We start from the raw sequence: 56,377 nt of genomic DNA, 5'->3' as shown, positions 1-56,377 counted from the left end.
CGAGCTTCGATCTCTCGAAGCAGGATCAGCCGGATATCGGCATCGTTCCGATTGAAGCGACCGAAACGGGAGCCGCTCCCTCCAGCGAGGAGCCTGTCGCAGAAGAGGCTGCAGCCTCGACTGAAACGGCCGCTCCGTCGGCCGAAGTGGTCGAGCCTGTGGCTGAAGCGCCCGCCAAGAAGGCAAGACCGCGCCGCAGCCGCAAGAAGGTGGCAGAGCCCGAAGCCACGGCTACCGAGGACGCTGTCCCGACCGACATCGAAGCGCCTGCTGCCGACGACGAGGAAGGCTCGTCCGGCGAAATGGCCGCCATGGTCGATACCGATTCGATCTCGGAAGACGTGGACGTTTCGAAGCGTCGCGGCGGTGACGACGATGATGACGACGATCACGACCATGAAGAGGAAGTGATTGAATCCGTCGGCGCCGAAGACGCGATGGAAGAGGTTCCAGATCGCGTCCAGCGCAAGCCGCGCAAGCAGTATCGCATCCAGGAAGTCATCAAGCGCCGCCAAATCCTGCTCGTGCAGGTCGCCAAGGAAGAGCGTGGCAACAAGGGTGCAGCTCTCACCACCTATCTGTCGCTTGCAGGCCGCTATTCGGTTCTCATGCCGAACACTGCGCGCGGCGGCGGCATTTCCCGCAAGATCACCAATCCGCAGGACCGCAAGCGCCTGAAGGAAATCGCACGGATGCTCGAAGTGCCGCAGGGCATGGGCGTCATCCTGCGCACTGCCGGCGCCAACCGCACCAAGGTCGAGGTCAAGCGCGACTTCGAATATCTGATGCGTCTGTGGGAAAACGTTCGTACGCTGACGCTCGCTTCCACGGCCCCCTGCCTCGTCTATGAAGAAGGCTCGCTCATCAAGCGTTCGATCCGCGACCTCTACAATAAGGACATCGGCGAAATCATCGTTTCCGGCGAGGAAGGCTATCGTGAAGCCAAAGACTTCATGAAGATGCTGATGCCGAGCCACGCCAAGGTGGTTCAGCCTTATCGCGACATTCATCCGATCTTCTCGCGTTCCGGCATCGAGGCGCAGCTCGACCGCATGCTGCAGCCGCAGGTGACGCTGAAGTCCGGCGGCTACCTGATCATGAACCAGACCGAAGCGCTGGTTTCGATCGACGTCAACTCCGGCCGCTCGACCCGCGAACATTCGATCGAGGATACGGCGCTCCAGACGAACCTCGAGGCTGCCGACGAGGTCGCCCGCCAGCTTCGCCTTCGCGACCTTGCCGGCCTGATCGTCATCGACTTCATCGACATGGAAGAAAAGCGCAACAACCGCGCTGTCGAGAAGAAGCTGAAGGAATGCCTGAAGAACGACCGCGCCCGCATCCAGGTCGGCCGCATCTCGCATTTCGGCCTGCTGGAAATGTCGCGCCAGCGCATCCGTGCTTCCGTTCTTGAATCGACCACGCAGGTCTGCTCGCATTGCGGCGGCACCGGCCATGTCCGTTCGCAGTCCTCCGTTGCCCTGCATGTCCTGCGCGGCATCGAGGAATATCTGCTGAAGAACACCACGCACGACATCACCGTGCGCACGACGCCCGACATCGCGCTCTATCTGCTCAACCACAAGCGCCAGACGATTGTCGATTATGAAAGCCGCTTCGGCGTTGCGATCATCATCGATGCCGATGGCGCAGTCGGTACGCAGCATTTCGCGATCGATCGCGGCGAGCCCGTCGAGAACCCGGTCAAGATTGAAACCCTCTTCAACTTCGCAGCCATTCCCGAAGATGACGACGACGATATCGTCATCGAGGCGGACGAAGAAGAAGATGAGGAAATCGAGGAAAAGGCAGCCGCAGTCGAGCAGCCCGTCGCCCGCTCGGAAGGCGAAGCTGGCCGTAAGCGCAAGCGCCGCCGGCGTCGCCGCGGCCGCAATGGGGCCGAAGGTCAGTCGGAACAGACCGCTTCGGACACTGCGACCGACGAAGGCGATGAAAGCGATGCTGAAGGCGAAGGCGACGACGAGGATGCAGCCGACAGCGCCGCAGAAACCTTGGCAGCCTCCAGCGACGAACAGCAGCGCCGCAAGCGTCGCCGTCGTGGCAAGCGTGGCGGTCGCCGCAACCGCGGAGACGAAGGCGAGCTTTCCTCCGCTTCGGAAGGTGACGACAGTGAAGCTTCGGACGAGGACGCCGGCGAAAGCGACGGTGCCGAAGACGATAACGCTGTAACGGTCAGCGAAATCGCTGTTGTAGAAGGCGAAGCAGCCGTCGAAGCCCAGCCGGCAATGGCTGCAGTGGAAGCGGGCGCGAGCGTTACGGAAGACGTGAAGCCTGCCAAGGGCCGTCGCAGCCGCAAGCCGAAGGCCGAAGCATCGCCAGTTGAAGCCCCCGTTGCCGAACAGGCTCCTGCAATTGATGCGGAGACCGAGACGGTCGCTGAAATTGCAGCTGACCTTGGTGGCAGCACGGCAGCGGTGACCGAAGAAGCAAAGGCCGAGACAGAGGTAGAAGCCGAAAAGCCGGTCCGCGCCAACCGCGAGTCCAACGTCTCTTCCTCAGAACCGGTGGTCAAATCCAGCCGCGCGACGGAGCCGACCGATGGCGACGGCAAGCCGAAGAAGGCCGGCTGGTGGCAACGCCGCGGCTTCTTCTGAAAGCTCCTTTTCGGGGATAGGTAATTGAAATCCGGCCGCAGCGATGCGGCCGGATTTTTTGTGCTTAGGATGCGTTAAGAGCATGGCGTTTTCGCAATTGCCGTTGTCGCCATGCCTGCCTCAGGGCGGCCAATCGAACCCTAAGACGTCAATCAAGCTTGATGTATCGAATCCACAACCACCCATAAGTCACCGGAAAGAGACTCTATTTCAACCAGCCAGCGATGCGCTCCACAGCCTCTTCGATCTCCGCATTCGACCCGGCGTAGGAGAACCGCATGGCTCGGTGTCCTTCCAACGGATCGAAATCGAGACCAGGGGTGGCGGCAACGTTAATCTCGGCGAGCATCCTCTTTGCAAACACCATGCTGTCATTGGTGAAACGGCTGACATCGACATAGGCGTAGAAAGCGCCGTCCATCGGGGAAGCCAGCGGAAGGCCGATTTCGGGTAGGCGTCTTGCCAGGAAGTCACGGTTGCGCCGGTAGCTCTCCTTATAAACATCGAGTTCGACTTCGGCATCGAGCGCTGCCAGGGCAGCAATCTGCGACAACTCCGGCGGAGAGATATAGAGGCTCTGCGCCACCCGTTCGATCGGCCGCGCCAGTCGTTCAGGCAGCACCATCCAGCCGATCCGCCAGCCGGTCATGCAGTAATATTTGGAGAAGGAGTTGATGACGATCGCTTCGTCGGTCAGTTCCAGCGCGCTCGTCTCCTCCCCGACGAAGGTCAGTCCGTGGTAGATTTCATCGGAGATGAAGGCGATCGAATTTGCTGCGCAATAATCGGCCAGCGCTTTCAGTCCTTCCCTCCCCGTCACCGTGCCGGTCGGGTTGGCGGGGCTTGCGAGCAGGACGCCCTTCAGTCGCTTTCCGCTAGCGGCTTGCGCAGCTTCCAGGCTTTCCGGCGTCAGCGTGAAATGCGTCTCAGCCGTCACCGGTACTTCGACAACATCAAGGCCGAGCGCTGCAAGAATGTTGCGATATGCGGGATAGCCCGGCCGCGCGATCGCGACGCTGTCGCCGGCGTCGAACAGGGTGAGAAAGGCTAGGTTGAAGCCTGCGGACGATCCCGTAGTGATGGCAATCCGCACTGGGTCGATCTCGACACCGTGTCTTTTGCGATAATGACCGGCGAGCGTGTGGCGCAGCGCCGAGGTCCCGAGCGCATCGGTATAGCCGATACGACCGTGACCGAGCGCAGCGTTGGCGGCCTCCAGCGCCGCCTTGGGGGTCGGGTGAGAGGGTTGGCCGACAGCCATCGAGATGACGGCATGGCCGGCCTGCCGGCGTTTCGTCGCCTCTGCCAATACGTCCATGGCGTGGAATGGCTCGACTTCACTGCGCTTAGATAGGGAAAACAAGGTCAAATTCTCTCTTGGATGGATCGCCGCCAGACAATTGCCGCAATAATCGAGTGTTCACAATCCCGCGATTGCCACGCCACTTCGAATATTCCTGTTTCAGGAACGTCGGGGGCACCGTAAATTGCCGTCTCATGTCTATGGATTTTAACCCGGCGATGGTATCCGCTGACAAGAGCAAACTTCACCGATCGAACGACGAGGAATCCGATGTCCCTTTTTTCAAAGTCGCTGCTGACTGCATCAGCCGTCGCCATCGCAGCGTCGCTGGCCTTCGTCCAGCCTGCCGCAGCCCTCGATGATCAGCAGAAGAAGGAATTCGGTGACTTCATCAAGGAATACCTGATCGCCCATCCGGAGGTCATGCTCGACGTGCAGGCGGCACTCGACAAGAAGCAGGAAGAGGCCCGCCTCGAACAGTCGAACAAGGCCATTTCCAGCAACAAGGACCTGATCTTCAACGCCAAGTACGACATGACGATCGGCAATCCGAAGGGAGATGTCACCGTCGTCGAGTTCTTCGACTATAATTGCGGTTATTGCCGCCATGCGCTGAGCGACATGGATACGCTGCTCAAGAACGACAAGAACATCCGCTTCGTGCTGAAGGAATTCCCGATCCTCGGACCGGAATCGGTTGCGGCATCGAAGGTCTCGGATGCCTTCCGCAAACTTGCTCCTGAAAAATATGCCGAATTCCACCACACCCTGCTCGGCAGCGACGGACGCGCGACCGAAGACAGCGCCATGGAAGTCGCAACCAGCCTTGGGGTAAGCGAAAGCGCGATCCGCCAGGAGATGGCGAAGAGCCCCGATGATGCTTCGGTCAAGGAAACCTATCAGCTCGCAACCAATCTCGGCCTGACCGGCACCCCCTCCTACGTGATCGGCAACGAAGCCGTATCGGGCGCGATCGGACTCGATGCGCTGAAGGAAAAAGTCGACAATGTCCGCGCCTGCGGCAAGACTACCTGCTGAGGCTGCTCATTAAATCGCCAGAATCAGAGCGTTCTAACGCTGTGGACAAGCATGACCTATGTCCTGAGGGCTTTTCTCCGGGTCCTCGGGAGTCTATAGGTTGCGCTGCACTTTGATGGAACTTCTGATGACACAAACCATTTTCGTCTTGAACGGACCTAACCTCAATGCTCTAGGCAAGCGCGAGCCGGGTATCTACGGCGGCAAGACGCTGAAGGACATAGAGGCGGATTGCCGCTCTGCGGGCGAAACCCTCGGTTTTGAGATCGATTTTCGTCAGAGCAATCATGAGGGCATGCTGGTCGACTGGCTGCATGAAGCCGATGATCGCGCCGTCGGTGTGGCAATGAATGCCGGCGCCTACACGCATACCTCGGTTGCCCTACATGACGCCATCAGGGCTATTTCGATACCGGTCGTGGAGGTGCATATCTCCAATATCCATGCCCGGGAAGAATTCCGTCACAAGTCGATGATCGCGCCGGCAACCAAGGGCATGATCTGCGGCTTCGGGCCGTACAGTTATATTCTGGCGCTGCACGCGCTGAAGTCCATCACGCAATAACAAGAATTACATAGGGTTCCACTCCATGGCTGAAAAGAAGAACGGTATCGACCAGGCACTGATCCGCGATCTCGCAAATATTCTCAACGACACGGATCTAACCGAGATCGAAGTCGAGCAGGACGATCTGCGCATTCGCGTTTCGCGTGCCGGCACACCGCAGTATATCCAGGCGCCGATGGCGGCCCCGGCCTATGCGGCTGCGCCCGCACCGGCGGCAGTTGCAGCTCCGGCTGCGCCTGCGGCAGCGACACGCAACCCTGCGAACCTCGTGAACGCACCGATGGTTGGCACGGCCTATATGGCACCGGCTCCGGGCGCCAGCGCCTTCATCCAGGTCGGCGCCGCGGTCAAGGAAGGCCAGACGCTGCTGATCATCGAAGCCATGAAGACGATGAACCAGATTCCTTCGCCGAAATCAGGCACCGTCACGGAAATCCTTGTCGAGGACGGACATCCCGTCGAGTACGGCCAGCCCCTCGTCGTCATCGAATAAGGGATCGCCATGATTTCGAAGATCCTCATAGCAAACCGCGGCGAGATCGCGCTTCGCGTTCTGCGCGCCTGCAAGGAGCTCGGCATTCCGACCGTCGCGGTTCATTCGACCGCGGACGCCGATGCCATGCATGTGCGCCTTGCCGACGAAAGCGTCTGCATCGGCCCGCCGCCCTCGCGCGACAGCTATCTCAATATTCACCAGATCGTTGCAGCCTGCGAGATAACCGGCGCTGATGCCGTGCATCCCGGTTACGGCTTTCTGTCCGAAAACGCCAAGTTCGCCGATATCCTCGAGGCGCACGGCATCACCTTCATCGGGCCGACCGCCGACCATATCCGCATCATGGGCGACAAGATCACGGCGAAGGAAACGGCCAAGTCGCTTGGCATTCCTGTTGTTCCGGGCTCTGCCGGCGAAGTGAAGCCCGAGAATGCGCTGCAGATCGCTCGCGAGATCGGCTTCCCCGTCCTTATCAAGGCCACCGCCGGTGGTGGCGGCCGCGGCATGAAGGTCGCGAAGAGCGAGGAAGATCTTCTAGAAGCGGTTTCGACCGCACGTTCGGAAGCTCTGGCCGCCTTCGGCAACGACGCCGTCTACATGGAAAAGTACCTCGGCCAGCCGCGTCATATCGAAGTCCAGGTCTTCGGTGACGGTGAAGGCAACGCCATCCATCTCGGCGAACGCGACTGCTCGCTGCAGCGCCGTCATCAGAAGGTCTGGGAAGAGGCAAACTCCCCGGCGCTCAATGTCGAGCAGCGCATGAAGATCGGCCAGGTTTGCGCCGATGCCATGAAGAAGCTCAAGTATCGTGGGGCCGGCACGATCGAATTCCTCTACGAGAACGGCGAGTTCTATTTCATCGAAATGAACACCCGCCTGCAGGTGGAACATCCGGTCACCGAAGCCATCACCGGCATCGACCTCGTGCATGAGCAGATCCGCGTTGCTTCCGGCGGCGGTCTTTCGGTCACGCAGGATGAGGTGCATTTCCATGGCCACGCCATCGAATGCCGCATCAATGCCGAGGATGCCCGCACCTTCGTGCCCTCACCCGGCACGATCACGCATTTCCATGCACCGGGCGGCCTTGGCGTTCGCATCGATTCTGGCGCCTATCAGGGCTACAAGATCCCGCCTTATTACGACAGCCTCATCGGCAAGCTGATCGTGCATGGACGCACCCGTGTCGAATGCATGATGCGCCTGCGCCGTGCCCTCGACGAATTCGTCGTCGATGGCATCAAGACGACGCTGCCGCTGTTCCAGGATTTGGTTTCCAACCAGGATATCGCCAATGGCGATTACGATATCCACTGGCTGGAAAACTACCTGGCGAAAAGCCCCAATTGAGGGCGAACTGAATGGTCGGGCCGCGCACAAGGTCACCGGGGATCACGCCGGAAATCCTGTTGCGCGCCTATTCCATCGGGCTCTTCCCGATGGCTGAATCGGCGGACGATCCGGAAATATTCTGGGTCGAGCCGGAACTACGCGGTGTCCTGCCGCTCGACGCTTTCCATGTTTCCAAGAGTCTCGCCAAGACGGTCAGGCAAAGGCCCTTCGACATCCGTTTTGACTACGATTTCGACGCCACTATTGCGGCCTGCGCGGAGCATACGACAGGTCGTCCCAGCACCTGGATCAACAAGACCATCAGAACGCTCTATTCGGCGCTTCACCGCATGGGGCATGCCCATTCGGTCGAGGCGTGGGATGGAGATGAACTGGTGGGCGGTTTATATGGCGTGTCGCTCGGCTCCGCCTTCTTCGGCGAAAGCATGTTTTCGCGCAGGACCGATTCGTCGAAGATCTGCCTCCTGCATCTGGTGGAGCGGCTGCGAGAGAAAGGCTTCACCCTGCTCGATACCCAGTTCACCACCGAGCATCTGAAAACCTTCGGCGCAATCGACATCTCGAAGGATGACTACGCCAAGATGCTGGCGAAGGCGATGGAATCGCCGAATTTGGAGTTTTGAGTTCCGCCTAGCGGATCAGGCCTATCCAACCTCCTTTATATCCGATCTGGAGCATCGCCCGCTGGTTATGCAGGGGATTCACTCACCCCTGCGTTGATTTTCGAACTGATTTGTTTAGGCATCGAAAATGCAACGGGGGATAGAATCTTGAGACAATATCTTATAGCCGCGATCTTCTTCGCTCTTTTGGCGGGACAAGCCGCCGCGCGCCCCTATCAAGAAATATTCCCCGATAGAAAAGATTTCTCCGACAGCGAGAAAGCATTGCTGCAAAAGCTCGATTTTCAGCAGGGTGCCGTCAAGCTTTCCGAAGCAAGGGCGATGCTCAACGTGCCCTCCGATTTCTACTATCTGAGCCCCGCCGATACAAAGACCGTGCTCGTCGATATCTGGGGCAACCCTCCAGATTCGGCCGAAGGAACGATGGGAATGATCTTCCCGGCAAAATATGCGCCGACGGATGGCGAAGCCTGGGGCTCGATTGTGGAATATAACGCTGACGGTTATGTGTCTGATGCCGATGCCGCCAGCACGGATTACGACGAACTCCTTCAGAACATCAAGGATTCCATCAAGGAAAACAACGTCGAGCGCGAGAAGAACGGCTTCAAGAAGATCACCCTCGTCGGCTGGGCCTCGCCGCCCCATTACGACCAGTCGGCCCATGCCTTGCATTGGGCCCGGGATCTGATCTTCGGCGATGACTCGAAGGCGGAGCACACTCTCAACTATTCCGTTCGCGTGCTTGGACGCGAGGGCGTCATGCAATTCGACTTCGTTGCAGGGCTCGATCAGTTGAAGGAGATCGAAAGCGCGATCCCCACCGTCACGAAGCTCGTGCAGTTCGATCAAGGGATGACCTATGGCGATTATGCCAAAGGCGACAAGATTGCCGCCTATGGCATGGCGGGCATGATCGCTGCGGGCGCCGGTGCCAAGATTGCCGCCAAGATCGGGCTACTCGCGATTGCCGTGGCCTTCTTCAAGAAGGCGGCAATCCTGGTCCTGGTCGTGGCCGGCGGCGTGGCCCGCTTTGCAAAGGGTCTGTTCAGAAGGAACAAAACACCGGGCGCCTAGGCCAAGGTTCGACAATAGCGCCGACAAACAATCGGTGGGCTCGTCGATGAACGCCAAACCCTTCAGTTCGCCGCTCTTCAGTTCGTCTTGGGGTTCGGATTATCCGGCGGCGGAATGTCGGACTTCTGCTTGCACTCTTTCAGCCAGACGTCATAGATCGGATGCTCGACCGCATTGAGGCCCGGGCTGTCGGCAAACATCCAGCCGGTGAAGATGCGGCGGATACGGCGATCGAGCGTGATCTCATCGACCTCGACGAAACCGTCGATCTTTTGCTGCTCGGTATCGTCGCGGGAGTAACAAGCTTTCGGCGTCACCTGCAGTGCGCCGAACTGCACCGTCTCGTTCATATAGACATCGAAAGTGGTGATGCGACCAGTGATCTTGTCGAGACCGGAAAAGACGGCGACCGGATTGGAGATACGCGCAGCTTCCGCGGGCGATGTCACGATCGCGCCTACGCCAGCAACAAGCATCATCGCAGCCATTGCACGCAAAGAACTGCTCCGCGTGAAAAACGTCATATGCGCCAGTCTCCAGCGTGGTGTCGATCGCAGCCACGGACGCGGTGTCACGAAGCCTCTTGCGTGGCTAAATGCCAATTGTGGCCAAAGGACGGGCCGAAGCCCCTTAGTTGCCCGGCGTCCAGGCGTCGTAGTCGCCCGTTACCCGCGGACGCTCGCCGCCAGCGGAAATGGAGCCGGGCGGACGGTAGGCCTGCGGCGAACCCGTCGGGTTTGCGCGGTGCGGCTTCTGCCATTCCTTGGGCACGTAGTTTTCCTGCGTCGGCGGAACATTGGTGCGGTGATGCATCCAACCGTGCCAGCCCGGCGGAATGGCGGAAGCCTCAGCATAGCCCTTGTAGACGACCCAGCGCTTCGGCAGGCCATAGGAGGACATGCCTGCTTCGTAATAGACGTTCCCGAGCTCGTCTTCGCCGACGCGCTTGCCAAAGCGCCAGAGTGCGAAACTCGTGCCCATGGTTGAGTTGTTCCACCAGGTGAAGGTCTGAAGCAGAAGTTTCTTCATGTCTTTTCCTTGAGCTCGGCCAGGACGGCGAGCGGGACCAGAATTCGATCCCTCGCTTATGCCGCCTGCCGGATCGATTGTCCAGTGATTCCCAGCCACATGACCGTCATTTCAGAGCCATCTTGAACCCGAGATGAGAGGGCTTGAAACCTAGTCTTTCATAGAAGCGGTGGGCATCTTTCCGTGCGGCATTCGAGGTCAGTTGCACCAGCCGCATTCCGCGACGCCGCGCATCCTCGATGCAGAAGGTGATCATCCTCGCGCCGATCCCCTGTCCCCGTAAATCGGACCGCGTCTGCACGGCTTCGACGATCATCGACGATCCGCCCTGGCCGTTCAGCGATGTAGTGATCATGGTCTGAAAGGTGCCGACGGCCGTGCCATCAAGTTCTGCAACATAGAGCGTCTGATCGGACGAGGCCGCGATGATGTCGAATGCGCGCTTATAAGCGCCGAATGCAGCCGGGTCCGTCGTATCGCCATGTCCGCCGACCGTGTCGGCGGCAAAGAGTGCGATCAGGGCCGGCAGATCGGACTCGCGCGCTTCGCGAATAGTCAATTCAGTTCCGTTCATGCCCTGCCTGCCGGTCAATGTCCCAATGGCTTCTCAAACACCAGCGCGGGAATGCCGGACTGGTTCTGTCCCGCATTCTCGTTGCGGCCGACTTCCGTGAAGCCATGGGCCTTGTAGAAGGCGATGGCGTCGGCGTTTTCCGGCTCGACATCGAGGCGCATGATTTCGGCATCGGGAAAGCAGGTTTCGAGCTCCGCGAAGAGATCGCGTCCGATCCCCTGCCGCTGCAGCGACGGCTTCACGTAGAGCATGTGCAGCAGCACCGTCTTCGCCATGTCCTTGGACATGGTCGCATAGCCCATGCCGCCGATGTCCTTGCCGTTATCGGCGACGACGAATTCCGAATCCTTCTTTTCCAGGCGCGCCTTCAGCTTGTCCGGCGACAGAAGTAGGGCGATCAGCTCGTCGACCTTCGCAGAACCGTAGAAAGGGTCGTAGGTCGCATGCCAGCTCTCGACCAGCAGCACGCGGACCTTTGCAAGATCCTGCTCGCCGGCGGTACGGACGAAATACATCGTCGAAATCCTTTCGATTTATCCAAATCCGGGCGGAAAACGCCCGGACTCTTCCTGGACTTGCGTCAGTCCTCGATACCGAGCTTGGCCTTCACAAGCGCCTGTACGGCCTGCGGATTGGCCTTGCCGCCCGTCGCCTTCATCACCTGGCCGACGAACCAGCCGGCGAGCGTCGGCTTTGCCAGCACCTTTGCGACCTGATCCGGATTGGCGGCGATGATCTCGTCGACAGCCTTCTCGATGGCGCCGGTATCGGTCACCTGCTTCATGCCGCGCGTCTCGACGATTTCGGCGGGATCGCCGCCTTCGTCGAGCACGATTTCGAAGAGGTCCTTGGCGATCTTGCCCGAGATCGTCTCGGCCTTGATGAGGTCGATGATCGCGCCGAGCTGGGCAGGAGAAACCGGAGTCTCTTCAATGCTTTTGCCGGTTTTGTTCAAGGCGCCCAAGAGGTCGTTGATGACCCAGTTCGCAGCCATCTTGCCATCGCGGCCCTCGGCCACGGTCTCGAAATAGTCGGCAATCGCCTTTTCGGACACCAGCACCGACGCATCGTAGATCGACAGGCCAAGGTCGCGAACGAAGCGCTCCTTCTTGTCGTCGGGCAGCTCCGGCAGGTACTTGGCCAGTTCCTGGACGAAGGCGTCGTCGAATTCCAGCGGCAGCAGGTCCGGGTCCGGGAAGTAGCGGTAGTCATGCGCATCTTCCTTGGAGCGCATGGACCGCGTCTCACCCTTGTTCGGGTCAAAGAGGCGGGTTTCCTGGTCGATGGTGCCGCCATCCTCCAAAATACCGATCTGGCGGCGGGCTTCGTACTCGATCGCCTGGCCGATGAAACGGATGGAGTTGACGTTCTTGATTTCGCAGCGCGTGCCGAATTCGGCGCCCGGACGGCGAACGGACACGTTGACGTCGGCGCGCATGGAGCCTTCGTCCATGTTGCCGTCGCAGGTGCCGAGATAGCGCACGATCGAGCGCAGCTTGGTCATATAGGCCTTGGCTTCATCCGAGGAGCGCATGTCCGGCTTCGAGACGATTTCCATCAGCGCCACGCCAGAGCGGTTCAGGTCCACATAGGACATGGTCGCATGCTGGTCGTGCATCGACTTGCCGGCATCCTGCTCCAGATGCAGGCGCTCGATGCCGATCTCGATATCCTCGAACTGGCCCTGGCGGTCGGGACCGAGCGAAATGACGATCTTGCCCTCGCCGACGATCGGATCCTTGTATTGCGAGATCTGATAGCCCTGCGGCAGATCGGGATAGAAATAGTTCTTGCGATCGAAGACCGAGCGATGGTTGATCTGCGCCTTCAGGCCGAGGCCGGTGCGCACGGCCTGCTTGACGCATTCCTCGTTGATAACGGGCAGCATGCCGGGCATGGCGGCATCGACGAGCGACACGTTCGAATTGGCCGGCTTGCCAAATTCCGTCGAAGCGCCGGAGAACAGCTTCGAATTGGAGAGCACCTGGGCATGGACTTCCATGCCGACAATGACTTCCCAATCGCCGGTGGCGCCGGGAATGAAGCGTTTCGGATCGGGCGTGCGGACGTCGACAAGGGTCATGGGATGCTCGTGCAAGTGCTTTTCTGGAGGTTCCGAGGTAGAGCAAATGAAGGCCCTGCGCAAGGCTTTCGGCCTCTCCTTCGCGGCAAATGGGGCACAACCGGATCGCTGCGAGTGCCGGAAAATGACGGCGCGATCTTGCAGGGATCGCGGCGAGCGCAAGATCATTCTTCAGGAACATCAACGGAGGCGCAAAGCATGACGGGGCATTCCGATTCACATGATCTCGATCGTTTCGTGACGGCTCAGTCGGGCGTTTACGACCAGGCGCTGGCGGAACTGTCCGCCGGGCGGAAGCGAACACACTGGATGTGGTTTGTTTTCCCCCAATTTGCAGGTCTTGGACATTCGACCATGTCCCAACGATATGCGATCGAATCGATAGCCGAGGCGAAAGCCTATCTGGCGCACCCCGTTCTCGGCGCCCGCCTGCGCCAATGCGTAGAGGCGATGCTCAGCGTCAAGGCAAAGTCGGCGCACGACATTCTCGGCTATCCCGACGATTTGAAATTCCGATCCTCGATGACATTGTTTTCGTCCGTTGCCGGCCACGGCTCGCCCTTCGCACAGGCGATTGATCGCTTCTTCGAGGGGGAGCAGGACAGAAAAACGTTGGAACTCGTTGGAAACGCCAAAGGTTGAACGGTCAGCCTAGAAGCCGATACCGTAGGTTCCGTCGTCATCAGTGACCAATGTTTTGCTTAATCCGATTGTCGGTATGTCACGGTCGAGCCTTGGCGAATAGATGACGGAAAGCCAATGAACCTCATAGCCGTGCGCCTTGAAAAAGCTGACAGCTTCGGCGTTGCCCGCATGGCTCTGGAGCGCCGCTTTTTCCAGGCCCTGCCCAACGATATCCTTCTCAATCTGAGAGAGCAGCGCCGAGCCGAGGCCCTGGCGGGTATAGCTGGGATCGATCCAGAAGTCGGTGATGTTTTCGTCGAGTTCCTCGCGAGCTGCCCAGCCGGCGAGCGCCCCGTTCTGCTCGATAACCGTGATCGTCAGCCAGGAACGTTCGGCAAACTGGGTGAAGGCAGTCCTGGCGCTTTCCAGATGCGCATCCGTCCCCCCGATCGGCGCCATGGCCCTCTGCCAGGCGCGAAGGCCGATATTGGTCAGTATCCCCGCCTCACCCGCATGCGCATTCCGGATATGGATCATTAGGCCCCCTTGATATCAAGGGTAGTAAAACACTGAAATATCCACTTTTCCAGTATGATGCAGCAAATCACGGTTCGCCGCGCTGAGCACTCACGGGCCACAGCTGATTTTGCTATGCGGTGGTCAGCTCGGCTTTCATCACAGACCAGTCGTCGGCAATCGATCCGGATCGCTTTTTGCCGGCGCGGCGATACCAGTAATCGGCATTCCCATCGTCGCCTTCGATGCGATGACAAAGCGCGTGACCCCAATCGAACGGCCGTTCGCCCTCATGCGCCTGGCAGATGGTATGAACCGTTTCCCAGTCCGGCCCCATCGTGAAACCGCCGGCCTCGAGGCGATCGAATGCCTCGATCATCTGTGCAAGATCCGATTTCGACATGCGTCTTCCTCCTGACCGCTCCACGTCTCGCAAAATGTCTGCGTACTAAACAATTTCGCCGGCCTTTTTGGGGCCGGCGAGTTCTATTCCTACTGTCGCAACGCTGGTTACCACCACTTGGCAGGCGTAAACCTGCCGGCGGCCTGTTCGATGACATGCGCGGTCTTAAACAGCGTTTCCTCGTCAAACGGCTTGCCGATCAGCTGCAGGCCTAGCGGAAGACCCTTGTGATCGAGGCCCGCGGGCACTGCGATGCCGGGCAGGCCTGCCATGTTGACCGTAACGGTGAAGATGTCGTTCAGGTACATCTTGACAGGATCGGCGGCCAAATCCTCGTCAGCAACGCCGAAAGCAGAGGACGGCGTAGCGGGCGTCAGGATCGCATCGACGCCTGCGCCGAAGCAGAGTTCGAAGTCGCGCTTGATGAGCGTACGAACCTTCTGCGCCTGGATGTAGTAGGCGTCGTAATAGCCGGCCGAGAGCACATAGGTGCCGATCATGATGCGGCGCTTGACTTCCTTGCCGAAGCCGGCGGCACGCGTCTTCTCGTACATGTCGACAATGTCCTTGCCGTCGACGCGCAGGCCGTAGCGGACGCCGTCATAGCGGGCAAGGTTCGACGAAGCTTCGGCGGGAGCGACGATGTAATAGGCCGGCAGGGCATATTTCGTGTGCGGCAGAGTGATATCGACGATCTCGGCGCCGGCATCCTTCAGCCACGCGATGCCCTGTTGCCAGAGCTTCTCGATGTCCTCGGGCATGCCGTCGACGCGGTATTCCTTCGGAATGCCGATCTTCATGCCCTTCAGGGACTGGCCGACGGCTGCTTCGTAATCCGGAACCGGCAGGTCGACGGAGGTCGTATCCTTGGCATCGACCGACGCCATCGACTTCAGCAGGATCGCGGCATCGCGAACGTCGCGGGCGATCGGGCCGGCCTGGTCGAGCGAGGATGCGAAGGCGACCGTGCCCCAACGCGAGCAACGGCCATAGGTCGGCTTGATACCGACCGTGCCGGTGAAAGCTGCCGGCTGGCGGATCGAGCCGCCGGTGTCGGTCGCGGTGGCACCAGCGCAGAGATGCGCGGCAACGGCAGCGGCAGAACCACCCGACGAGCCGCCGGGGACGAGCTGCTGGTTGGAGCCTGCCGCGCGCCAGGGGTTGATGACCGCGCCGTAATGCGAGGTTTCGTTGGAGGAGCCCATGGCGAACTCGTCCATGTTGAGCTTGCCGAGCATGACGGCGCCGTCGTCCCAGAGGTTCTGGGTCACTGTCGATTCGTAGCGCGGCTCGAAACCGTCAAGAATATGGCTGCAGGCCTGGGTATGGACGCCTTCCGTCGCGAAAAGGTCCTTGATGCCGAGCGGAATGCCTTCCAGCGCACCGGCCTTGCCGGCGGCGATGCGGGCATCCGAGGCCTTGGCCATCTCGCGGGCCTTGTCGGCGGTCACCTTGATATAGGCATTGAGCGCGCCATTGGCCGCGTCGATTGCCGAAACATAGGCTTCGGTCAGCTCGGTTGCGGTGATTTCCTTGGCCGTCAGCTTCTTGCGGGCTTCGGCAATGGTCAGGCTGGTCAGTTCGCTCATGTGGCTTCGCTTCACGTCTCAATAGGGACTGCGGGTAATGGCTGGGAAGAACGCCTGTTGCGTTCGATCCGGGTCGGTTATTCGACGACCTTGGGCACGAGGAAGAAGTTCCGGTCGCTAACGGGCGCATTGGCGACGATATCGTCGGCCTTGCTGCCATCGGTCACTTCATCGGTGCGCTTCTTCATGGCCATGGGCGTAACCGACGTCATCGGCTCGACGCCGGATACATCGACTTCCGACAATTGCTCGACGAAGCCGAGGATGCCGTTCAGCTCGCCCACCATGCGCTCAGCTTCATCTTCGCTGACGGCAATACGGGCAAGATGCGCAACGCGCTTCACGATGGCAAGATCGACGGACATGGCATTCTCCGGATAGGATTTTTCCTACCCGCTATAAAGGCCATGCCGGCTGCGTGCAACTGGCAAGGCCCGGACAGATCGGCAAATCGGCCCGGAAACCGCCATCATGTAAGGAAGAACCATTCCGCAACCATGTCGCGATTTTTCCAGCCTAGCTGGATTTACGGTTTCTTTTTGTCAAAACTATACCCTATCCTCCACTCGCAATAATTGAGGCAGCCTCTGCATATCCGGGGAAATACAGATGGAATTCAAAATTTCTAAGGTTCGGCATCCCAAAGAGAAGTTCTACGGTACGTTGATGCTGATCATCGGCAGCGTCGGGTGGGTGATAGCTGCCACCGTCATCGTCTTTACAGCAATGAATAACCCTGCGGACCTCCTGGTGACGGTCCTCTATATCGTCGTCCTGTGGTTTGTGGGCTATGTAACTCGCGCATTGCTACGCGCCCATATGCTCGGCCACTATGTCATGGTCGGCCCGCAACAGTTTCCCCATATCCATCAAATGGTCGTCGAAGGCGCCAGGCTGGTCGGGCTGAAGGAAGCGCCTCAGACGTTCGTCTACAATTCCAGCGGCGTGATGAACGCCATGGCGCTGAAACTCATTGGGCGCACTCGGTATGTCTGGTTGACGTCACAACTCATCGATGCCGACAACGACGAACAGCTGAAATTTGTGATCGGCCATGAACTCGGCCATCACGCCGCCGGTCATCTCGACAGGCTTAGCATCCTCCTGCATATGCCGGCTCATATAATACCTTTTCTGGGAAAAGCCTATTCGCGTGGTCGCGAGTTGACCTGCGATCGGGTCGGTTTTCTCGTTTCCCGTAACTTGCAGGCTTCCCGCACGGCGTTACAAATGCTTGCCTCCGGCAGCGCGAGGTTGAATAGTCAGATGAATCCCGCGGCATTCGAGGCGCAGGAGCGTATGATGCCGCCAATCGCCGGCTTCATCCTCCATATCGTTTCTCCATATCCTCGTCTCAGTCGCCGAGTTGAGGCGCTGGGCAAATGGGCGCCGAGCCTCGGAAACTCGTCTGCACCGCAGATTCGCGATCCGGGCATGCGGATCGAACCGCAACTGGCCTGACATGGCAGGCCTTCAATTCCAAAGAGATATGCCGGACATCCGGCATATCTCGTCTTGATATCCTAGAAGCTGAGAACTTCGCCGACCTTGGACGCCTTCACTTCGGTCTTCGAGCCTTCCATGCCTGAGATGAATTTCTCGGCCGTGGCGTCGATGATCGGGAACGTGCCGTAGTGGCAGGGGATCGCCGTCTTGAAGTTGAAATAGCGCTGGCAGGCGAGTGCCGCGACAGCACCGCCCATGGTGAAGCGGTCGCCGATCGGCACGATGCCGATATCCGGCTGGTGCAGTTCGTTGATCAGCGCCATGTCCGAGAAAATGTCGGTGTCGCCCATGTGGTAGACCGACTGCTCGTCTTCAAAATGCAGGACGAGGCCGTTCGGGTTGCCGAGATAGTGCGAAATACCATCCTCGGTCACCTGGCCGGAGGAATGCAGCGCGTTGGTGAAGGTGGCGGTGAAGCTGCCGAGCGACACGGTGCCGCCGGTGTTGCCCATCTCGATTTTTTCCACACCTTTCGTGGCTAGCCAGGAGCCAAGGTCGGCATTGGCAAGCACGGTCGCGCCGGTATCCTTGGCGATCTGGGCGGTATCGCCGACATGGTCGCCATGGCCGTGGGTCAGGAGGATGTGGGTGACGCCCTTGCTGACGTCAGCGATCGACAGACCTGCATCGGCGAAAGGCTGATTGTAGGTCAGGAAGGGATCGATCAGGATGATTGCCTTTGCCGTCTCGATGCGGAAAGCGGCGTGGCCGAGCCAGGTGATCTTCATGGGTGACTCCTTGATAAATGGTCGGGGGAAATATGACGGCAGAATATAAGGCGGTGCGAATCGATGACAACGCTAGACGGACACCTCTACGCAAGGCCAGCCGCAAGACGACAGACCGGAGGTAGAGGCGAGACGGCAGCGGTTGCAAGTCACAATCCCGTGCGATAAGCGACCACGGGCCCATGCGATAAGCGACCGCAAGCCATCGAACCCGCCCGCGAGAAATATCCGCAACGGCCACCACTTTTATGACGCAAGGAAAAGCATGTCCGCCGATAATGACGATTATATCTACGACGAGGCAAGCGGCGAATGGCTGCCAGCCTCGGAAGCAGCCGCCAAAGCCGGCGAGAAGGCCGCGGTTCGAGACGCATCCGGCAATATTCTGAGCGACGGCGATGCCGTGACGCTGATCAAGGATCTCAAGGTCAAGGGCGCCGGCCAGACGCTGAAACAGGGCACCGTCATCCGTTCGATCCGCCTCACCGATAACCCCGAGGAAATCGACTGCCGCCATGATACGATCAAGGGCCTGGTGCTTCGGACGGAATTCGTCCGCAAGAAGAGCTGACCTTGGCGACATCAGAGATTGGGAAGACATGACGACGCTGACGATCGAAGAGCTGGCCGAGACCTTGCTGCCGAACAAGGCCATCGCAGGCCTCGATCTGGGCACCAAGACGATCGGCATCGCCATGTCGGATCTCGGCCGGCGCTTTGCCACCCCTCGCCCGGTCATCAAGCGGATCAAGTTCACGCAGGATGCTGAGGTCCTGCTTGCATTCGCCGAGAAAGAGAAGGTCGCGGCCTTTGTCATCGGGCTGCCCATGAACATGGACGGATCGGCGGGGCCGCGCGTTCAGGCGACCCGCGCCTTCGTGCGCAGCATGAGCGACAAGACCGCCCTGCCCTTCGTCTTCTGGGACGAGCGGCTGTCGACCGTTGCGGCCGAGCGGGCTCTTCTGGAAATGGACGTCTCGCGTGCAAAACGGGCCGAACGGATCGACTCGGCCGCCGCAAGCTTCATTCTTCAGGGTGCGCTTGACAGGCTTTCCTTGCTGCGCAGGACCGGCGAAGCAGACCTTGCGGACTGACGCGCCGTCCACCACGCGCGAATTGCCTTGCGCTTGCGGAAACCGATCAGCGAGAACACGACCAGACTATCGAAGGCAATAGCGCGGGCGACGAGCGGCGGTAAAGATTCCGGCGGAATGCCGAGAATATGGCCGTAGATTTGAAAAACCAGATCGTGGACCTGGCGACTGAACATGAATATGCCAAAGCTCATGTCGTAGTAAGAGAGCCAGTACCATGCCCCGAGAAACAGGACGGGGCCGGCCCAGAATACCAGAAACCACTTCATGCGGTCTTCCCTCGATGCTGAGGCATTGGCGTACCTGATGAAAGAACCACCCAGTTCGACAATGCCATCACACTCAGAACCACCGCCGGCACCGTTATGTCGAGCGCCAGCGCAGCGAAAAACATCATCGCCACTACAAGAAACGCGATTTTGGCGGGTTTGGTTCCCATGGATTACACGTTGGTTAACATTCGATAACCATACAGTGGTCCGTTAACCTGGGCGGCGCAATGTAAACCATTTGTTAAGGTTAACGCACGGGGCTGCCTGTGGATTGTTGCCTCAGCCGTAGACGCCGCGGACGATCCGCTTCAATGCGGCCGCAGCCTTCTCCCAGTCCTTGGCGGTCTTGAGCGCCAATCCCGCGCACTGGCCGCTGATCGCCGCCGATAGGACAAGATGCTGGACGGCCGCAAACAACATGGCGTTGACCGATGTGGCGTCAACCCCTTTCGGCGGAACCAGCGAGCCCCGCATGCGCTCGATCCATGCAGCCAGCGCCTTCGACCGAGCTTCGGAAAGCCGCCTCACCTGCTCTGTATTTTCCGACACTTCCCAGGCCACGATGCGGCGCATCAGCGGATCGTCCCGCAGGGCTTCGAGGAAGAGGATCACGAGGCGTTCCATCAGGTCGCCATAGGTCAGGAGGAACATGCCGCCGGTATCTTCGGGAATGCGGTCCTTCACCCAGCTTCCAAGATCGGTGCCGATCGCCTCGACCAGACCGTCAAGACCGCCATAATAGCGGTAGATCAGCTGCTTGTCGCAGCCGGCGCGGCGGGCAATCGCATTGATGCCGAAACCCTGGAACCCCTCTTCCGCCAGCAGCCGCTTGGCGGCATTGAGAATGGCGGCCTCCGTCGCAGCGCGGTTGCGCACCGGCTTTTGCGGGTCTGCAACGGCACTTTCAACCGGCCTTTCAAGAACTACGATCGCGTCCGACATTTCAACGACTCCCAACTGTCACCACGAGGTGATTACCAACGCGACTTCGGACGTGGCAACGGCGCTTTTTGCAATCGCCAGGAAAGCTTGTGGATAGAGGGACTTTGCGCCGGCGCGCCAACGGACCGGTCCGTTGAATACTAAGGCTTGAGGCCGAACCAGATGGTCGTCTCGGACGGCGGAGCGATAGGCGGCGCGAGGCGGGTAAACCCTCGGATCGCCCAGAACCGCAAGGCGCCATGATTGGCCGCGTTTGCTGAAAGATGAATTCCGGCTACCCCGGCGAGACGAGCCATCGAAACCCAGCGATCGAGCAATGCGCTGCCAATGCCTTGCCCCTGCATTCGCGGTAGAAGATTCATATGAAGATGCGCCGGGAAAGCATCGATGATCGAGTCCGGCGCATTACGCGGATGATGGATCATGAAACAGCGGCGCTGATCGGCATCCCAGCCGTCTGCGTCTCCCGAAGGGTCTGGATACATCATGCGAAGAGCCGGCCACCACTCGCGTTCAAGGATGACTTCGAAGCCGCGGGTGTCGAACGTTCCGACGATATAACCGCCAACGCCGATTTCGTCCTCCGCGACCAGGCCGGTTTGTGGGCTGAGTTTTGCGTAAGGGGCGGAATAGATGTGACCCATCATCCGGCCATCCCGGTAGAGATGGGAAGCATCCCCGCCTCGGGCACCTGTCGTCAGAGAAATGGCATAGAGCTGCTCGATATCATCCGGAGAGACGAGACGAAACCGAATCATGAATTTCTCCGGGTCGAGGCTGGCCGCCTTGCGTCAGGTCGCCGGCGGATAGAGCAGATCGACGATATAGCTGGCGTCGAAACGGGAATCGAGCATGCCGTAGGTCGCGCGCCAGCCGCCGGCAAGGCGCGTCTCGATGAAGGCGTCGGCGATCTTGCCCGCACCGAGGCGGTAGAGTTCGGCAGCGCCTGCAGCAAGAGCCATCTGCTCGATCAGCAGGCGGGCGGCTCCCTCGTCGCGCTCGCAAAGGGCCATGGCAGCGCGCAGCACGTCGATCGTCTTCTTGCCGGCAGGTCCGAGGTCACGTGCGAGACCGGCAAAGACGGTTTCGAAGAGGTCCCTGCCGCGGTTCAGCACACGCAGCACGTCGAGCGCCATGACGTTGCCGGAGCCCTCCCAGATCGCGTTGACCGGGGCCTCGCGATAGTGCCGGGCGATCGGCCGCTCTTCGATGTAGCCGCTGCCGCCGATGCATTCCATCGCTTCATAGATCAGCGCCGGCGCGATCTTGCAGCACCAGTATTTGGCAACCGGTGTCATGACACGCGCATAGGCAGCATCGTCCGCACTGTCGCGGGCCTTGTCGAAAGCTTCGGCCAGACGGAAGGCCAGCGCGGTTGCGGCGGCGACGTCCAATGCCATGTCGGCGAGCACGCGCGTCATGATCGGCTGGTGAACCAGCATCTTGCCGAAGACGCTACGGCCGCGCGTATGATGGACGGCCTCGGCGAGCGAGGCGCGCATGATGCCGGCGGATGCCAGCGCGCAATCGAGGCGCGTCAGCGTCACCATGTCGAGAATGGTGCGAATACCGCCGTCGGGCGCGCCGAGCAGGAAACCGAACGTATCGCTGAATTCGACTTCGGAGGAAGCATTCGAGCGATTGCCGAGCTTGTCCTTCAGCCGCTGGAAATGCAGACCGTTGGCCGATCCGTCTTCCAGGAGACGCGGAACGAGGAAGCAGCCCATGCCTTCCTTCGTCTGCGCCAGCATGACGAAAGCATCGCTCATCGGCGCGGACATGAACCACTTGTGGCCGGAGAGACGGTAAATGCCCTCGCTGACCTTGTCCGCGCTCGTCGTGTTGGCGCGAACGTCGGTACCGCCCTGCTTCTCCGTCATGCCCATGCCGACGGTCACAGCGGACTTTTGCATGGCCGGCTTGTTCGACGAGTCGTATTTCCGCGACAGGATCTTCGGCGCCCAGTCTTTCTGAACGGTGGGAGAGGCCATCATCGCGGCGACGGAGGCACTGGTCATCGTCAACGGGCAGAGATGGCCACTTTCGAGCTGTGCCGTCAGGTAAAAGCGTGCGGCACGGACCTTGTGCGCGTGACCCTTGGCTTCCGGATCGGCCTGGGGGTCCCATATGGAGGAATGCAGGCCTACCGACATGGAGCGGCGCATCAGAGCGTGCCAGGCCGGATGGAATTCCACGACATCGAGGCGCTCGCCGCGCGGGCCATGGGTACGCAACTGCGGCACGCCCTGGTTTGCCATGCGCGCCAGTTCCTGCGCCTCGTGCGACGTCACGTATCGGCCCATCTGCTCAAGATCGTCGCGCGTCGTGCGCGGCAGGGTGGCGGTCAGATCCACGATCAGCGGATCGGAACGATAGGCGTTGATGCCGGACCAGAGACTTGGTTGGTTCAGGTCGGCGAGTGTGTCTTCAGTCCGCGGCGCTTGGGTCATGAATCGCTTGTAGAGCAAGAATATTGCAAAAGGAAACCAGAAGTTTTGTCTCCACACCATAGGCTGTCGCGGGATTTCCGCCAAATTGCATGGGGAACACATGGTGCTGCAAAAAGGCTGCGCTTGCCCCCGCGCCAACCACTCTTTATAGACCCCGTGACGACACCCGGAGGCAGGTTCATGGTCTTCTTTCCCCACCGCCACCTCATCGGCATCAAGGGTCTTACCGAACAGGACATTACCGTCCTGCTCGACAAGGCCGACGAAGCCGTAAAGATCAGCCGCCAGCGCGAGAAAAAGACATCGACGCTTCGCGGGCTGACGCAGATCAATCTCTTCTTCGAAGCCTCGACGCGCACGCAAGCCTCCTTCGAGCTTGCAGGCAAACGGCTTGGCGCGGACGTGATGAACATGTCTGTCGGCAATTCATCGGTGAAGAAGGGCGAGACGCTCATCGATACCGCAATGACGCTGAACGCGATGCGGCCCGATGTGCTGGTCATCCGCCATTCCAGCGCGGGTGCGGCTGCCCTCCTTGCGCAGAAGGTTTCCTGCTCCGTGGTCAATGCAGGCGACGGGCAGCACGAGCATCCGACGCAGGCGCTGCTCGACGCACTGACGATCCGCCGCGCCAAGGGCAAGCTGTCGCGGATCATCGTCGCCATCTGCGGCGACGTCCTGCATTCGCGCGTCGCTCGCTCGAACATCCTGCTTCTGAATGCCATGGGCGCGCGGGTGCGCGTCGTGGCTCCGGCAACGCTGCTGCCTGCCGGCATCGCTGATATGGGCGTCGAGGTTTTCCACTCGATGAAGGAAGGGCTGAAGGATGCCGATGTCGTCATGATGCTGCGCCTTCAGCGCGAGCGCATGTCGGGCGCCTTCGTGCCTTCCGTGCGCGAATACTTTCATTTCTACGGCCTTGATGCGGAGACGCTGAAGGCTGCGAAGGAGGATGCGCTGGTCATGCACCCCGGGCCGATGAACCGCGGCGTCGAAATCGCCTCCGAAGTGGCCGACGGTCCGCAGAGCGTGATTGCCGAGCAGGTGGAAATGGGGGTTGCCGTGCGCATGGCCGTGATGGAGGCACTGCTCGTCTCGCAAAACCAGGGTCCTCGAACCGAGGGAGTGGGCGCATGAGCAACTCGATCGTACTGAAGAATGCCCGCATCATCGATCCCTCGCGGAATCTCGACGAAGTCGGAACGATCGTCGTCAAGGACAGTGTCATCGTTGCTGCCGGCAAGGATGCCCAGAACCAGGGTGTTCCAGAGGGCGCAGCGGTGCGGGACTGCAACGGTCTCGTCGCGGTGCCCGGTCTGGTCGATGCCCGCGTCCACATCGGGGAACCCGGCGGTGAATATCGCGAGACCATCGCTTCTGCGAGCAAGGCAGCGGCAGCGGGCGGCGTTACGTCCGTCATCATGATGCCGGACACGGATCCTGTTATCGACGACATCGCCTTGGTCGAGTTCGTCAGGAAGACGGCCCGCGACCAGGCCGTTATCAATGTCTATCCGGCAGCGGCCATCACCAAGGGGCTTGCCGGCGAAGAGATGACCGAAATCGGGCTTCTGAGGGAAGCCGGAGCGGTCGTCTTCACGGATGGACACCACACCATCCATGACACGCAGGTGCTGCGCCGGGTGATGACCTATGCCCGCGAATTCGGCGCCGTCATCTCCTGCGCGACGCGTGACAAATATCTGGCATCGAACGGCGTGATGCATGAAGGCCTGCTGGCCAGCTGGCTTGGTCTCTCAGGCATTCCCAAGGAATCCGAACTGATCCCGCTGGAGCGGGATCTGAGGATCGCGGCACTCACGCGCAGTCATTATCATGCGGCGATGATCTCAGTGCCTGAATCGGCCGACGCCATCCGGCTTGCCCGCCAGCGCGGAACGAAGGTTACTTGCGGCATCTCGATCAACAATCTGGCGCTGAACGAGAATGACATCGGCGAATACCGCACCTTCTTCAAGCTCTATCCGCCGCTTCGCTCGGAGGACGACCGCGTTGCCATGGTCGATGCGCTTGCCGACGGCACGATCGACATTATCGTTTCGTCGCACGATCCGCAGGATGTCGACACCAAGCGCTTGCCCTTTGCCGAGGCAGAGGACGGTGCCGTCGGCCTCGAAACGATGCTCGCCGCCGCGCTCAGGCTGCATCATAGCGGCCAGGTCGGCCTGATGCGCCTCATCGATGCCATGTCGACGAGACCGGCGCAGATCTTCGGTCTTCAGGCCGGCACGCTGAAGCCGGGCGCCAAGGCCGATATTGCGCTGATCGATCTCGACGAGCCTTGGCTTGTCGCCAAGGACATGCTTCTTTCACGCTCGAAGAATACACCTTTCGAGGACGCGCGATTCACCGGCCGAGCCGTAGCGACCTATGTCGCCGGCAGCCTGGTGCACGAAATTTGAGGCTGTCGGCCTGATACCGTCGATACGATCCGGGGGGAACGGTCGAGACCTAGGCTTCGGGCGATGATTTTGGGGAAGACGAATTAGATGGAAGATTTTTGGAACTGGCAGCTGACGCTACCGTCGGCACTTATTTCGCTCGCCATTGGCTATTTGCTCGGCTCCATTCCGTTCGGTCTCATCCTGACCCGCATGGCCGGCCTCGGCGACGTGCGCAACATCGGATCAGGCAATATCGGGGCGACCAACGTGCTGCGGACAGGCAACAAGGGGCTCGCTGCAGCAACCCTGCTGCTGGACGCCTTCAAGGCGACTGCGGCGGCTCTCATCGCCTGGAAGCTCTTTGGTGAGGATGCCGGTATCATTGCGGGCTTTGCGGCTTTCATCGGTCACATCTTTCCTGTCTGGATCGGCTTCAAAGGCGGCAAGGGTGTCGCGACCTACATTGGCACCCTGCTCGGCGTCGCTCCGCTGATGGTCGTGGTCTTTGCCGTCATCTGGCTCGCGATCGCCTTCACCACCCGCTACTCTTCTCTTTCCGCATTGGTTGCAACACTTGTCATTCCGGTTGTGTTGTGGATACTGGGCGCCGACAAGATCGCGGCCGCCATGGCCATCATGACCGTGATCTCGTTCTGGAAACACAAGGCCAATATCGCGCGGCTCGCGGCCGGCACAGAAACGAAGATCGGAGCCAAGGGGTAATGACGGCAGACAGCGCAAGACGAACGGGAATTGCGCTGACGGAACGACAAAGGATCGCCTGGCTGAGGCTGATCCGCTCCGACAATGTCGGCCCCGTTACCTTTCGCGACCTCATCAATCATTTCGGCTCGGCCGAAGCTGCTCTGGCCATGCTGCCCGAGCTTTCGCAGCGCGGCGGCGCCACTCGGGCAGTGCGCATCGCCACCGAAGAGGATGCCTTGCGGGAACTGGAGACGGCTCAGCGTTTCGGCGCCCGCTTTCTTGGAATAGGCGAGCCGGACTATCCGCCGGCGCTGCGGCAGATCGACGCCGCCCCTCCGCTTCTGGCCGTCAAAGGCAATTTGCGAGCCGGTACCAGACCTGCAATCGGGATCGTCGGATCACGCAACGCTTCGATCAGCGGTGCGAAGTTTGCCGCGATGATCGCCCGCGATTGCGGTCGAGCCGGCTATACCGTCATTTCCGGACTTGCGCGCGGCATCGATACGGCCGCCCACCGCGCCAGTCTCGAAACCGGCACCGTTGCTGCGATGGCTGGAGGTCTCGATCAGCCCTACCCTCCGGAAAATCTCGGCCTGCTCGACGAGATATGGAACGGCAACGGCCTGGCGATCAGCGAAATGCCGTTCGGCTGGGAACCCCGCGCCCGTGATTTTCCCCGGCGCAACCGTCTGATCGCGGGAGTCGGACTCGGGCTTATCGTGGTCGAAGCCGCGACCCGCTCCGGTTCGTTGATCACAGCGCGGCTTGCCGGCGAATTCGGCCGGCTGGTCTTTGCAGTACCCGGCTCGCCCCTCGACCCCCGCTGCGAGGGAACGAACGGCCTGCTGAAGGACGGAGCGATGATCGTCACGAAGCCGGACGACGTCATCGAGGCTCTGGCCCCGCTCTCGCAATTCGATCTCTTCTCTATTCCGCAAGCGCAGGAGCCAGGCCCGGGCGAAGACGAAAGCAAACCATTGCTGCCGCCGCCCGACGATTCTGAAAGGTCACGGATCATCGATGCATTGGGACCGACGCCGGTCGAGATCGACGACATCATCCGGCACACCGAACTGTCGGCGTCATCGGTCTATCTCGTTCTTCTGGAACTGGATATCGCCGGACGGTTGCACCGGCATCCGGGCGGCCTAGTTTCGCTTGCCATGCCGGATTGAACGCGACTGCTGCCCCGCCAGTATGTCTCCGGCTTCAACATAAGCCATCTCGATCAGATAGCACAGGAGGTCGGCGCCCTCGCTTTCTGCCACGTTGCGCAATTCTCCCAGCATCTGCCACATATAGGTAATCTTATCGCTGGCAGCAGAGTCGCTACCGCCAGTTCTTGCAACTTTGGGCGTCATTGGTCGTTCCCGTGGAATGGGCGGAATAGGAACCCGAAGAAGGTGTTCCGTCTACACTTCAATGACGATAACTCATTTATCTATAATTGCAATACGTTTATAATCCCCTAAAGGTTGCATTGCGTTGCAAACCGCAAAAATGAAGCCTCCCTCTTGACCGGAACGGATTCCCTGTCCATGTCGAAGAGCCGAAAAGTCGAAATTTTCGGAAAAAGCCCCGCCCGCTCCTTTGGTGCGACCTCGTATCTAGAGAATCATGATGAATGTTGTAGTGGTGGAATCGCCTGCCAAGGCCAAGACGATCAATAAGTATCTGGGACCCGGATATAAGGTTCTTGCATCCTTCGGACACGTGCGCGATCTGCCGGCAAAAGACGGTTCCGTTCTTCCGGACCAGGACTTCGAGATGCTTTGGGAGGTCGACGGAGCCTCGGCAAAGCGCATGAAGGATATCGCCGATGCGGTGAAGTCCTCCGACGGCCTGTTTCTCGCAACCGACCCGGATCGCGAGGGTGAAGCGATCTCCTGGCATGTGCTCGACCTGCTCAACAAGAAACGGGTGATCAACGGCAAGCCGGTCAAGCGCGTCGTCTTCAACGCGATCACCAAGAAGGCCGTGCTCGATGCCATGGCCGATCCGCGCGACATCGACGTGCCGCTGGTGGACGCCTATCTGGCCCGCCGCGCGCTCGACTATCTTGTCGGCTTCAACCTTTCGCCGGTGCTCTGGCGCAAGCTGCCGGGCGCTCGCTCGGCCGGTCGTGTCCAGTCGGTAGCACTGCGCCTCGTCTGCGATCGTGAATCGGAGATCGAGCGCTTCGTCTCGGAGGAATACTGGAACCTTTCCGCACTCCTGAAGACACCGCGCGGTGACGAATTCGAGGCACGTCTGGTTGCGGCGAATGGCAAGCGGTTGCAGCCGCGCTCGATCGGCAACGGCGAAGAAGCCGGCCGGCTGAAGGCGTTGTTGGATGGCGCAAGCTTTGTAGTCGACACCGTCGAGGCAAAGCCGGTCAAGCGCAACCCGTCGCCACCCTTTACAACCTCTACGTTGCAGCAGGCCGCCTCGTCGAAGCTCGGCTTCTCGGCGTCGCGCACCATGCAGATCGCCCAGAAGCTCTATGAGGGCGTCGATATCGGCGGCGAGACCGTCGGCTTGATCACCTATATGCGTACGGACGGCGTGCAGATGGCGCCGGAAGCGATCGATGCGGCCCGCAGCGCCATCGGCGATCAATTCGGCGCACGCTACCTGCCTGAGAAGGCCCGCTTCTACTCCACCAAGGCAAAGAATGCGCAGGAAGCGCACGAGGCGATCCGCCCGACCGATTTCAACCGCACCCCTGACCAGGTCCGCAAGTTCCTGGATGCGGACCAGATCAAGCTTTACGACCTTGTCTGGAAGCGTGGCATTGCCAGCCAAATGGCGTCTGCCGAAATCGAGCGCACGACGGTCGAGATACTCGCGGACAACAAGGGCGAGAAGGCCGGCGTTCGTGCTGTCGGTTCGGTGATCCGGTTCGACGGCTTCATTGCCGCCTATACCGACCAGAAGGAAGATGGCGAGCAGAGCGACGACGGCGACGAGGATGGCCGCCTGCCGGAGATCAATGCGCGCGAGAACCTAGCCAAGCAGAAGATCAATTCGACCCAGCACTTCACCGAACCGCCGCCGCGCTATTCGGAAGCTTCGCTGATCAAGAAGATGGAAGAACTCGGCATCGGCCGCCCGTCGACCTATGCCGCGACGCTCGCGACGCTTCGGGATCGCGACTATGTGACGATCGACAAGCGCAAGCTCGTGCCGCAGGCCAAGGGCCGGCTCGTCACGGCGTTTCTGGAAAACTTCTTCAATAAATATGTCGAGTACGACTTCACGGCCGATCTCGAGGAGAAGCTTGACCGCATCTCCGCGGGCGAACTGAACTGGAAGGACGTGCTGCGCGACTTCTGGAAGGACTTCTTCGCACAGATCGAAGACACCAAGGAACTGCGCGTCACCAACGTGCTGGATGCGCTGAACGAGGCGCTGGCTCCGCTCGTCTTTCCGAAGCGCGAGGACGGCAGCGATCCGCGCATCTGCCAGGTCTGCGGTACCGGCAACCTGTCGCTGAAGCTCGGCAAATACGGCGCCTTCGTCGGCTGCTCGAACTATCCGGAATGCAACTATACCCGCCAGCTCTCATCGGAAGGTGGTGCGGAGGCGGAAGCTGCCGCGCTCAACGAGCCGAAGGCGCTCGGCACCGATCCTGTTACCGGGGAAGAACTGACGCTGCGGTCCGGCCGCTTTGGGCCTTACATCCAGCGCGGCGATGGCAAGGAAGCCAAGCGTTCGTCACTGCCGAAGGGCTGGAAGCCCGAGGACATCGATTACGAAAAGGCCATGGCGCTGATCTCGCTTCCGCGCGATATCGGCAAACATCCTGAATCGGGCAAGATGATCTCGTCCGGCATCGGCCGCTATGGACCGTTCCTGCTGCATGACGGAGCCTACGCCAATCTCGAGACTGTCGAGGACGTCTTTACCGTCGGTCTCAACCGCGCTGTTACCGTTCTCGCTGAAAAGCAGGCGAAGGGTCCCGGCGGTGGTGCACGTGGCGGGACGCCTGCAGCATTGAAGGATCTGGGCGACCATCCGGATGGCGGTGGCAAGATCACCGTGCGCGACGGGCGCTACGGCCCCTACGTCAACTGGGGCAAGGTGAATGCCACGCTGCCGAAGGGCAAGGATCCGCAGTCCGTTACCGTCGAGGAGGCCCTGGCCCTGATCGTCGAAAGAGCCGGCAAGTCCGGTGGCGCCAAGACGAAGGCGAAAGCGGCACCGAAGGCAAAGGCCGCCGCCCCCGATGGCAAGACAACCAAGACGACGGCGAAGCCGAAGGCGAAAACGACCAAGGCTTCGGCACCGAAGAAAAGCACAGCGAAGAAGAGCGCAGAGTGAGCACAGAACCGCGTGGCAGGGCTACATCTCCGGACAGGCGCGCCGGCAAGCCCGCACGCGTGGGCAAGGAGCCGACAGGCGTCGAGCCGCAGAATATCATCCACGGCATATTGCCGCCGCGCGAGGTCATTCTCCGCTTCATCGCCGACCACCCACAACAGGCATCGAAGCGGGAACTTGCGAAAGCCTTCGGCCTGAAGGGCGAGCAGCGCGTCGAGCTGAAAAGCCTGCTGCGCGAACTCGAAGAAGAGGGCATGCTGCAGAAGAGCCGCAAGTCGCTCATTCGCCCCGGCGCGCTTCCTCCGGTTACCGTGCTTGACATCACCACCCGAGACAAGGACGGCGAACTGATCGGCCGACCGGCCGAATGGCCGGAGGACCAGGGTGTCGCCCCTGCTGTCGCCATCCGCCAATCTTCTTCGCCGGCTGGCCGTAATGGCAAGGGCAAGGCGCCGGTTGCGGGCATGGGCGACCGTATCCTCGCAAAGATATTCCCGGCCACCGATCGCGGTGGTCCGGCCTATACCGCACGCATCATCAAGGTCATCGACAAGCGTCGCGGCGCAAGCCTTGGCGTATTCCGCGCCATGCCCGGCGGCGGCGCGCTGCTGATGCCGATCGAGCGACGCGGCGAAGAGATGGTGATCGATCCGGATTATACGGGCGACGCCAAGGACGGCGATCTCGTCGAGGTGGAAATCGCGCGGCTCGGACGCTTCGGCCTACAGCGGGCGAAGGTGCTTTCCATCGTCGGCTCCGTCGGATCCGAAAAGGCGATCTCGATGATTGCCATTCATGCCCATGGCATTCCGTATATCTTCCCGCCAGTGGTGATTGCGGAAGCCGAGGCGGCGAAACCCGCGACCATGTCGCATCGCGAAGACTGGCGTGACCTGCCGCTGATCACCATCGATCCTGCCGACGCCAAGGACCATGACGACGCGGTCTACGCCGAACTCGACCCGTCGCCCGACAATCCTGAAGGCGTCATCGTGAACGTTGCGATCGCCGATGTGTCCTACTACGTCCGGCCCAACTCGCCGCTCGATCGCGAAGCGCTGAAGCGCGGCAATTCCGTCTATTTCCCTGATCGCGTCGTGCCGATGCTGCCGGAACGGATTTCCAACGATCTCTGCTCGCTGAAGGAAGGCGTCGACCGCCCTGCCCTCGCCGTGCGTATGATCTTCTCACGGGAAGGCCGCAAGGCAGGCCATACCTTCCACCGCATCATGATGAAAAGTGCGGCCAAGCTTTCCTACCAACAGGCACAGGCGGCGATCGACGGCCAGCCCGACGACAAGACCGGAACGCTGCTGGAGCCGATCCTGAAGCCGCTATGGCATGCCTATGAAGTCATGAAGCGTGGACGTGACCGCCGTCAGCCGCTCGAACTCGACATGCCGGAGCGCAAGATTCTTCTGAGGCCTGATGGCACGGTCGACCGGGTCCATGTTCCGGCTCGCCTCGATGCGCATAAGCTCATCGAAGAAATGATGATCCAGGCCAATGTCTGCGCTGCAGAAACGCTGGAGAAGAAGCGGCAGCCGCTTATCTACCGCATCCATGACGGCCCGACGCTTGCCAAGCAGGAGATCCTGCGCGAATTTCTGGCAACGCTCGGCCTCGCCCTTGCCAAGGGCGGCAATATGCGCGCCAACAGCTTCAACGGCATCCTTTCGAAGGCCGAGGACACGCCGCATCAGACCATGGTCAACGAGATGGTGCTGCGCTCGCAGAGCCAGGCGGTCTACAGCCCCGAGAATATCGGGCACTTCGGCCTCAACCTGATGAAATACGCGCATTTCACCTCGCCCATCCGCCGTTATGCCGACCTTATCGTCCACCGCGCGCTGGTTGGCTCCCTCGGCCTGGGCGAAGGCGGGATCACGCCGGACGAAGAAGCAGCGCTCGACGACATTGCCGCCGAAATCTCGACCTTCGAGCGCCGGGCCATGGCAGCCGAACGCGAGACGATCGATCGATTGATCGCCCATCATCTGGCCGGCCGCGTCGGCGAGGAATTCGATGCGCGCGTCGGCGGCGTGACCAAGGCAGGACTTTTTGTCACCCTGCCGGACTATGGCGCCGACGGCTTCGTCCCTATATCTACGCTCGGCACCGACTATTTCATCTATGACGAGGCGCACCAGGCCTTGACCGGAGAACGGACCGGCCTTGGTTACCGTCTCGGCGACAGTGTGAAGGTGCGGCTTGCGGAAGCGATACCGCTTGCCGGCGCATTGCGCTTCGAGATGTTGAGCGAAGGGCGCAACATGCCGACGGCCGTGCGCTCCTTCCACAAGTCGGGACGTCGCAATACAAGCCCGGTCCGCAAGAAGCCGGGCACAAGACCGCCGCGCGGACGCAAATAGCGCAACCGTTCGGAAGGAAGGAAGCAGCCATGACGAGCGGCCAGTCCGACCCTGTCATTCAATTCGGTAGGCCTGACGAGGCGGAGCGTCCGCTCGGGCGCTCAATCATGCGTGGCGCGCTCAACCAATGCCCGAACTGCGGTACGGGCAAACTCTTCCGGGCCTATCTGAAGCCAGTGGATCATTGCGCTGTCTGCGGCGAAGACCTGTCCCACCAGCGCTCCGACGACCTGCCTCCCTACCTTGTCATCCTCGTGCTCGGCCACATCATCATCGGCGGCTACATGATGACGGACATTCTCTTTCAATTGCCGATCTGGGCGCATCTTGCCATCTGGGCGCCGATTACCGTCATCGCGGCCCTGCTGATCATCCAGCCTATCAAGGGTGGCGTCATCGGCCTGCAATGGGCGCTCAGGATGCACGGCTTCGGCGGCCATGACGATTCGCCTGAGCCTTTCGATCAGGGAAGCGGTCCCGCGTGACCGGTTCGCAGAAGCAGCCATCAACCGCCTACGCCGGAAGTCCAAGGGATGCGGCGGCGCTGATCCTGATCGACAGGTCAGCGGATAAGAAACGCGTCTTGCTCGGTCGCCGCGCGTCGGGCCATGCGTTCATGCCCGATCTCTATGTCTTTCCCGGCGGCCGGCGCGATCCGCGCGACCATTCCCTTCCCTTTGCCGGCGACCTTCATCCGCTGGTCACAGAGAAGTTGCTCGCAGCCCGTCGGCGGCCAATGACCGCAACAGGCGCCCGCGCTCTGGCACTGGCTGCCATTCGCGAACTACGCGAGGAAACGGGCCTGCGGATCAGATCCGGGTTACAGCATGCGGATGCGGCCGAGGCCGCCACAGATCTTTCAGCCCTGCGGTATGTCGCGCGCGCCATCACCCCGCCCGGGCATCCACGCCGTTACGATACGCGCTTCTTCCTAACGTTCACGGATGAGGCGGACATCAATCCATCGCATATTCGCGATTCACAGGAACTGCTTGATCTCCAATGGCTTGACATGAGCGACATTTCTTGTCTGAACATGCCGGACATTACGAGGATCATTCTGGGGGATGTGATTGATCTGATGAAAGCTGACCCGTCACCTGGATTTGGCAGTGCCGTGCCTTTCTATGTCTCGCGCCGCGGACGATTCGTTCGCCACATGCTTTAAGGATCAATCATGTCTGAACCGACGAACGGCAAGGCTGGCCATGTCGAAGAAATTCATTGGCCTTCGCTCGTTGCCGCCATCTCGTCGATCTCTTCCGTCGGCATTGCTATCGGTCTCGGCCTTCCTCTTCTCAGCATCATCCTGGAAAAGCGTGGCATCCCCTCGACACTGATCGGCCTGAACACGGCCATGGCCGGCGTTGCCGCAATGGCTGCTGCCCCGGTCACGACAAAGCTGGCGCACAAATACGGCGTCGCGCCGACCATGATGTGGGCCGTCGTGCTGTCTGCACTAAGCGCCGTCGGCTTCTACTACGCCCAAGCCTTCTGGATGTGGTTTCCGCTGCGTCTTGTCTTCCATGGCGCGACGACGACGCTGTTCATCCTCTCCGAATTCTGGATCAACGCGGCCTCGCCTCCCTCCAAACGCGGCTTCGTGCTGGGGATTTATGCGACGGTCCTGTCGCTCGGCTTCGCAGCGGGGCCGCTGCTCTTCTCCCTGCTCGGCAGCGAGGGCGTGCTGCCTTTCCTTGTGGGCGCCTGCGCGATTCTCATTGCGGCCGTCCCGATCTTTATCGCCCGGGACGAAAGTCCCGTGCTCGAGGAGAAACCGGAGCTGCATTTCATGCGCTACGTCTTTCTCGTACCAACGGCGACGGCGGCCGTCTTCGTCTTCGGTGCCGTCGAGGCCGGCGGCCTTTCGCTGTTTCCGATCTATGCGACCCGCTCCGGCTTCGGCGAATCGCAGGCTGCCTTGCTCCTGACGATGATGGGCGTCGGCAATGTGGTGTTCCAGATCCCGCTCGGCCTGCTGTCGGATCGTATCCCCGACAAGCGGCCATTGCTTTTCGTCATGGCCTGCATGGGCCTCGTCGGCTCATTGGCCCTGCCCTGGCTGGTGACGAACTGGATCGTGCTGGCAGCGCTGCTGCTTTTCTGGGGCGGCTGCGTCTCCGGCCTCTATACGGTCGGCCTCAGCCACCTGGGATCGCGCCTGCACGGCCCCGACCTCGCGGCGGCCAACGCAGCCTTCGTTTTCTGCTATGCGGTCGGGACCGTTGCCGGCCCGCAGACCATCGGAACGGCGATCGATCTCGCGGGTACTAACGGTTTTGCCTGGGCTATCGCCTGTTTCTTCGGGCTTTATGTGCTGCTTTCGGGGATCAGACTGCTGTTCCTCGGGAACAGGGCTTGACTTTTGGGCGGCGATTTGTAATTTCGCGCCAGAATTTGCCGTGGACCCCAACCGGCCGTCCACGGCATCATTTTTTATAGAAGGCAGGACGACCATGGCCAAGGCTACCACAATCAAGATCAAGCTGCTGTCGACGGCCGACACCGGTTTCTTCTACGTCACGACAAAGAACAGCCGTACGATGACAGACAAGATGACCAAGACCAAGTATGACCCGATTGCCAAGAAGCATGTCGAGTTCAAGGAAACCAAGATCAAGTAAGTTTCCAATACGTCTGGTTCTGAAAGGGCGCACTCGAAAGGTTCAGCGCCCTTTTTATTTGTCTTGCGAATTCAGCCGAGATCAGTAGCGGGAATTGCATTATGCAATTTTAGCGATAGTGGCGCGGGGCGCCTTCAACGTTAAAGAAAAGAAAACGCCGCTCTTCCCCTGGGGAAGGCGGCGTTTTGCAATTGGGGGTCGACCAGCATGCAATGCGGTACGAGGAACCGCTTTTGTTTTGCGTGCCAGTCGACCGACCCCACGACCCAGGAGATGCGGCGGACCTGAGCATCATGGGGTATCGCTGTCCTTTTGGACGTGTCCTTGTATGACCCTAAATTCGCGCGAAAACGGCAGAAAATCAACAAATTCTTAATGATAAAAAATACAGTCATGAATCTATGGTTAAAATCGAGCCTCCTCAGCCCTTCATGACGAGAGAAAGGAACAAGTCCAGGTCGAAAATGTCAAGGCCTTTCAAGAAATTTTTCAATATATATATTCTCACATATTCTAATATGTACTTATATCTCCTGAATGACAGCGAGAATCTATTTATAAATACATAGAATTCCACGTTTTTGAGCGAAATTCCTATGTTTTACTTTTTTGGACTATTGTAGTGAGCTTCGCGAGAAGCGACCTTCCGTTACGGAATGCGACATTCGCCGCAGTTTTTAAAACAAGATACTCGATTATTTTAATTGGCTAATGTTACGATGCTTGCGCGCAGCATAAAAAAATTAAAACTTTGTAATGTTTTTAGCAAACACGAAAATACCCCTAAAAATCTAGGGGTTTATGCGCCAAAATGGTTGTGCAATCAGGCCGCTGCGGAAGCGACAACGCGATTGCGACCGGTGTTCTTTGCTTCGTAGAGAGCCCGATCCGCCTGCTTGACGAGATGATCCGGGGTCTCGATGCCGTTGACGCGCGCTGAAATCCCGAAGGAAGCGGTAACATTTAGGGATAGCCCGCTGTTCTTCAGCATAAACGGTCTGCTTTCGATGGCGGCGCGAAGCCGCTCGGCAATCGTAGCGGCAACGTCCGCAGACGTATCCGGCATGACGACGACGAACTCCTCGCCTCCATAGCGGCAGGCGAGGTCGGCGCCGCGCACGGTGGCGCGGATGCGGGCGGCAAACTCCCTCAGCACCTCGTCGCCGGCGTCGTGTCCATAGACGTCGTTCACCTGCTTGAAGCGATCGATATCCGTGATCAACACGGAAAGCGGTCGGCCCCGCGCCATCGAGCGGTTGAAGATCATCTTCAGGCTATTGTCGAGATAGCGGCGATTGCTCAGTCCGGTCAGCGCATCCGTGACCGCAAGCTCGATCGTGTGCTGCACGCTGGCACGCAAACGATCATTGTAGCGCTTGCGGCGAATCTGCGTCAGGCTGCGGGCGACCAACTCATTCGGATCGACGGGTCGAACGATGTAATCGTTGACGCCGAGATCGAGCGCCCGGATGATCATGTCATCGGCCCCCTGCTCCGTGATCAGCAGCACAGGCAGGAAACGCGTGCGCTCCAGGGAGCGAAGCTGCGAGCAGAGCCGCAGCGGGTCGTAATCATCGAAATTCGAATTGACGATCACCAGGTCGAACGGATGCTCGGCCGCTTCGAACAGGGCAGCCTGCGGATCGGACAGCGCCGACACATCGGCGATCGGCTTCAGGGCGCGAACGATGCGCTCCTGCGAATTGCCGCGACCATCGACCAAGAGGACCTGCCCGCTTTCTTCCGTGCGCCCTTCCCCAAGCCGCTGCAGATCGTCGATCCCGAGCGTGCGCGCGGTTTCCGCGCGGGCGCGCAGTTCGTCGCTGAGCGTCTTCAAGCGAAGCAGGCTCTTCACACGGGAGATGAGCTGGAGATCGTTGACGGGCTTGGTCAGGAAGTCGTCGGCACCTGCCTTCAAGCCCCTGACGCGATCAGCGGGCTGGTCAAGAGCTGTCACCATGACAACCGGGATATGCGACGTGCGCGGATTGGCCTTCAATCGCTCGCAGACTTCGAAACCGTCCATGCCCGGCATCATGATGTCGAGAAGAATGAGGTCCACCTGCGTGCTGTCACTGATCGTAAGCGCCTGCTGCCCATTCTCGGCCGTCAATACGTCGAAATATTCGGCAACCAGCCGCGCTTCGAGCAACTTTACGTTCGCCGGAATATCATCAACCACCAGAATTCGCGCGGTCATATAAGCTTTCCCGCCGCTCAGGCGTCGCCCAGATAGGTCTTGATCGTTTCTATGAATTTCGGAACCGAGATCGGCTTGGAGACGTAGGCCTCGCAACCGCCCTGCCGGATGCGTTCCTCATCGCCCTTCATCGCAAAGGCGGTGACGGCAATGACGGGAATGACATGCAGATCATCGTCTTCCTTCAGCCATTTCGTCACTTCGAGGCCCGATACTTCAGGCAGCTGAATGTCCATGAGAATGAGATCCGGCCGGTGCTTGCGCGCGAGATCAAGCGCTTCCATGCCGTTGCGGGTCTGGATCGTGGTGTACCCGGACGCCTCGATCAGATCGCGAAAGAGCTTCATGTTGAGCTCGTTGTCTTCTACAATCATCACCTGCTTGGGCATGACAAATTGTCCCTGCGACCGACGTTGAATACATCTACTGAAAATATAGGGTCGCGCCGTGGCTGATTCCATAAATTCCGAAGTTCGACGCTATAGGGATTTGGTTGAAAAATAGGTAACTTGTCAGACGAAATGCAAAGCAACTTCAAGAGTTCTAATAAATCGACCGTCGACCCGCAGGAAACTGCTATCGCAGTGCTTGGCTGGCTTGCGAACGAACCGGACCTGTTCGGGCGCTTTCTGGCGCTGACGGGCATCGAGCCCGGACAGGTCAGGGGCGCCATCAACGATCCGGGCTTTCTGTCCGGCATGCTGGATTTCCTCATGAACCACGAGCCGACCCTGATGGCCTTCTGCGCGGCATCAGGCACGGCGCCCGAAGCGGTCATAGCAGCCGCACACCATTTTTCGCCGCCCGGCCTGTCCTCAGGAGAATATTGAGCGTGATTGAGCCACTGGATATCTCGCATGTCCAACTTCGGGACAGGCCGCTGATCGTTTGCGATATCGATGAAGTCGTTCTTGAGTTCATCTCGCCTTTCACGGCATTCCTGCGTGCCAATAATCACGATCTCCTGCCCCGTTCCTTCCGCCTGCACGGCAATATTGTTTCGCTTCTTGATGGCTCCGAGCCGGGTGACGATGCGATTGCCGCCTTCCAGGAGAGTTTCTTCGGCTCGCAGGACCTGTGGCAAACGCCGGCCGAGCGCGCGCTCGAAACGCTGGAGGCCCTTTCCGAGGATGCAGACGTCGTCTTCCTGACGGCGATGCCGCCGCGTCACCAGACGGTTCGCCGCACCTTGCTGGACCGCCTCGGCTTTGCCTTTCCGATGATCGCAACCGAGGAACCCAAGGGGCCTGTGGTCGCTCAACTGCACGGAAACCGAACGCTTCCGGTCGTCTTTCTCGACGACATCCAGCGCAATCTGCTTTCCGTGCGCGAGCATGTTCCCGACTGTTTCCTCGTCACCATGATGGCCAATGCCGATTTCCGCGCTTTTGCGCCCCCCCCTGCCGAAGGGATCGTCAGCGCGAACGACTGGGACGATGCCGCAAAGCTGATCCGGAAGCACATCGGGCGCATGGCCTGAAGCGGAGTTCATAGAACCAGCCGCATCAGCGGTCTTCCGTCCTTTCTCTTTGCCACTTCTGCAAATCCCGCCGCCTCGAAGATGCGCTGCGAACCGACGTAGAGGCCGACTGATTTCGATTGCTTGGTCCTTTCGATCGGACAGCCCTCGACGACACGGGCGCCGGATGCCTTCGCAAAATTGACTGCATGCGAGAGCATACGATGGCTGTGCCCCTTGCCGCGGTCACGGGAGCCCATGAAGAAGCAGCTTACGGCCCACACCGTCGGATCCTCCGCATCGGCAGGATCGACGGGTCTCGACACGGTTTTCGGCGAATTCCATTGAGGGAGTTCTAAGCGCGGACTGACCTGGACCCAGGCGGTCGGACGATCACCGATATAGCCGAGAACGCCGGGAGGTGGCCCTGACATGACCCGATCTTTCATGAATTGCTTCTTGGCATCCGCATCCATGGTTTTCCGCTCAGAGGTCTCCACTCTGAAATGGGTGCACCAGCAGCCGTAACAGGCGCCGCTCGGCCCGAAGAGCGTCTCGAAATCATCCCAGCGCTCGGGCGTCAGGGGAAAAGCCTCCAAATCGTCAGACATCCGTCCGCTCCCGTCTTCCTTCTGTCTTGAGACTCGCGAGCTTAGAGGCTAATGTTCACTTGTTCAACTTTTGTTCTCACAATGACCGCCATGCCTGACAAGACTCCCGACTTCTGTCGCGACTGCCTTGCCGAGCAGAAGGCGGAGGTGCGTCGTTGCCGCGCCTGCGGCAGCCCAAGGCTGGTCTATCACCGCGAACTCTACGACCTCACGCTGGCGCATATCGATTGCGATGCCTTCTATGCCTCGGTCGAGAAACGCGATAATCCCGAACTGGCCGACAAGCCGGTCATCATCGGCGGCGGCAAGCGCGGCGTCGTCTCAACCGCCTGCTACATTGCCCGCATTCACGGTGTTCGCTCGGCCATGCCGATGTTCAAGGCGCTGGAGGCCTGCCCGCAGGCGATCGTGATACCGCCCGACATGGAGAAATACAGCCGCGTCGGCCGCGAGGTGCGGGCCTTGATGCAGGAGCTGACGCCGCTCGTGCAGCCGCTCTCGATCGACGAGGCCTTTCTCGAGCTTGCCGGCACCCAGCGCCTGCATCACGACCCGCCCGCCCGTATCCTGGCGAAATTTGCCAAGCGGGTGGAGACCGAGATCGGCATCACCGTTTCCGTCGGCCTTTCCTATTGCAAGTTCCTCGCCAAGGTGGCGTCGGATCTGCAGAAGCCGCGCGGGTTTTCCGTCATCGGACAGCAGGAAGCCGTCGAATTTCTCGCCCCTCGCCCCGTGACGACCATCTGGGGTGTCGGAAAGGCCTTTGCGGCGACGCTGGAGAGCGACGGGATCAAAACCATAGGCCAGCTGCAGACGATGGAGGAAGGCGATCTGATGCGGCGCTACGGGGTCATTGGCCAGCGCCTGTTTCGCCTGTCGCGCGGCATCGACGACCGCGACGTCCATCCGAACGATGCAGCCAAGAGCGTATCCGCGGAAACCACCTTCTTCGACGACATCTCGCGCCATGACGATCTGGTGCCGATCCTGCGCAGTCTCTCGGAAAAGGTCTCGGGGCGATTGAAGCGAAGCGGCATCGCCGGGCAGACCGTCGTGCTGAAGCTCAAGACCACGGACTTCAAGAGCCGTACCCGCAATCGCCGGCTCGAGGATCCGACCCAGCTTGCCGATCGCATCTTCCGAACAGGATTGAAGCTTCTGGAAAACGAGACGGATGGCACGAAATTCCGCCTTCTCGGCATCGGCGTCACTGATCTCGGCGATACCGCACGCGCCGATCCGCCCGATCTTATAGACGAGCATGCAACACGCCGCGCAGCGGCGGAAGCGGCCATGGACAAGCTGCGGGAGAAGTTCGGAAACAAGACGGTCGAGACCGGCTACACCTTCGGCAGTGGCAAGCGAGGGAGCTGATCTCTCACGCCGGCTCGGGAACTTCCTGATCCAACAGCTTCAAAAGCGCCTGCCGGTTATCGATCGCCTGCTTATACGCAGGCTGGAGCGCAATGGCGCGTTCGTAGCTCCAGAGCGCCTCCTCCGGGCGGCCCAGCCGCCGCAGGACGTTGCCGCGATTGTTGAAGGCTATTGCGTGCAGCGGCTCAAGCTCTATCGCGCGATCATAGCTGACCATCGCGCCATCGAAGTCGTTTGTGCCAGCCTGGAGATTGCCATAGTTGCAATGCGCTGACGCGGCCGTCGGACGGATTTCCAGCGCCCGCCTTATCTCCGCCTCTGCCGAACGCACCTCGCCCCGCTGCAAAAGCAGGATACCGAGCTGGTGCGCAGCGTCGAAATTCGACGGATCATCGGCAATCACCGCGCGATAGAGTTTTTCGGCCTCGTCGAGATTGCCGGCACGATGGAAGGCGAAGGCCTCCTCCACGCTGGCGCTTTCCGGGAGCGCATCGCCTTCCGGAACCCAGAGCGAACCGATATCCCGATAGAGGGCCAATGCATCCTGATGAGACGGCTCGACGGCAAGGATCTGCCGACAGGCGATCTGGGCGTTGACGGGATCGCCGTCATCGCGAAGCCGTTTCGCCCGCGCAACGACGATCGGCAGGCTGCGAGGATCAAGTCTCTCGCCAAGGTTCCGCTTGCTGCGCGTGGTTATCCGCAGGCGCTCGATACGATGTTCCTTGGAGCCAAACATATATTTGTAGGCATAATCGCCGGTCCCGAGATCGTAGCGCTCGAAACCATTCTCGATACCCCAGCGGACATTGTCGGCATGCAGCATCAATCCTGGAGACGGATTCTTGAACGCCAAGTCGCGGGCTCCGAGAAAGCAGACCATGGACCTGCGAGGACAATCCAGAAGGATGACGAATGCAGCAAGCGGCGTCTCGCCCCGCCAGAGGATAGACAAGAGAAGCGTGCCATCGTTGAAACATTCCGATAGCATTTGCTGCGAACTATCAAGGATATAGCGCGCGTATCGCGGATTGGTCGCGCCCCATTGCGCCTGCCAAAGGCTGTGGAAAGTTTCGAGATCGCGCTCGATGCTATCGGCATCCGCGTGAGTGACCTGAAACTCCTCGCCACCATCGAGCTTGCGCAGACAGAGCCTGACGTTGCGGCGCGTTTTCGCGCCCAGCCGCTCGTTCAGAAAGTGCTCGAAATCATCGGTGAGCGGCACGTAGACATAGAGATCGTGGTCGATCCTTGCGCCTGACGCAGTAATATGGGCGGGGCGCGAGACCTTGCTGCAGACGAAATCCGATTGCGGAAACCGATCGAGAAACGCATCCAGCCGCTCGCTCGACATATAGATGTCGTCGAGATGCAGGCTCGTCCAGTTGAACTCCCGAATGCGATCCGCCAACGCGGCGACCGCCAGATCCTCGTAAACCGGATCGCACAATATGCCGGTATAGACCGCGTAGTAGGAGCCGCCCATCACGATGGTGTTGTAAAAGCCCCTGCCCTTGTCGAGACCGGTGCCGATTTGCACCGGAAAGAAAGCCACGTACCCGTCATCCTCCGGCTCATCCTTGGCAGCAAGGACGAGCCAGGGCAAGGGACGTGATTTGAGCCAAGTGGCGATCCATATCCACGATAGAAAATAATGAGCCTCGGGATCGGCAGCGTAGAGACGATCCCAGTTGGGCCTTAGCGCCTCCAGCTCGTCAAAATCTTCGATCACGTCAATATGCATGTACGACGCCGTGTTTAAGATTCTTGAAATTTAAGAATTACATGAAACACATTGCGCGGCAATCATGATGAAGGGGTAAGCATTCCGAGCGGTGCAAGAAAGCCAAGGATATGTTTCGCAATCGCGTCTGCTTCAAATCTTCCTTAAACTTCGAAGTCTACCGTGGCGGCACGAGTATTGCGTTTTGGTATTGCGTTCATGATGTCCCGTTTCTTCTTCGGACTTGGCCTTCTGTCGGCCACAGCCCTTGTACACCCTGCGTTTGCGAGCGATGCCCGCACGCTGCAGATCGTGGTTTCGACCGATCGGCAATCGCTTGCCGTCTATGACGGCTCGGAAGTCGTCGCGACCTCGAAGGTTTCGACCGGCAAACAGGGGCATTCGACGCCGCTGGGCATCTTTTCCATTCTGGAGAAGCAGCGCTATCACGAATCCAACATCTATTCCGACTCACCGATGCCCTTCATGCAGCGGCTGACATGGTCGGGCATCGCGCTGCATGAGTCGGGCTATGTCCCCAATCATCCGGCCTCGCACGGCTGCGTGCGCATGCCCAAGGCCTTTGCGGAGATGCTGTTCAAGATGACGGATCGCGGCGTCCATGTCGTCATTTCCGATCGGCCGCTCGTTCCGCAGCCGGTCGAGAGCACGGCACTGTTCCAGCCCCAGCCGGCGCCCGCGACAGGTCCGCTCTTTGCTGGCCTCGAGCTGAGGCCGACGACATCTAGCTTCCTGCCGCAGCCGGAGCCGGTGCAGGTTGCGACCAACGATGCCGCCTCCCTGCCGATGCCGCCGGTCGCGCCGGAAATTGCCGCAGCGGACGAGGCTCCGCTTCGTATCCTCATCACCCGCAGAGAGCTCAGGGATAATGTCCGCGACCTGCAGGACATCCTGAACGGACTGGGCTACGAGACCGGCACCCCTGATGGCCTGCTTGGACCGGCAACGGTTCAGGCCATCGGGGATTTCAAGAAGGCGCATGATGTGGTCACGTCAGGCGGGCTCGTCAGCCCCGCGCTGATGAAGGCCGTCTATGCCATTGCCGGCAAGGGCGAGCCGCCGAATGGCGAGGTCATGGTCCGCCAGGATTTCAAGCCGCTGTTCCAGGCGCCCGCCATCATCGCCGACCCGCAGGAGGCGTTGGGCACGCATTTCTTTACCGCCCACAATGTCGACAAGCTCAGCGGCAAGGCGGAGTGGTACGGGATCACGCTCGAGGATGATCTGTCGAAGGATGCGCGCAAGCGGCTCGGCATCACCAGCGAGGCACGGTCACAATCGCTGAGCGCGGCCGAAAGCGCGCTCGACCGGATCACCATTCCCGACGACGCGCGACGCCACATCGAAGACCTGCTGTCATCGGGATCGTCGCTCACCATCACCGATGCCGGAGTAAGCTCCGAGACCGGCAACGGCACCGATTTCATCACCATCACGAAGAGGGGCGGCCTCGGCGGAAAGGGCTAAATGCCGCCGGGCGTCACACCAGCTCGACGTCGATGATGCCGGGGGCGGATCTCAGGGCTGCGGCGATTTCCGGCGTGATGCGATATTTCTGCGGCAGTTCCACCTCGACTTCGCGCTTGCCGTCTTCCTTGATGACGATGAAGGAGACGAGGCCGTCGCCCTTGGCGTTCAGGTGTGCAGCGACAGCGCGCAGCGGGCCGGAATCGCGGACATAGACGCGCAGGGCCTTCTGCATCTGCAGGGATTTCTCCTCAAGGGACTGCGCGGTTGCGAGCCGCAGACTGATGCCTTCCGGCCGTTCATCGGCCTGCGCGGTGATGACGAAGGATTTTCCGACTTCGAGAACGTCGCGATACTGGTTCAGCGTCTCCGAGAAAAGCACCGCTTCGAACTGGCCCGACGAATCCGAGAAGACGAAGATGCCCATCTTGTTGCCGGTGCGCGTCTTGCGCTCCTGCTTGGAAATGACCGTACCGGCCAGGCGGCCGTTGCTTGCGCCCTGCTTCACCGCCGCCGAAAAATCGGCGAAGGTCTGCACGCGCATCTTGTCGAGCACCTTGTTGTAGCTGTCGAGCGGGTGGGCGGTCAGGTAGAAGCCGAGGACCTGGAATTCCTTCAGCAGGCGCTCCGAAGCGAGCCACGGCGTGAAATGCGGCAGCGAAATCTTCTCCGGGCCGGAAGAGCCGCCGCTGCCGAACATGTCGGACTGGCCGCTGGTCTTGTTCTCCTGGGCGCGCTGCGCATAGCCCATGATCCGGTCGAGGCCACCGATCAGCTCTGCGCGGTCAATCGAGAAACAATCGAAGGCGCCGGCTGAAATCAGGCTTTCCAGCACGCGACGATTGACCTGTCGCGGATCGATCCGGAGGCAGAAATCCTCAATGCTGGCAAAGGGCTTGTCGCCCCTCACCTCGACAATATGGTCGACCGCCGATTCGCCCACGCCCTTGATCGCGGCGAGCGCATAATAGATGCGGTTGTCGCCGGTCTGGAAATGGCGGAACGAGGTTTGTACCGACGGTGCGATGACTTCGATGCCAAGACGCTTGGCGTCCTGGCGGAAATCGTTGACCTTCTCGGTGTTCGACATGTCGAGCGTCATCGAGGCGGCGAGGAATTCGACCGGATAATGCGCCTTCATATAGGCGGTCTGGTAGGAGACGATCGCGTACGCGGCGGCATGCGACTTATTGAAGCCGTAGTTTGCGAACTTCGCCAGGAGTTCGAAGATGTTGTCAGCCTGCGGCTTCGACACACCGTTCTTGACGGCGCCGTCGACGAAGCGCTCGCGCTGCTGGTCCATCTCCGCCTTGATCTTCTTACCCATGGCGCGGCGCAGAAGATCGGCTTCGCCGAGGGAATAGCCCGACAGGACCTGGGCGATCTGCATCACCTGTTCCTGATAGACGATAACGCCCTGTGTTTCCTTGAGCAGATGGTCGATCGTCGGATGGATCGACTCTAGTTCTTCCTCGCCATGCTTGCGGGCGTTGTAGGTCGGGATATTCTCCATCGGGCCCGGGCGATAGAGCGCCACCAGCGCGATAATGTCCTCGATGCAGTCGGGGCGCATGCCGATCAGCGCCTTGCGCATGCCCGCACTTTCCACCTGGAACACGCCGACCGTCTCGCCGCGCGAGAGCATGTCGTAAGTGGGCTTGTCATCCAGCGGGATCGCCGCCAGATCGACCTTGATGCCGCGCTTGGCGACGAAATCGACCGCGACCTTGAGGACAGTCAGCGTCTTCAGGCCGAGGAAGTCGAACTTGACGAGGCCGGCCTGTTCGACCCACTTCATGTTGAACTGCGTGACCGGCATGTCGGAGCGCGGATCGCGGTACATCGGCACCAGCTTCGACAAGGGCCTGTCGCCGATGACGATGCCGGCGGCGTGGGTCGAAGCGTGGCGGTAGAGACCCTCGATCTTCTGGGCGATATCGAGCAAGCGGGCGACGACCGGCTCCTTGTCCGCCTCTTCCTGCAGTTTCGGCTCCTCCTCGATCGCCTTGGACAGCGGTGTCGGGTTGGCCGGATTGTTCGGCACCAGCTTGCAAATCTTGTCGACCTGGCCATAGGGCATTTCGAGCACGCGGCCGACGTCGCGAAGGGCGGCGCGCGCCTGAAGCGAACCGAAGGTGATGATCTGGGCCACCTGTTCGCGGCCGTATTTCTGCTGGACGTAGCGGATCACCTCTTCGCGGCGGTCCTGGCAGAAGTCGATATCGAAGTCCGGCATCGAGACGCGTTCCGGATTGAGGAAGCGTTCGAAGAGCAGCGAGAAACGCAACGGATCGACGTCGGTGATCGTCAGCGCATAGGCAACCAGCGAGCCCGCACCGGAGCCGCGGCCGGGGCCAACGGGGATATCATGCTGCTTGGCCCATTTGATGAAGTCTGCAACGATCAGGAAGTAGCCCGGGAACTTCATGCGCTCGATGACACTGAGCTCGAATTCCAGCCGTTCCCGGTAATCTTTCTCCTCGTAACCCGCCGACATGCCGAGCGTTGCAAGCCGCATGTCCAGGCCTTCGACCGCCTGGCGGCGAAGCTCGCCCGACTCGGCACGCTCTGCCTCCTCCGGGTCGTCGGTGGCGCCGGTAAAGCGCGGCAGGATCGGCTTGCGGGTCTTCAGGACGAAGGAGCAGCGCCGGGCGATCTCGACCGTGTTCTCCAGCGCCTCGGGCAGATCTGCAAAGAGCTTGGCCATGTCGGCGCGGCTCTTCAGATAATGATCCGGCGTCAGGCGAAAGCGGCTGTCATCCGAGACGATGGCGTTGTGCGCAACCGCCATCAGGGCATCATGCGCATCGTAATCGTCGCGGGTCGGGAAAAAGGCTTCGTTAGTCGCTACCAGCGGCAGGTCATGTTCATAGGCAAGGCCGATCATGCGCTGCTCGTGGCGGCGGTCGTAGGTGCCGTGCCGCTGCAACTCGACATACAGCCGGTCGCCGAACAGGCGCTTCAGCTGCATCAGCCGCGCCAAAGCCTGGGGCGCGTGCCCTTCCTTCAGCGCCATGTCGATCGGGCCGCCTAGCGACCCGGTCAAGGCGATCAAGCCGCCAGTCCCGATCTCCTCCAGCCAGGAGGCGCAGATGTGGACGGCCTGGGTACCCTCGCCGCCGAGATAGGCACGGCTGACGAGATCCACGAGACGCTCATAGCCCGCGTCGGTGGCAGCCAGAAGCACGATCGACGGCAGTTTGGCGAGCGCCTGCTGGCCGTTGCGCTTTTCGCCCTCTGCGGCGTCCTCCATATCGATCGACACCTGGCAGCCGATAATCGGCTGCAAGCCCTCGTCCATCGCCTTCTGGGAGAATTCCAGCGCGATGAAAAGATTGTTGGTGTCGGTAATGGCAATCGCCGGCTGGCTGTCGCTGGCGACCTTGGCAAGAATCTTCTTGAGCGGCAAAGCGCCCTCAAGAAGCGAATAGGCGGAATGGACGCGCAGATGCACAAACTCGGGAGCTTCTCCCAACGGCGCGCCTAATACGCTGCCCCCTGTCGTATCCGCCATGATATGCCTTTCCAAATGCCCGAGTCTTTCGCGCATATTTTCGGCATAGCTGGCGGCAAAGTCCAGTCGTGCTTACGTGGATCAGCCATGCATTACCGCGGGCCGATCCCCAAAATTACATCGCCATCATGATGAGGGAAAAACTGGCGACGAACATGACGATGGAGGTGAATGCTGCAATGTCTCGAATGATCTCGGTCATCTGTGCTCTCCTTACTCGTTATGTTTCTTTTTTGTTCTATTTCTGTTCGAGAGTCAACGGCAGTTTCGACGAATTTGTCGCGATATCTTTTAAAGTCTTCGACTATGGTTAAAACGGCCGGACACCATCCTGATCCGGGGAGCGCCAATCGAAATGAGAAATCTTATCCCGGCTATTCTTTTGTTCCTTCTGACCGGCGGGGTCGCCGCCGCCGAGGATATCGCGCCCGAGCACATCATCGACGCCACCACGGGCGATTGGGACAAGGACGGCAAGACCGATATGGCGATGCTCGTCGGCCCGAAGGAACAGGGCGACGATATCGCGATCTATATCTACCTGCGCGACAAGGATCACGACCTGTTGAAACTGGTCACGACGGCGCCGGCGAAAGTCTGGGGCAATGCAAGCCTCGACGGCATGTTCGGCCAGGACCCTGCGATCAAGGGCATGCCGAACGGCTCGATCGCCGTTCATTCGGAAAATAGCGGCGTCGGTCGCGACCGCTGGGACCAGACGCTGACGCTCGCCTATCGCAACGGCGCCTTCGTCGTCGCCGGCTACACCTATAACTACTATGACACGCTGGACCCTGATCACAACGGTTCCTGCGACTACAACGTTCTGACAGGCAAGGTAACGAAGGACGGCAAGGACAGTAAGGCTGATCCGAAGACGATCAAGATCGAGGACTGGGACGATCAGGTCGGGCAAACGGGCTGCGGCATCAAGCAGGACTGACGCCTCACACCCGGCAATCCGATCCTCACATTTCCACGACCTTCCCGTCGCTCAGCGTCACGCGGCGGTCCATTCGGGCCGCGAGTTCGTGATTGTGTGTCGCGATCATGGCAGCCAGACCGGACTGACGAACCAGTGCTTCCAGCGCGTCGAAAACGTAATGGGCCGTTGCCGGGTCGAGATTGCCCGTCGGTTCATCTGCCAGCAACACAAGCGGCGCATTGGCAACCGCGCGGGCGATCGCTACGCGCTGCTGCTCACCACCGGACAGTTCGGCCGGACGGTGATCGCCGCGATGACCGATGCGCATATAGTCCAGCAAAGCACTGGCGCGCTCGCGGGCTTCCTTGCGGGAGAGTCCGGCGATCATCTGCGGCATCATGATGTTCTCGGCTGCCGAAAATTCCGGCAGGAGATGGTGGAACTGGTAGACGAAACCAATATCGCTGCGGCGCATCGCCGTGCGGCGATCGTCGGACAGCCCGTTGCAGGCATTGCCGTTCAGGACGACGTCGCCGCCATCGGGATGCTCGAGCAAGCCGGCGACATGCAGAAGCGTCGATTTGCCTGTGCCTGACGGCGCAACGAGCGCGACGATCTCGCCCCTATGCAGCGAGAAATTCGCGCCCTTCAGGATGGAGAGCCTCGTTTCGCCTTGCCCGTAGTGACGCTCGATGCCCGATAGTTCGAGAACGACATGTCGTTTCATGGAATGAAGCAACCCTTATTCGTAGCGGAGAGCCTGCACCGGATCGAGCCGTGAGGCACGCCAGGCCGGAAAGATGGTGGCGAGGAAGGACAGTGTCAGCGCCATGACGACGACGGTGATCGTCTCGCTCAAATCCATTTCCGCCGGCAGTGTGCTGAGGAAATAGAGCTGCGGGTCAAACAGGACAGTGCCTGAGATCCAGGAGAAGAACTGGCGGATCGATTCGATATTGACGCAGACGAGAACGCCGAGCAGCACGCCCGCCAAGGTGCCGACGATGCCGATCGCAGCCCCGGTCATGAAGAAGATGCGCATGATCGAACCCGACGTCGCGCCCATCGTGCGAAGGATAGCGATGTCGCTGCCCTTGTCCTTTACGAGCATGATCAGGCCGGAAATGATGTTCAGCGCCGCGACGAGAACGATCAGCGTCAGGATCATGAACATCACGTTGCGCTCGACCTGGAGGGCGGAGAAGAAGGTCTCGTTGCGCTGGCGCCAGTCAGTCAGGAAGACCTGGCGTCCGGCCGCCGCCTCGATCTTCGGCCGCAGCGCGTCGACATCATCGGGATTGGTGACGAAGAGCTCGATCGACTGAACGATGCCTTCCGTATTGAAATAAAGCTGGGCCTCTTCCAACGGCATGAAGATGATCGAGGCATCATATTCCGACATGCCGATCTCGAAGATGCCCGAGACGGTGTAGGACTTCACCCGTGGATTGACGCCGAAGGGCGTGACGTCGCCATCCGGCGCGATCAATGTAATCTGGTCGCCGGCTGTAATGCCGAGCTGCTGGGCCATGCGCGAGCCGATCAGCACGCCCTGCCCGGCGGCAAAGCCGGTCAGGTCACCGGCCTTGATGTTGCCGGCCACGGTCTTCAACTTTTCCAGATCCTCGGCGCGGATGCCGCGCACCAGGGCGCCGGTACCTGAGCCGCCACGGCCGGATGCCAGGGTCTCGCCCTCCACCAATGGCAGCGCCATGGTCACACCAGGCACGGCCGAGAATTTCTTGGCGAGTTCGTCGTAATTGTTCAGCGGCGCGTCTACCGGCTGGACGATGACGTGGCCGTTGAGCCCGAGAATGCGAGTGATGAGCTCGGTGCGGAAGCCGTTCATGACGGCCATGACGATGATCAGCGTGGCGACGCCCAGCATGATGCCGATGAAGGAGAAGCCGGCGATGACTGAAATGAAGGCTTCCTTGCGCCGGGCGCGCAGATAGCGCCAGGCGACCACTCTTTCAAAGGCGGAAAATGGCCGGGACGCCGGAGCTTTGGCGGATGTCTTTTCCTGCTGGTCTACTGCCGCGCTGCTCACTGCCATTCCGTTTCCTGTTCCAAATCAGCCCGCGAGCTGGTTGATTGCCGCATCGACCGTGATCGTCTGGCGCTCGCCCGTCTTGCGGTCCTTCACTTCCACTTCGCCGTTCGCGATGGAGCGCGGGCCGACGATGATCTGCTTCGGCACGCCGATCAGGTCGGCGGTCGCAAACTTCGTTCCAGCGCGCTCGTCGCGATCGTCGTAAAGCACGTCCTTGCCGGCCTTCGTCAGAGCGGCATATAGGGTTTCGCAAGCGGAATCGCAGGCTTCGTCGCCAGCTTTCATGTTGATTATGATCGCATCGAACGGCGCCACGGATTCCGGCCAGATGATTCCGTTCTCGTCATGCGAGGCTTCGATGATGGCGGGAACAAGGCGCGTCGGCCCGATTCCGTAAGATCCCATGTGGACAGCGTGTTCCTTGCCGTCAGGACCCTGCACCTTGGCGCCCATCGGCTCGGAATATTTCGTGCCGAAATAGAAGATGTGGCCGACCTCGATGCCGCGTGCCGAAAGGCGCTCGCCTTCCGGAATGGCGTTGAAGGCCGCTTCGTCGTGCATTTCCGATGTCGCCGCATAGACGGAGGTCCACTTGTCGAAGATCGCCTGCAGGCCGGCGACATCATCGAAATCGGTGTCGGCCGAGGGGATGTCGAAATTGACGAAATCCTTGTGGCTGAAAACTTCCGATTCGCCGGTGTCGGCGAGAATGATGAATTCGTGGCTGTGATTGCCGCCGATCGGGCCGGTGTCGGCGCGCATCGGAATGGCGCGCAGGCCGAGCCTGTCGAAGGTGCGCAGGTAGGCGACGAACATCTTGTTATAGGAATGGATCGCGTCGTCCTTGGTCAGGTCGAAGGAATAGGCATCCTTCATCAAGAATTCGCGCGAACGCATGGTGCCGAAGCGCGGGCGGATTTCATCGCGGAACTTCAGCTGGATATGATAGAGATTGAGCGGAAGGTCCTTGTAGGACTTGATATAGGTGCGGAAGATATCCGTCACCATTTCCTCGTTCGTGGGGCCATAAAGCATCGGCCGGTCCTGCCGGTCCTTGATGCGCAGCATCTCCTTGCCGTAGGCCTCGTAGCGGCCGCTTTCCTGCCAGAGCTCGGCGGACTGCAGCGTCGGCATGAGGAGCTCGATGGCGCCGGAGCGATTCTGCTCCTCGCGGACGATATTGTTGACCTTGTCCAAGACGCGCTTGCCCAGCGGCAGCCACGAATAGATACCCTGGCTCTGCTGACGGATCATGCCCGACCGCAGCATCAGCCGGTGCGATACGATTTCCACCTCCTTGGGATTTTCCTTCAGGATGGGCATGAAGTAACGGGATAAGCGCATAGCGGATTCCAGAGATTTTGCCGATTCCGCAGTCAAAAACGGAATCGCCATAAAGCGTTAACACTGCTGGCGTTCATAGCCGCTTCGCGGCCGGAAAGAAACCCGCCTTGCAGACGAACGAACGCATCAGCCTGACGTTAAAGCAGGGGATTACGGCTTTTCTATACAAATTCGAAAAAGCACATATTTCTAAGGACTTGGGCCGAAATTTTGTCAACAGAAAAATTTTGTACAAGTGTAGCAAAAATGCAAAAAAACAGATGACAAAGCTCATTCTTTGAGCTAGTTTTAGCTCACAAAAGAGGCAGGAAGGTTAAATTCTTGTCGTTCTCGCGGTCAAGTCTTGGGAGGATCAGATCTTAGGCGCGCTTGCTCGCAGCCCCGGCAACGGATAAGGATCACGCGATACTTAAAACAAGGCTTATAGCCTTGTTTTTTTTTGGCTTTATGGCTTCCCCACCTCGCCCTGCACAGCCTGCTCCGAACTTTCGGAAGAACCGCCCGCTGGCCTCCATCGATGGATGATTGGTCAGCCGATAGGCATGCTCTTTGCACTGGCGAGGTAACAATTGTATGACAGATTGCGGGCTATCAACCGCCGTAGCGCGGAACGATCTGCGGCAGGGCGTCGAAACTGAATCCGAAGTAATCCGTTAGGATGAACCAGCCGCCATAGATGATAGCGGAAGCAAGCGTCGTCATCAGAACGACTCGCCAGCCCCTGAATTTCGTCGGCGCGCTTGCGACAGTGCCCAGAACGACTTCGTTGTCTTCGGCCTGGGTACGATGGCCGAATGGCAGGACTGCGAAAAGCGTAATCCACCAGACAACGAAATAGACGGCAACTGTCGAAAAAATAGCCTGTGTCATGCATGCCTCCCTCGGCGGAGACGGAACCAGGCAGACCGGCCCAAGCCACCTGCCCTTTCCATCCGCGACGCCGCCTTCATGACATTCTTATAGAGGCAAAGCGGTTCTCACTCAAAGCACCGTTGAGTGCCCTAATGTCACAGCTGCTCAAGTTCGATGAGCGTTCCGAAAAAATCCTTGGGGTGCAGGAAGAGAACCGGCTTGCCATGTGCACCAATCCTGGGTTCGCCATTGCCGAGAACCCGGGCACCGGCCGAAAGCAGTCGGTCGCGGGCATTCATGATATCCGCCACCTCGTAACAGATATGATGCATGCCGCCCGAAGGGTTCTTTTCGAGAAAGGCGGCAATGGGAGAATCAGAACCGAGAGGCTCCAGAAGCTCGACCTTCGAGTTGGGCAGCTCGACAAAGACGACGGTCACGCCATGCTCCGGCAGTGCCTGGGGCTGCGATACCGCCGCGCCGAGAATATCGCGATAGCTCTCGGTAGCTGCCGCCAGATCGGGGACGGCAATTGCGATGTGATTGATACGTCCCAGCATGCTGGCCTCCTCCCTGGCCATACGCCCCGGCCTTAACGCGCGGTCCTCAAACCTTCGTCAGGAACACCGTGACCACGGGCTTCTTGCCCCAGACCTGATTTGCCGTCGAGCGTACGGCCCGGCGCACCGCCTCCTGCAGCATGGCGAGATCCTTGCGGCGCGCGCGCGGGACACTCTCGACAGCGCTGACAATAGCGTCGAAGAGCGTGTCTTCCATATCCTCGCCCTCGTCGTCATAGACCGGCAGACCGATCGGCACGAGATCAGGGTCGCCAACGATATCGTAGCGGCTATCCAGCACGACGTTGACGGCGACATGGCCAACAAAGGACAATTTCTTGCGTTCGCCGATACCCATTTCGTCGAAATCGCCGATCAGCGTTCCGTCCTTGTAGATGCGTCCATGTGGCGCCTCGTCCACGACCTGTACCGGGCCGGGCGCCAATCGCAGCACGTCGCCATTGCGTACGCGCGGCACGATCGCGATACCGGATTGCTCGGCCAGTTCCTTGTGCGCAGTCAGGTGTGCAGCTTCGCCATGGACCGGCACGACGACCTTCGGCCGGGTCCATTGATACATCTTCTGCAACTCGTTGCGACGCGGATGGCCGGATACGTGAACCAGCGCCTCGCTGTCGGTAATGATGTGAACGCCTTGTTCCACCAATCCGTTCTTGATGTCCTGGATCGCCTTCTCGTTGCCGGGAATGGCGCGGGAGGAAAAGACGACGATGTCGCCGGCCGAGAGGGCCACATTGCGCATCTCGTCGCGCGACAGCTTGGCAAGCGCTGCTCTCGGCTCACCCTGGCTGCCGGTCAGGATCACGACGACCTTGTCCCGCGGAATATAGCCGTATTCGTCCTCGGCGATGAACGGCTTGACGCCCTCCATCAGGCCGACATCGCGCGCAACATCGACGACACGCTTCAGCGAGCTGCCGAGCAGCAGCACTTCGCGGCCCGCGGCTTCGGCGGCTTCCGCGACCGTGCGGATACGGCCGACATTCGAGGAGAAGGTGGTGATCGCCACACGGCCCTCGGCCGCCTCGATGATCTTACGCAGGCTCTCCGAGACATCCTTTTCTGAAGGTGAAACGCCATCGCGCAGCGCGTTGGTGGAATCGCACATCAACGCCAGCACGCCCTCATCGCCGAGCTGCTTGAAACGCGTCTCATCCGTCAGGGGACCTAGCGACGGCTCGTGATCGATCTTCCAGTCGCCGGTGTGGATCACGTTGCCGAGCGGCGTGCGGATCATCAGCGACATCGGCTCGGGAATGGAGTGGTTGACCGCGACGCCTTCAACGCTAAAAGGGCCGACATTGATACGGTCGCCAGCCCTAAAGATCGTCACGGGAATTTCACCCATCGTTTTCTCGTAATCGCGCTTGGCTTCCAGCAACCCGGCGGTGAACGGCGAGGCATAGATCGGAACGTTCAGCCCCGGCCACAGGTCGCTCAGCGCTCCGTAGTGATCCTCATGCGCATGCGTGATGATGATCGCCTTGAGGTTCTTGCGCTCCTTTGCGAGGAAGCGGATATCGGGCAGAACGAGATCGACGCCCGGCAGATCCGGACCCGGGAAGGTCACGCCGCAATCGACCATGATCCACTGGCGATGCTCTGGCGCCCCATAGCCGTAGAGCGCGAGATTCATGCCGATCTCGCCCACTCCGCCGAGCGGCAGAAACACCAGTTCGTCTTGGTTCGCCATATTATTTTCTAATCCATTATCCGAAAAAAACATCACCGGCAGCAATCGGCATCATCCTGCCCCCGCCGGTGTCGAGCATCAACAGGCCATTATCATCTATTCCCGCGAATTGTCCGGAAATCGAGCGATCGGGCAGATTGACGGTTATCTTTTCGCCGACGCCGCAGGCAACCTGTCGCCAGCGCGCGGTGATATCGCGGATTCCGCTGCCGCCATCCCATTCGTCGAGTGCCTCGACCATGGAGGCAAACAAACGGGCAAAGAGCTCTTCCGGCGATGCCGATGTGCCCTGCTCACGCAAGCATGTAACCGGATAGATGGCGTTGTCGGGCTTCGTGGCGATATTAACGCCGATCCCAATGACAAGCGCGTAGCGGCCATCAACCAGCTTCTCGCCTTCGATCAGGATGCCGCAGGTCTTTTTACGGCCGATCAATATGTCGTTCGGCCATTTGACCTCGACCGGTTCCGAAGACGGCGGGAGAACGGAACGCACAGCCTGATGGACGGAGACGGCCACAGCCAGCGGCAGAGAACCGAGCTGCTCCATCGGAGCAGGATCGATCAGAAGCAGGGATGCATAGAGATTGCCGGGTTCGGAGACCCAAGGCCGTCCGCGCCGACCGCGGCCGCCGGTCTGACGGGCGGCGGTGACCCAAAGATCGCCGGCGTCTCCGGCGCGAGCCCGCACAAGACATTCCGTGTTGGTCGAGGATGTCTCAAGGAGGGCATCATGCCGGAAGTCGGCGACCGACTTCCGGCGTTTCTTATCAGAACCCATCAAAACAGCGTCGCGGCAGCCAGTTCAGCAGCACCACCGATAGAGGAGCCGATAAAGACATAGCCGAGCACGAAGAGGCCGGAGAGACCGAAGACCAGACGCAGCGAGCCGGACGTGCGGGCGAACTGGCCGGTTGCTTCATCGAACCACATCACCTTGATAACGCGCAGGTAGTAGTAGCAGCCGACGACCGATGCCAGGACGCCGATGATTGCAAGGCCATAGAGATGGGCCTGGATGGCGGCGACGAAGACGAAGTACTTCGCAAAGAAGCCGGCCAGCGGCGGAATGCCTGCGAGCGAGAACATCAGCGCGGTCTGGACGACAGCCATGAACGGATTGGTCGTCGACAGGCCGGCGAGATCATCGATGTTTTCGACCTGCGTACCGTCCGCGCGCCGCATCGACATGATGATCGCAAAGCTGCCGAGCGTCATTGCCATGTAGATGAGCATGTAGAGCATGACGCCCGACACGCCCGTCTGTGT

56 protein-coding genes (2 of these 56 running past the window's edge) are annotated in these 56,377 nt (G+C 60.0%); 26 read left to right on the top strand and 30 right to left on the bottom strand.

The window, feature by feature from the left end; genetic code table 11:
* Positions 1-2,615, top strand: partial view of a ribonuclease E/G gene (locus DTW90_RS16270; RefSeq protein WP_149339576.1) — the 3' portion only. Its footprint begins 325 nt before the window's first position; the window shows 2,615 of its 2,940 coding nt (coding positions 326-2,940); the start codon falls outside the window, past its left edge; it ends in the stop codon at positions 2,613-2,615.
* A 205-nt stretch (positions 2,616-2,820) separates the two neighbouring features.
* Here DTW90_RS16270 and DTW90_RS16265 read toward each other — a convergent pair whose 3' ends face one another.
* Complete coding sequence (locus DTW90_RS16265; RefSeq protein WP_132518020.1) at positions 2,821-3,978, bottom strand: aminotransferase class I/II-fold pyridoxal phosphate-dependent enzyme; 1,158 nt, start codon at positions 3,976-3,978, stop codon at positions 2,821-2,823.
* Between the two features lie 210 nt (positions 3,979-4,188).
* Between DTW90_RS16265 and DTW90_RS16260 the strand changes: the two genes are divergently transcribed.
* The 6 genes from DTW90_RS16260 to DTW90_RS16235 all read left to right on the top strand — a co-directional run bounded on the left by DTW90_RS16260 (position 4,189) and on the right by DTW90_RS16235 (position 9,073).
* Complete coding sequence (locus tag DTW90_RS16260; protein ID WP_132516727.1) at positions 4,189-4,956, top strand: DsbA family protein; 768 nt, start codon at positions 4,189-4,191, stop codon at positions 4,954-4,956.
* A 127-nt stretch (positions 4,957-5,083) separates the two neighbouring features.
* On the top strand, positions 5,084-5,521 hold the full coding sequence (aroQ, locus tag DTW90_RS16255) for a type II 3-dehydroquinate dehydratase (RefSeq protein ID WP_132516729.1): 438 nt from the start codon (positions 5,084-5,086) through the stop codon (positions 5,519-5,521).
* Positions 5,522-5,546: 25 nt separating this feature from the next.
* Positions 5,547-6,017: an acetyl-CoA carboxylase biotin carboxyl carrier protein gene (gene accB / locus DTW90_RS16250; RefSeq protein ID WP_132516731.1), complete on the top strand. Its 471-nt coding sequence runs from the start codon at positions 5,547-5,549 to the stop codon at positions 6,015-6,017.
* A gap of 9 nt (positions 6,018-6,026) precedes the next feature.
* Positions 6,027-7,370 carry an acetyl-CoA carboxylase biotin carboxylase subunit gene (gene accC / locus DTW90_RS16245; protein WP_132516733.1) on the top strand — a complete coding sequence of 448 codons (1,344 nt, stop codon included), beginning with the start codon at positions 6,027-6,029 and terminating at the stop codon, positions 7,368-7,370.
* Positions 7,371-7,381: 11 nt separating this feature from the next.
* Entirely contained in the window at positions 7,382-7,996 is a 615-nt protein-coding gene (aat, locus tag DTW90_RS16240) for a leucyl/phenylalanyl-tRNA--protein transferase (RefSeq protein ID WP_132516735.1), read from the top strand.
* Between the two features lie 147 nt (positions 7,997-8,143).
* Positions 8,144-9,073: a DUF2167 domain-containing protein gene (locus DTW90_RS16235; protein ID WP_149339574.1), complete on the top strand. Its 930-nt coding sequence runs from the start codon at positions 8,144-8,146 to the stop codon at positions 9,071-9,073.
* Positions 9,074-9,150: 77 nt separating this feature from the next.
* Here the strand turns inward: DTW90_RS16235 and DTW90_RS16230 are convergent, their stop codons facing one another.
* The 5 genes from DTW90_RS16230 to gatB form a co-directional block, all read right to left on the bottom strand.
* Positions 9,151-9,597 carry a DUF2155 domain-containing protein gene (locus tag DTW90_RS16230; protein ID WP_132516737.1) on the bottom strand — a complete coding sequence of 149 codons (447 nt, stop codon included), beginning with the start codon at positions 9,595-9,597 and terminating at the stop codon, positions 9,151-9,153.
* Between the two features lie 106 nt (positions 9,598-9,703).
* Positions 9,704-10,102, bottom strand: coding sequence for an NADH:ubiquinone oxidoreductase subunit NDUFA12 (locus DTW90_RS16225; RefSeq protein WP_132516739.1), 399 nt, complete (start codon positions 10,100-10,102; stop codon positions 9,704-9,706).
* A 106-nt stretch (positions 10,103-10,208) separates the two neighbouring features.
* Positions 10,209-10,676, bottom strand: a complete 468-nt coding sequence (locus DTW90_RS16220) for a GNAT family N-acetyltransferase (protein WP_149339572.1) — start codon at positions 10,674-10,676, stop codon at positions 10,209-10,211.
* Between the two features lie 14 nt (positions 10,677-10,690).
* Positions 10,691-11,191, bottom strand: coding sequence for a GNAT family N-acetyltransferase (locus DTW90_RS16215; RefSeq protein WP_149339571.1), 501 nt, complete (start codon positions 11,189-11,191; stop codon positions 10,691-10,693).
* 65 nt (positions 11,192-11,256) lie between these two features.
* A complete protein-coding gene (gatB, locus tag DTW90_RS16210; RefSeq protein WP_149339569.1) occupies positions 11,257-12,759 on the bottom strand; it encodes an Asp-tRNA(Asn)/Glu-tRNA(Gln) amidotransferase subunit GatB in 1,503 nt (500 codons plus the stop codon).
* Between the two features lie 198 nt (positions 12,760-12,957).
* Between gatB and DTW90_RS16205 the strand changes: the two genes are divergently transcribed.
* Positions 12,958-13,401: a DUF1810 domain-containing protein gene (locus tag DTW90_RS16205; RefSeq protein ID WP_149339567.1), complete on the top strand. Its 444-nt coding sequence runs from the start codon at positions 12,958-12,960 to the stop codon at positions 13,399-13,401.
* Positions 13,402-13,410: 9 nt separating this feature from the next.
* On the opposite strand, the gene DTW90_RS16200 is transcribed toward DTW90_RS16205, so the two are convergent.
* The 4 genes from DTW90_RS16200 to gatC form a co-directional block, all read right to left on the bottom strand.
* On the bottom strand, positions 13,411-13,920 hold the full coding sequence (locus DTW90_RS16200) for a GNAT family N-acetyltransferase (protein WP_132516749.1): 510 nt from the start codon (positions 13,918-13,920) through the stop codon (positions 13,411-13,413).
* Positions 13,921-14,032: 112 nt separating this feature from the next.
* A complete protein-coding gene (locus DTW90_RS16195) occupies positions 14,033-14,302 on the bottom strand; it encodes a hypothetical protein (protein WP_132516751.1) in 270 nt (89 codons plus the stop codon).
* A 107-nt stretch (positions 14,303-14,409) separates the two neighbouring features.
* A complete protein-coding gene (gene gatA / locus DTW90_RS16190; protein ID WP_149339566.1) occupies positions 14,410-15,891 on the bottom strand; it encodes an Asp-tRNA(Asn)/Glu-tRNA(Gln) amidotransferase subunit GatA in 1,482 nt (493 codons plus the stop codon).
* A gap of 77 nt (positions 15,892-15,968) precedes the next feature.
* A complete protein-coding gene (gatC, locus tag DTW90_RS16185; protein WP_132516755.1) occupies positions 15,969-16,256 on the bottom strand; it encodes an Asp-tRNA(Asn)/Glu-tRNA(Gln) amidotransferase subunit GatC in 288 nt (95 codons plus the stop codon).
* A gap of 244 nt (positions 16,257-16,500) precedes the next feature.
* Between gatC and DTW90_RS16180 the strand changes: the two genes are divergently transcribed.
* Entirely contained in the window at positions 16,501-17,352 is an 852-nt protein-coding gene (locus DTW90_RS16180) for a M48 family metallopeptidase (protein WP_132516757.1), read from the top strand.
* 62 nt (positions 17,353-17,414) lie between these two features.
* Here DTW90_RS16180 and DTW90_RS16175 read toward each other — a convergent pair whose 3' ends face one another.
* The gene (locus DTW90_RS16175; RefSeq protein WP_132516759.1) at positions 17,415-18,125 is read right to left on the bottom strand and encodes a metal-dependent hydrolase; all 711 of its coding nucleotides are present in this window, start codon (positions 18,123-18,125) and stop codon (positions 17,415-17,417) included.
* A 265-nt stretch (positions 18,126-18,390) separates the two neighbouring features.
* Here DTW90_RS16175 and DTW90_RS16170 point away from each other — a divergent pair, with 265 nt between their 5' ends.
* Both DTW90_RS16170 and ruvX read left to right on the top strand, forming a co-directional pair.
* The gene (locus DTW90_RS16170; protein ID WP_132516761.1) at positions 18,391-18,696 is read left to right on the top strand and encodes an alkylphosphonate utilization protein; all 306 of its coding nucleotides are present in this window, start codon (positions 18,391-18,393) and stop codon (positions 18,694-18,696) included.
* 28 nt (positions 18,697-18,724) lie between these two features.
* On the top strand, positions 18,725-19,219 hold the full coding sequence (ruvX, locus tag DTW90_RS16165; RefSeq protein ID WP_132516763.1) for a Holliday junction resolvase RuvX: 495 nt from the start codon (positions 18,725-18,727) through the stop codon (positions 19,217-19,219).
* Here ruvX and DTW90_RS16160 read toward each other — a convergent pair.
* The 5 genes from DTW90_RS16160 to DTW90_RS16145 all read right to left on the bottom strand — a co-directional run bounded on the left by DTW90_RS16160 (position 19,156) and on the right by DTW90_RS16145 (position 22,883).
* Positions 19,156-19,488, bottom strand: a complete 333-nt coding sequence (locus DTW90_RS16160; protein ID WP_149339564.1) for a DUF6105 family protein — start codon at positions 19,486-19,488, stop codon at positions 19,156-19,158. The two genes, ruvX and DTW90_RS16160, sit on opposite strands and share 64 nt — an antisense overlap.
* On the bottom strand, positions 19,485-19,658 hold the full coding sequence (locus DTW90_RS37135) for a hypothetical protein (RefSeq protein ID WP_188079954.1): 174 nt from the start codon (positions 19,656-19,658) through the stop codon (positions 19,485-19,487). The genes DTW90_RS16160 and DTW90_RS37135 overlap by 4 nt, the downstream gene beginning before the upstream one ends.
* 112 nt (positions 19,659-19,770) lie before the next feature.
* A complete protein-coding gene (locus DTW90_RS16155; RefSeq protein WP_149339562.1) occupies positions 19,771-20,433 on the bottom strand; it encodes a TetR/AcrR family transcriptional regulator in 663 nt (220 codons plus the stop codon).
* A gap of 140 nt (positions 20,434-20,573) precedes the next feature.
* On the bottom strand, positions 20,574-21,191 hold the full coding sequence (locus tag DTW90_RS16150) for a GNAT family N-acetyltransferase (RefSeq protein WP_149339561.1): 618 nt from the start codon (positions 21,189-21,191) through the stop codon (positions 20,574-20,576).
* Positions 21,192-21,224: 33 nt separating this feature from the next.
* Positions 21,225-22,883, bottom strand: a complete 1,659-nt coding sequence (locus tag DTW90_RS16145) for an acyl-CoA dehydrogenase family protein (protein ID WP_149339559.1) — start codon at positions 22,881-22,883, stop codon at positions 21,225-21,227.
* A 180-nt stretch (positions 22,884-23,063) separates the two neighbouring features.
* Between DTW90_RS16145 and DTW90_RS16140 the strand changes: the two genes are divergently transcribed.
* The 4 genes from DTW90_RS16140 to dprA all read left to right on the top strand — a co-directional run bounded on the left by DTW90_RS16140 (position 23,064) and on the right by dprA (position 27,168).
* Positions 23,064-24,020, top strand: a complete 957-nt coding sequence (locus DTW90_RS16140; RefSeq protein WP_132516777.1) for an aspartate carbamoyltransferase catalytic subunit — start codon at positions 23,064-23,066, stop codon at positions 24,018-24,020.
* A complete protein-coding gene (locus DTW90_RS16135; RefSeq protein WP_149339558.1) occupies positions 24,017-25,306 on the top strand; it encodes a dihydroorotase in 1,290 nt (429 codons plus the stop codon). Before DTW90_RS16140 ends, DTW90_RS16135 begins: the two co-directional genes overlap by 4 nt.
* A gap of 87 nt (positions 25,307-25,393) precedes the next feature.
* Positions 25,394-26,011, top strand: coding sequence for a glycerol-3-phosphate 1-O-acyltransferase PlsY (gene plsY / locus DTW90_RS16130; RefSeq protein ID WP_149339556.1), 618 nt, complete (start codon positions 25,394-25,396; stop codon positions 26,009-26,011).
* Complete coding sequence (dprA, locus tag DTW90_RS16125) at positions 26,011-27,168, top strand: DNA-processing protein DprA (protein ID WP_149339554.1); 1,158 nt, start codon at positions 26,011-26,013, stop codon at positions 27,166-27,168. The genes plsY and dprA overlap by 1 nt, the downstream gene beginning before the upstream one ends.
* Here the strand turns inward: dprA and DTW90_RS16120 are convergent.
* The gene (locus DTW90_RS16120) at positions 27,142-27,354 is read right to left on the bottom strand and encodes a hypothetical protein (protein ID WP_132516785.1); all 213 of its coding nucleotides are present in this window, start codon (positions 27,352-27,354) and stop codon (positions 27,142-27,144) included. The genes dprA and DTW90_RS16120 overlap by 27 nt on opposite strands.
* 259 nt (positions 27,355-27,613) lie before the next feature.
* Here DTW90_RS16120 and topA point away from each other — a divergent pair, with 259 nt between their 5' ends.
* The 6 genes from topA to rpmG all read left to right on the top strand — a co-directional run bounded on the left by topA (position 27,614) and on the right by rpmG (position 35,291).
* Positions 27,614-30,295 (top strand): type I DNA topoisomerase, encoded by a 2,682-nt coding sequence (gene topA / locus DTW90_RS16115; protein WP_149339621.1) that lies wholly within the window; start codon positions 27,614-27,616, stop codon positions 30,293-30,295.
* Entirely contained in the window at positions 30,292-32,667 is a 2,376-nt protein-coding gene (rnr, locus tag DTW90_RS16110) for a ribonuclease R (RefSeq protein WP_149339552.1), read from the top strand. The genes topA and rnr overlap by 4 nt, the downstream gene beginning before the upstream one ends.
* A gap of 29 nt (positions 32,668-32,696) precedes the next feature.
* Positions 32,697-33,152 carry a DUF983 domain-containing protein gene (locus DTW90_RS16105; RefSeq protein WP_132516789.1) on the top strand — a complete coding sequence of 152 codons (456 nt, stop codon included), beginning with the start codon at positions 32,697-32,699 and terminating at the stop codon, positions 33,150-33,152.
* On the top strand, positions 33,149-33,835 hold the full coding sequence (locus DTW90_RS16100) for an NUDIX hydrolase (RefSeq protein ID WP_149339550.1): 687 nt from the start codon (positions 33,149-33,151) through the stop codon (positions 33,833-33,835). The genes DTW90_RS16105 and DTW90_RS16100 overlap by 4 nt, the downstream gene beginning before the upstream one ends.
* A 9-nt stretch (positions 33,836-33,844) precedes the next feature.
* Positions 33,845-35,029: an MFS transporter gene (locus tag DTW90_RS16095; RefSeq protein WP_149339548.1), complete on the top strand. Its 1,185-nt coding sequence runs from the start codon at positions 33,845-33,847 to the stop codon at positions 35,027-35,029.
* A 94-nt stretch (positions 35,030-35,123) separates the two neighbouring features.
* Positions 35,124-35,291, top strand: coding sequence for a 50S ribosomal protein L33 (gene rpmG, locus DTW90_RS16090; RefSeq protein WP_003587245.1), 168 nt, complete (start codon positions 35,124-35,126; stop codon positions 35,289-35,291).
* Positions 35,292-36,114: 823 nt separating this feature from the next.
* Here the strand turns inward: rpmG and DTW90_RS16085 are convergent.
* Both DTW90_RS16085 and DTW90_RS16080 read right to left on the bottom strand, forming a co-directional pair.
* Positions 36,115-37,491 (bottom strand): PleD family two-component system response regulator, encoded by a 1,377-nt coding sequence (locus DTW90_RS16085; RefSeq protein ID WP_132516799.1) that lies wholly within the window; start codon positions 37,489-37,491, stop codon positions 36,115-36,117.
* Between the two features lie 17 nt (positions 37,492-37,508).
* Positions 37,509-37,880, bottom strand: coding sequence for a response regulator (locus DTW90_RS16080; protein ID WP_028754034.1), 372 nt, complete (start codon positions 37,878-37,880; stop codon positions 37,509-37,511).
* 132 nt (positions 37,881-38,012) lie between these two features.
* Here DTW90_RS16080 and DTW90_RS16075 point away from each other — a divergent pair, with 132 nt between their 5' ends.
* Positions 38,013-38,321, top strand: coding sequence for a DUF3572 domain-containing protein (locus DTW90_RS16075; protein ID WP_132518026.1), 309 nt, complete (start codon positions 38,013-38,015; stop codon positions 38,319-38,321).
* A gap of 2 nt (positions 38,322-38,323) precedes the next feature.
* Positions 38,324-38,971, top strand: coding sequence for a hypothetical protein (locus DTW90_RS16070; protein ID WP_149339546.1), 648 nt, complete (start codon positions 38,324-38,326; stop codon positions 38,969-38,971).
* A gap of 8 nt (positions 38,972-38,979) precedes the next feature.
* Here DTW90_RS16070 and DTW90_RS16065 read toward each other — a convergent pair whose 3' ends face one another.
* Positions 38,980-39,561 carry a GNAT family N-acetyltransferase gene (locus DTW90_RS16065; protein WP_149339545.1) on the bottom strand — a complete coding sequence of 194 codons (582 nt, stop codon included), beginning with the start codon at positions 39,559-39,561 and terminating at the stop codon, positions 38,980-38,982.
* Positions 39,562-39,642: 81 nt separating this feature from the next.
* Here DTW90_RS16065 and DTW90_RS16060 point away from each other — a divergent pair, with 81 nt between their 5' ends.
* Entirely contained in the window at positions 39,643-40,935 is a 1,293-nt protein-coding gene (locus tag DTW90_RS16060; protein WP_149339543.1) for a DNA polymerase IV, read from the top strand.
* A 4-nt stretch (positions 40,936-40,939) separates the two neighbouring features.
* Here the strand turns inward: DTW90_RS16060 and DTW90_RS16055 are convergent, their stop codons facing one another.
* Positions 40,940-42,679: a GNAT family N-acetyltransferase gene (locus DTW90_RS16055; protein ID WP_149339541.1), complete on the bottom strand. Its 1,740-nt coding sequence runs from the start codon at positions 42,677-42,679 to the stop codon at positions 40,940-40,942.
* Between the two features lie 198 nt (positions 42,680-42,877).
* On the opposite strand from DTW90_RS16055, the gene DTW90_RS16050 reads away from it, so the two are divergent.
* On the top strand, positions 42,878-44,146 hold the full coding sequence (locus tag DTW90_RS16050) for a L,D-transpeptidase family protein (RefSeq protein WP_149339540.1): 1,269 nt from the start codon (positions 42,878-42,880) through the stop codon (positions 44,144-44,146).
* A gap of 13 nt (positions 44,147-44,159) precedes the next feature.
* Here DTW90_RS16050 and dnaE read toward each other — a convergent pair whose 3' ends face one another.
* Positions 44,160-47,660, bottom strand: coding sequence for a DNA polymerase III subunit alpha (dnaE, locus tag DTW90_RS16045; RefSeq protein WP_149339538.1), 3,501 nt, complete (start codon positions 47,658-47,660; stop codon positions 44,160-44,162).
* Positions 47,661-48,015: 355 nt separating this feature from the next.
* On the opposite strand from dnaE, the gene DTW90_RS16040 reads away from it, so the two are divergent.
* Positions 48,016-48,603 carry a hypothetical protein gene (locus DTW90_RS16040; protein ID WP_149339536.1) on the top strand — a complete coding sequence of 196 codons (588 nt, stop codon included), beginning with the start codon at positions 48,016-48,018 and terminating at the stop codon, positions 48,601-48,603.
* Positions 48,604-48,628: 25 nt separating this feature from the next.
* Here the strand turns inward: DTW90_RS16040 and DTW90_RS16035 are convergent, their stop codons facing one another.
* The 8 genes from DTW90_RS16035 to nuoN all read right to left on the bottom strand — a co-directional run.
* Complete coding sequence (locus DTW90_RS16035) at positions 48,629-49,312, bottom strand: ABC transporter ATP-binding protein (protein ID WP_132516815.1); 684 nt, start codon at positions 49,310-49,312, stop codon at positions 48,629-48,631.
* A 15-nt stretch (positions 49,313-49,327) separates the two neighbouring features.
* On the bottom strand, positions 49,328-50,641 hold the full coding sequence (locus DTW90_RS16030; protein ID WP_149339534.1) for a lipoprotein-releasing ABC transporter permease subunit: 1,314 nt from the start codon (positions 50,639-50,641) through the stop codon (positions 49,328-49,330).
* Positions 50,642-50,659: 18 nt separating this feature from the next.
* Complete coding sequence (gene proS / locus DTW90_RS16025) at positions 50,660-51,982, bottom strand: proline--tRNA ligase (protein WP_149339532.1); 1,323 nt, start codon at positions 51,980-51,982, stop codon at positions 50,660-50,662.
* A gap of 591 nt (positions 51,983-52,573) precedes the next feature.
* Positions 52,574-52,852, bottom strand: coding sequence for a DUF1467 family protein (locus tag DTW90_RS16020; RefSeq protein ID WP_149339530.1), 279 nt, complete (start codon positions 52,850-52,852; stop codon positions 52,574-52,576).
* Between the two features lie 137 nt (positions 52,853-52,989).
* Positions 52,990-53,394, bottom strand: coding sequence for a methylmalonyl-CoA epimerase (mce, locus tag DTW90_RS16015; protein ID WP_149339528.1), 405 nt, complete (start codon positions 53,392-53,394; stop codon positions 52,990-52,992).
* 46 nt (positions 53,395-53,440) lie between these two features.
* Positions 53,441-55,108 carry a ribonuclease J gene (locus DTW90_RS16010; protein WP_149339526.1) on the bottom strand — a complete coding sequence of 556 codons (1,668 nt, stop codon included), beginning with the start codon at positions 55,106-55,108 and terminating at the stop codon, positions 53,441-53,443.
* A 16-nt stretch (positions 55,109-55,124) separates the two neighbouring features.
* Positions 55,125-55,889 carry a biotin--[acetyl-CoA-carboxylase] ligase gene (locus tag DTW90_RS16005; protein ID WP_149339524.1) on the bottom strand — a complete coding sequence of 255 codons (765 nt, stop codon included), beginning with the start codon at positions 55,887-55,889 and terminating at the stop codon, positions 55,125-55,127.
* A protein-coding gene (nuoN, locus tag DTW90_RS16000; RefSeq protein ID WP_149339522.1) for an NADH-quinone oxidoreductase subunit NuoN crosses the window boundary here: on the bottom strand, positions 55,889-56,377 show its final stretch. The gene runs 957 nt beyond the window's last position; only the last 489 of its 1,446 coding nucleotides appear in the window; its start codon lies off the right edge, out of view; its stop codon occupies positions 55,889-55,891. Before nuoN ends, DTW90_RS16005 begins: the two co-directional genes overlap by 1 nt.

This window comes from Neorhizobium sp. P12A (assembly GCF_008365395.1).
Classification (GTDB): domain Bacteria; phylum Pseudomonadota; class Alphaproteobacteria; order Rhizobiales; family Rhizobiaceae; genus Rhizobium.
This window is presented reverse-complemented; position numbering and strand designations above follow the sequence as displayed.

Bases quoted from the DNA above. Each gene is read 5' to 3' on its own strand.
- DTW90_RS16160 (WP_149339564.1), bottom strand. From the start codon at position 19,488: ATGAAGTGGTTTCTGGTATTCTGGGCCGGCCCCGTCCTGTTTCTCGGG.
- DTW90_RS16195 (WP_132516751.1), bottom strand. From the start codon at position 14,302: ATGTCGAAATCGGATCTTGCACAGATGATCGAGGCATTCGATCGCCTC.
- DTW90_RS16155 (WP_149339562.1), bottom strand. From the start codon at position 20,433: ATGTCGGACGCGATCGTAGTTCTTGAAAGGCCGGTTGAAAGTGCCGTT.
- gatA (WP_149339566.1), bottom strand. From the start codon at position 15,891: ATGAGCGAACTGACCAGCCTGACCATTGCCGAAGCCCGCAAGAAGCTG.
- DTW90_RS16260 (WP_132516727.1), top strand. From the start codon at position 4,189: ATGTCCCTTTTTTCAAAGTCGCTGCTGACTGCATCAGCCGTCGCCATC.
- rpmG (WP_003587245.1), top strand. From the start codon at position 35,124: ATGGCCAAGGCTACCACAATCAAGATCAAGCTGCTGTCGACGGCCGAC.
- gatC (WP_132516755.1), bottom strand. From the start codon at position 16,256: ATGTCCGTCGATCTTGCCATCGTGAAGCGCGTTGCGCATCTTGCCCGT.
- DTW90_RS16050 (WP_149339540.1), top strand. From the start codon at position 42,878: ATGATGTCCCGTTTCTTCTTCGGACTTGGCCTTCTGTCGGCCACAGCC.
- DTW90_RS16140 (WP_132516777.1), top strand. From the start codon at position 23,064: ATGGTCTTCTTTCCCCACCGCCACCTCATCGGCATCAAGGGTCTTACC.
- DTW90_RS16225 (WP_132516739.1), bottom strand. From the start codon at position 10,102: ATGAAGAAACTTCTGCTTCAGACCTTCACCTGGTGGAACAACTCAACC.
- DTW90_RS16180 (WP_132516757.1), top strand. From the start codon at position 16,501: ATGGAATTCAAAATTTCTAAGGTTCGGCATCCCAAAGAGAAGTTCTAC.
- DTW90_RS16030 (WP_149339534.1), bottom strand. From the start codon at position 50,641: ATGGCAGTGAGCAGCGCGGCAGTAGACCAGCAGGAAAAGACATCCGCC.
- DTW90_RS37135 (WP_188079954.1), bottom strand. From the start codon at position 19,658: ATGGGAACCAAACCCGCCAAAATCGCGTTTCTTGTAGTGGCGATGATG.
- topA (WP_149339621.1), top strand. From the start codon at position 27,614: ATGAATGTTGTAGTGGTGGAATCGCCTGCCAAGGCCAAGACGATCAAT.
- aroQ (WP_132516729.1), top strand. From the start codon at position 5,084: ATGACACAAACCATTTTCGTCTTGAACGGACCTAACCTCAATGCTCTA.
- gatB (WP_149339569.1), bottom strand. From the start codon at position 12,759: ATGACCCTTGTCGACGTCCGCACGCCCGATCCGAAACGCTTCATTCCC.
- DTW90_RS16085 (WP_132516799.1), bottom strand. From the start codon at position 37,491: ATGACCGCGCGAATTCTGGTGGTTGATGATATTCCGGCGAACGTAAAG.
- DTW90_RS16200 (WP_132516749.1), bottom strand. From the start codon at position 13,920: ATGATCCATATCCGGAATGCGCATGCGGGTGAGGCGGGGATACTGACC.
- DTW90_RS16005 (WP_149339524.1), bottom strand. From the start codon at position 55,889: ATGGGTTCTGATAAGAAACGCCGGAAGTCGGTCGCCGACTTCCGGCAT.
- DTW90_RS16105 (WP_132516789.1), top strand. From the start codon at position 32,697: ATGACGAGCGGCCAGTCCGACCCTGTCATTCAATTCGGTAGGCCTGAC.
- DTW90_RS16150 (WP_149339561.1), bottom strand. From the start codon at position 21,191: ATGATTCGGTTTCGTCTCGTCTCTCCGGATGATATCGAGCAGCTCTAT.
- DTW90_RS16065 (WP_149339545.1), bottom strand. From the start codon at position 39,561: ATGTCTGACGATTTGGAGGCTTTTCCCCTGACGCCCGAGCGCTGGGAT.
- DTW90_RS16120 (WP_132516785.1), bottom strand. From the start codon at position 27,354: ATGACGCCCAAAGTTGCAAGAACTGGCGGTAGCGACTCTGCTGCCAGC.
- dnaE (WP_149339538.1), bottom strand. From the start codon at position 47,660: ATGGCGGATACGACAGGGGGCAGCGTATTAGGCGCGCCGTTGGGAGAA.
- DTW90_RS16035 (WP_132516815.1), bottom strand. From the start codon at position 49,312: ATGAAACGACATGTCGTTCTCGAACTATCGGGCATCGAGCGTCACTAC.
- proS (WP_149339532.1), bottom strand. From the start codon at position 51,982: ATGCGCTTATCCCGTTACTTCATGCCCATCCTGAAGGAAAATCCCAAG.
- ruvX (WP_132516763.1), top strand. From the start codon at position 18,725: ATGACGACGCTGACGATCGAAGAGCTGGCCGAGACCTTGCTGCCGAAC.
- DTW90_RS16175 (WP_132516759.1), bottom strand. From the start codon at position 18,125: ATGAAGATCACCTGGCTCGGCCACGCCGCTTTCCGCATCGAGACGGCA.
- DTW90_RS16205 (WP_149339567.1), top strand. From the start codon at position 12,958: ATGACGGGGCATTCCGATTCACATGATCTCGATCGTTTCGTGACGGCT.
- aat (WP_132516735.1), top strand. From the start codon at position 7,382: ATGGTCGGGCCGCGCACAAGGTCACCGGGGATCACGCCGGAAATCCTG.
- DTW90_RS16095 (WP_149339548.1), top strand. From the start codon at position 33,845: ATGTCTGAACCGACGAACGGCAAGGCTGGCCATGTCGAAGAAATTCAT.
- DTW90_RS16135 (WP_149339558.1), top strand. From the start codon at position 24,017: ATGAGCAACTCGATCGTACTGAAGAATGCCCGCATCATCGATCCCTCG.
- DTW90_RS16010 (WP_149339526.1), bottom strand. From the start codon at position 55,108: ATGGCGAACCAAGACGAACTGGTGTTTCTGCCGCTCGGCGGAGTGGGC.
- DTW90_RS16215 (WP_149339571.1), bottom strand. From the start codon at position 11,191: ATGTATTTCGTCCGTACCGCCGGCGAGCAGGATCTTGCAAAGGTCCGC.
- DTW90_RS16020 (WP_149339530.1), bottom strand. From the start codon at position 52,852: ATGACACAGGCTATTTTTTCGACAGTTGCCGTCTATTTCGTTGTCTGG.
- mce (WP_149339528.1), bottom strand. From the start codon at position 53,394: ATGCTGGGACGTATCAATCACATCGCAATTGCCGTCCCCGATCTGGCG.
- DTW90_RS16220 (WP_149339572.1), bottom strand. From the start codon at position 10,676: ATGAACGGAACTGAATTGACTATTCGCGAAGCGCGCGAGTCCGATCTG.
- DTW90_RS16060 (WP_149339543.1), top strand. From the start codon at position 39,643: ATGACCGCCATGCCTGACAAGACTCCCGACTTCTGTCGCGACTGCCTT.
- DTW90_RS16230 (WP_132516737.1), bottom strand. From the start codon at position 9,597: ATGACGTTTTTCACGCGGAGCAGTTCTTTGCGTGCAATGGCTGCGATG.
- dprA (WP_149339554.1), top strand. From the start codon at position 26,011: ATGACGGCAGACAGCGCAAGACGAACGGGAATTGCGCTGACGGAACGA.
- DTW90_RS16040 (WP_149339536.1), top strand. From the start codon at position 48,016: ATGAGAAATCTTATCCCGGCTATTCTTTTGTTCCTTCTGACCGGCGGG.
- DTW90_RS16075 (WP_132518026.1), top strand. From the start codon at position 38,013: ATGCAAAGCAACTTCAAGAGTTCTAATAAATCGACCGTCGACCCGCAG.
- DTW90_RS16055 (WP_149339541.1), bottom strand. From the start codon at position 42,679: ATGCATATTGACGTGATCGAAGATTTTGACGAGCTGGAGGCGCTAAGG.
- accC (WP_132516733.1), top strand. From the start codon at position 6,027: ATGATTTCGAAGATCCTCATAGCAAACCGCGGCGAGATCGCGCTTCGC.
- plsY (WP_149339556.1), top strand. From the start codon at position 25,394: ATGGAAGATTTTTGGAACTGGCAGCTGACGCTACCGTCGGCACTTATT.
- DTW90_RS16145 (WP_149339559.1), bottom strand. From the start codon at position 22,883: ATGACCCAAGCGCCGCGGACTGAAGACACACTCGCCGACCTGAACCAA.
- accB (WP_132516731.1), top strand. From the start codon at position 5,547: ATGGCTGAAAAGAAGAACGGTATCGACCAGGCACTGATCCGCGATCTC.
- DTW90_RS16170 (WP_132516761.1), top strand. From the start codon at position 18,391: ATGTCCGCCGATAATGACGATTATATCTACGACGAGGCAAGCGGCGAA.
- DTW90_RS16080 (WP_028754034.1), bottom strand. From the start codon at position 37,880: ATGCCCAAGCAGGTGATGATTGTAGAAGACAACGAGCTCAACATGAAG.